The sequence below is a fragment of the Rhodopseudomonas telluris genome (genome assembly GCF_042432815.1).
In the GTDB taxonomy this organism is placed as follows: Bacteria; Pseudomonadota; Alphaproteobacteria; order Rhizobiales; family Xanthobacteraceae; genus Rhodopseudomonas; species Rhodopseudomonas telluris.
In genome coordinates this window covers 340,757-397,843 of the sequence record NZ_JBHLWM010000001.1, presented here as the reverse complement: position 1 = coordinate 397,843, position 57,087 = coordinate 340,757, and the positions used below count along the sequence as shown (strand labels likewise).

Annotated in this window: 52 protein-coding genes (2 of these 52 only partly in view); 16 read left to right on the top strand and 36 right to left on the bottom strand. The window is 64.7% G+C overall.

Annotation, left to right across the window (positions count from 1 at the left end; translation table 11 throughout):
- Positions 1-536, bottom strand: the 5' portion of a protein-coding gene (locus ACFFJ6_RS01785; RefSeq protein WP_378383731.1) for an alpha/beta fold hydrolase. 328 nt of this gene lie to the left of the window's left edge; only the first 536 of its 864 coding nucleotides appear in the window; it begins with the start codon at positions 534-536; the stop codon falls past the left edge of the window.
- Between the two features lie 435 nt (positions 537-971).
- On the opposite strand from ACFFJ6_RS01785, the gene ACFFJ6_RS01780 reads away from it, so the two are divergent.
- The 4 genes from ACFFJ6_RS01780 (at position 972) to ACFFJ6_RS01765 (ending at position 3,394) form a co-directional block, all read left to right on the top strand.
- On the top strand, positions 972-1,514 hold the full coding sequence (locus tag ACFFJ6_RS01780; protein ID WP_378383729.1) for a hypothetical protein: 543 nt from the start codon (positions 972-974) through the stop codon (positions 1,512-1,514).
- Positions 1,515-1,589: 75 nt separating this feature from the next.
- Positions 1,590-2,339, top strand: a complete 750-nt coding sequence (locus ACFFJ6_RS01775; RefSeq protein ID WP_378383727.1) for a lytic transglycosylase domain-containing protein — start codon at positions 1,590-1,592, stop codon at positions 2,337-2,339.
- A gap of 116 nt (positions 2,340-2,455) precedes the next feature.
- Positions 2,456-2,857 (top strand): curlin repeat-containing protein, encoded by a 402-nt coding sequence (locus ACFFJ6_RS01770; RefSeq protein ID WP_378383725.1) that lies wholly within the window; start codon positions 2,456-2,458, stop codon positions 2,855-2,857.
- A gap of 138 nt (positions 2,858-2,995) precedes the next feature.
- Positions 2,996-3,394, top strand: a complete 399-nt coding sequence (locus ACFFJ6_RS01765; RefSeq protein WP_378383723.1) for a hypothetical protein — start codon at positions 2,996-2,998, stop codon at positions 3,392-3,394.
- Positions 3,395-3,687: 293 nt separating this feature from the next.
- On the opposite strand, the gene ACFFJ6_RS01760 is transcribed toward ACFFJ6_RS01765, so the two are convergent.
- From ACFFJ6_RS01760 to ACFFJ6_RS01740, 5 genes are all read right to left on the bottom strand, one after another.
- Positions 3,688-4,608, bottom strand: a complete 921-nt coding sequence (locus ACFFJ6_RS01760; protein WP_378383721.1) for a CsgG/HfaB family protein — start codon at positions 4,606-4,608, stop codon at positions 3,688-3,690.
- A gap of 30 nt (positions 4,609-4,638) precedes the next feature.
- On the bottom strand, positions 4,639-4,929 hold the full coding sequence (locus ACFFJ6_RS01755; RefSeq protein WP_378383719.1) for a curli assembly protein CsgF: 291 nt from the start codon (positions 4,927-4,929) through the stop codon (positions 4,639-4,641).
- A gap of 32 nt (positions 4,930-4,961) precedes the next feature.
- Positions 4,962-5,483, bottom strand: a complete 522-nt coding sequence (locus tag ACFFJ6_RS01750; RefSeq protein WP_378383717.1) for a hypothetical protein — start codon at positions 5,481-5,483, stop codon at positions 4,962-4,964.
- Positions 5,468-5,848: a curli-like amyloid fiber formation chaperone CsgH gene (gene csgH, locus ACFFJ6_RS01745; protein ID WP_378383715.1), complete on the bottom strand. Its 381-nt coding sequence runs from the start codon at positions 5,846-5,848 to the stop codon at positions 5,468-5,470. Before csgH ends, ACFFJ6_RS01750 begins: the two co-directional genes overlap by 16 nt.
- A gap of 73 nt (positions 5,849-5,921) precedes the next feature.
- Positions 5,922-7,145: a hypothetical protein gene (locus ACFFJ6_RS01740; RefSeq protein ID WP_378383713.1), complete on the bottom strand. Its 1,224-nt coding sequence runs from the start codon at positions 7,143-7,145 to the stop codon at positions 5,922-5,924.
- 195 nt (positions 7,146-7,340) lie between these two features.
- Here ACFFJ6_RS01740 and ACFFJ6_RS01735 point away from each other — a divergent pair, with 195 nt between their 5' ends.
- Genes ACFFJ6_RS01735 through ACFFJ6_RS01725 form a run of 3 tightly spaced genes read left to right on the top strand, consistent with a single transcriptional unit; the run spans position 7,341 to position 8,797 of the window.
- Positions 7,341-7,961, top strand: coding sequence for a hypothetical protein (locus ACFFJ6_RS01735; protein WP_378383711.1), 621 nt, complete (start codon positions 7,341-7,343; stop codon positions 7,959-7,961).
- Complete coding sequence (locus ACFFJ6_RS01730) at positions 7,942-8,343, top strand: helix-turn-helix domain-containing protein (protein WP_378383709.1); 402 nt, start codon at positions 7,942-7,944, stop codon at positions 8,341-8,343. The genes ACFFJ6_RS01735 and ACFFJ6_RS01730 overlap by 20 nt, the downstream gene beginning before the upstream one ends.
- 7 nt (positions 8,344-8,350) lie before the next feature.
- On the top strand, positions 8,351-8,797 hold the full coding sequence (locus ACFFJ6_RS01725; RefSeq protein ID WP_378383707.1) for a hypothetical protein: 447 nt from the start codon (positions 8,351-8,353) through the stop codon (positions 8,795-8,797).
- Positions 8,798-8,911: 114 nt separating this feature from the next.
- Here the strand turns inward: ACFFJ6_RS01725 and ACFFJ6_RS01720 are convergent, their stop codons facing one another.
- Positions 8,912-14,056, bottom strand: coding sequence for a trifunctional serine/threonine-protein kinase/ATP-binding protein/sensor histidine kinase (locus ACFFJ6_RS01720; RefSeq protein WP_378383705.1), 5,145 nt, complete (start codon positions 14,054-14,056; stop codon positions 8,912-8,914).
- Between the two features lie 148 nt (positions 14,057-14,204).
- Here ACFFJ6_RS01720 and ACFFJ6_RS01715 point away from each other — a divergent pair, with 148 nt between their 5' ends.
- Positions 14,205-14,465 carry a helix-turn-helix transcriptional regulator gene (locus tag ACFFJ6_RS01715; RefSeq protein WP_378383703.1) on the top strand — a complete coding sequence of 87 codons (261 nt, stop codon included), beginning with the start codon at positions 14,205-14,207 and terminating at the stop codon, positions 14,463-14,465.
- A 44-nt stretch (positions 14,466-14,509) separates the two neighbouring features.
- On the opposite strand, the gene ACFFJ6_RS01710 is transcribed toward ACFFJ6_RS01715, so the two are convergent.
- From ACFFJ6_RS01710 to ACFFJ6_RS01700, 3 genes are read right to left on the bottom strand one after another with little or no spacing between them, the layout of a single operon-like run.
- Complete coding sequence (locus tag ACFFJ6_RS01710; protein WP_378383701.1) at positions 14,510-15,451, bottom strand: efflux RND transporter periplasmic adaptor subunit; 942 nt, start codon at positions 15,449-15,451, stop codon at positions 14,510-14,512.
- Positions 15,448-15,654, bottom strand: coding sequence for a DUF1656 domain-containing protein (locus tag ACFFJ6_RS01705; RefSeq protein ID WP_378383699.1), 207 nt, complete (start codon positions 15,652-15,654; stop codon positions 15,448-15,450). The genes ACFFJ6_RS01710 and ACFFJ6_RS01705 overlap by 4 nt, the downstream gene beginning before the upstream one ends.
- 13 nt (positions 15,655-15,667) lie before the next feature.
- Positions 15,668-17,722 carry an FUSC family protein gene (locus ACFFJ6_RS01700; protein WP_378383697.1) on the bottom strand — a complete coding sequence of 685 codons (2,055 nt, stop codon included), beginning with the start codon at positions 17,720-17,722 and terminating at the stop codon, positions 15,668-15,670.
- Between the two features lie 270 nt (positions 17,723-17,992).
- Between ACFFJ6_RS01700 and ACFFJ6_RS01695 the strand changes: the two genes are divergently transcribed.
- The gene (locus tag ACFFJ6_RS01695) at positions 17,993-18,226 is read left to right on the top strand and encodes a DUF3551 domain-containing protein (RefSeq protein ID WP_378383695.1); all 234 of its coding nucleotides are present in this window, start codon (positions 17,993-17,995) and stop codon (positions 18,224-18,226) included.
- A gap of 230 nt (positions 18,227-18,456) precedes the next feature.
- On the opposite strand, the gene ACFFJ6_RS01690 is transcribed toward ACFFJ6_RS01695, so the two are convergent.
- From ACFFJ6_RS01690 to ACFFJ6_RS01660, 7 genes are all read right to left on the bottom strand, one after another.
- Positions 18,457-19,233: a helix-turn-helix domain-containing protein gene (locus ACFFJ6_RS01690; RefSeq protein WP_378383693.1), complete on the bottom strand. Its 777-nt coding sequence runs from the start codon at positions 19,231-19,233 to the stop codon at positions 18,457-18,459.
- Between the two features lie 710 nt (positions 19,234-19,943).
- Entirely contained in the window at positions 19,944-20,252 is a 309-nt protein-coding gene (locus ACFFJ6_RS01685; protein ID WP_378383691.1) for a UBP-type zinc finger domain-containing protein, read from the bottom strand.
- 84 nt (positions 20,253-20,336) lie between these two features.
- Positions 20,337-21,356 carry a cytochrome d ubiquinol oxidase subunit II gene (locus ACFFJ6_RS01680; protein WP_378383689.1) on the bottom strand — a complete coding sequence of 340 codons (1,020 nt, stop codon included), beginning with the start codon at positions 21,354-21,356 and terminating at the stop codon, positions 20,337-20,339.
- A 2-nt stretch (positions 21,357-21,358) separates the two neighbouring features.
- The gene (locus ACFFJ6_RS01675) at positions 21,359-22,756 is read right to left on the bottom strand and encodes a cytochrome ubiquinol oxidase subunit I (protein WP_378383687.1); all 1,398 of its coding nucleotides are present in this window, start codon (positions 22,754-22,756) and stop codon (positions 21,359-21,361) included.
- A gap of 18 nt (positions 22,757-22,774) precedes the next feature.
- Entirely contained in the window at positions 22,775-25,168 is a 2,394-nt protein-coding gene (locus tag ACFFJ6_RS01670) for an FdhF/YdeP family oxidoreductase (RefSeq protein WP_378383685.1), read from the bottom strand.
- Positions 25,169-25,445: 277 nt separating this feature from the next.
- Positions 25,446-27,176, bottom strand: coding sequence for a ubiquinone-dependent pyruvate dehydrogenase (gene poxB, locus ACFFJ6_RS01665; protein ID WP_378383683.1), 1,731 nt, complete (start codon positions 27,174-27,176; stop codon positions 25,446-25,448).
- A 345-nt stretch (positions 27,177-27,521) separates the two neighbouring features.
- Positions 27,522-27,827 carry a hypothetical protein gene (locus tag ACFFJ6_RS01660; RefSeq protein WP_378383681.1) on the bottom strand — a complete coding sequence of 102 codons (306 nt, stop codon included), beginning with the start codon at positions 27,825-27,827 and terminating at the stop codon, positions 27,522-27,524.
- On the opposite strand from ACFFJ6_RS01660, the gene ACFFJ6_RS01655 reads away from it, so the two are divergent.
- The 3 genes from ACFFJ6_RS01655 (at position 27,818) to ACFFJ6_RS01645 (ending at position 31,065) form a co-directional block, all read left to right on the top strand.
- The gene (locus ACFFJ6_RS01655; protein WP_378383679.1) at positions 27,818-28,954 is read left to right on the top strand and encodes an oxalate decarboxylase family bicupin; all 1,137 of its coding nucleotides are present in this window, start codon (positions 27,818-27,820) and stop codon (positions 28,952-28,954) included. The two genes, ACFFJ6_RS01660 and ACFFJ6_RS01655, sit on opposite strands and share 10 nt — an antisense overlap.
- Before the next feature lies 1 nt (position 28,955).
- The gene (locus ACFFJ6_RS01650; protein WP_378383677.1) at positions 28,956-29,795 is read left to right on the top strand and encodes a YoaK family protein; all 840 of its coding nucleotides are present in this window, start codon (positions 28,956-28,958) and stop codon (positions 29,793-29,795) included.
- A gap of 286 nt (positions 29,796-30,081) precedes the next feature.
- Complete coding sequence (locus tag ACFFJ6_RS01645; protein ID WP_378383675.1) at positions 30,082-31,065, top strand: RNA polymerase factor sigma-32; 984 nt, start codon at positions 30,082-30,084, stop codon at positions 31,063-31,065.
- Between the two features lie 426 nt (positions 31,066-31,491).
- On the opposite strand, the gene ACFFJ6_RS01640 is transcribed toward ACFFJ6_RS01645, so the two are convergent.
- The 6 genes from ACFFJ6_RS01640 to ACFFJ6_RS01615 all read right to left on the bottom strand — a co-directional run bounded on the left by ACFFJ6_RS01640 (position 31,492) and on the right by ACFFJ6_RS01615 (position 40,989).
- Positions 31,492-32,013 carry a Dps family protein gene (locus tag ACFFJ6_RS01640; RefSeq protein ID WP_378383673.1) on the bottom strand — a complete coding sequence of 174 codons (522 nt, stop codon included), beginning with the start codon at positions 32,011-32,013 and terminating at the stop codon, positions 31,492-31,494.
- A 369-nt stretch (positions 32,014-32,382) separates the two neighbouring features.
- A complete protein-coding gene (locus ACFFJ6_RS01635; RefSeq protein WP_378383671.1) occupies positions 32,383-32,940 on the bottom strand; it encodes a GNAT family N-acetyltransferase in 558 nt (185 codons plus the stop codon).
- A gap of 128 nt (positions 32,941-33,068) precedes the next feature.
- Complete coding sequence (locus ACFFJ6_RS01630) at positions 33,069-34,721, bottom strand: glycosyltransferase family 39 protein (protein ID WP_378383669.1); 1,653 nt, start codon at positions 34,719-34,721, stop codon at positions 33,069-33,071.
- A gap of 165 nt (positions 34,722-34,886) precedes the next feature.
- Positions 34,887-36,386 (bottom strand): efflux transporter outer membrane subunit, encoded by a 1,500-nt coding sequence (locus ACFFJ6_RS01625; protein WP_378385698.1) that lies wholly within the window; start codon positions 36,384-36,386, stop codon positions 34,887-34,889.
- Positions 36,387-36,607: 221 nt separating this feature from the next.
- Positions 36,608-39,775 carry an efflux RND transporter permease subunit gene (locus ACFFJ6_RS01620; RefSeq protein WP_378383667.1) on the bottom strand — a complete coding sequence of 1,056 codons (3,168 nt, stop codon included), beginning with the start codon at positions 39,773-39,775 and terminating at the stop codon, positions 36,608-36,610.
- Complete coding sequence (locus ACFFJ6_RS01615; protein WP_378383665.1) at positions 39,772-40,989, bottom strand: efflux RND transporter periplasmic adaptor subunit; 1,218 nt, start codon at positions 40,987-40,989, stop codon at positions 39,772-39,774. Before ACFFJ6_RS01615 ends, ACFFJ6_RS01620 begins: the two co-directional genes overlap by 4 nt.
- Before the next feature lie 323 nt (positions 40,990-41,312).
- Between ACFFJ6_RS01615 and ACFFJ6_RS01610 the strand changes: the two genes are divergently transcribed.
- The 4 genes from ACFFJ6_RS01610 to ACFFJ6_RS01595 all read left to right on the top strand — a co-directional run bounded on the left by ACFFJ6_RS01610 (position 41,313) and on the right by ACFFJ6_RS01595 (position 44,189).
- Positions 41,313-41,627, top strand: a complete 315-nt coding sequence (locus tag ACFFJ6_RS01610) for a GCG_CRPN prefix-to-repeats domain-containing protein (RefSeq protein ID WP_378383663.1) — start codon at positions 41,313-41,315, stop codon at positions 41,625-41,627.
- Positions 41,628-41,698: 71 nt separating this feature from the next.
- Complete coding sequence (locus tag ACFFJ6_RS01605; protein WP_378383661.1) at positions 41,699-42,385, top strand: response regulator; 687 nt, start codon at positions 41,699-41,701, stop codon at positions 42,383-42,385.
- Positions 42,382-43,488 carry an ATP-binding protein gene (locus ACFFJ6_RS01600; RefSeq protein ID WP_378383659.1) on the top strand — a complete coding sequence of 369 codons (1,107 nt, stop codon included), beginning with the start codon at positions 42,382-42,384 and terminating at the stop codon, positions 43,486-43,488. Before ACFFJ6_RS01605 ends, ACFFJ6_RS01600 begins: the two co-directional genes overlap by 4 nt.
- A gap of 404 nt (positions 43,489-43,892) precedes the next feature.
- Complete coding sequence (locus ACFFJ6_RS01595; RefSeq protein ID WP_378383657.1) at positions 43,893-44,189, top strand: response regulator; 297 nt, start codon at positions 43,893-43,895, stop codon at positions 44,187-44,189.
- On the opposite strand, the gene ACFFJ6_RS01590 is transcribed toward ACFFJ6_RS01595, so the two are convergent.
- The 13 genes from ACFFJ6_RS01590 to ACFFJ6_RS01530 all read right to left on the bottom strand — a co-directional run.
- Positions 44,165-44,707: a hypothetical protein gene (locus ACFFJ6_RS01590; protein ID WP_378383655.1), complete on the bottom strand. Its 543-nt coding sequence runs from the start codon at positions 44,705-44,707 to the stop codon at positions 44,165-44,167. The genes ACFFJ6_RS01595 and ACFFJ6_RS01590 overlap by 25 nt on opposite strands.
- Positions 44,708-44,924: 217 nt before the next feature.
- Positions 44,925-45,257, bottom strand: coding sequence for a carboxymuconolactone decarboxylase family protein (locus tag ACFFJ6_RS01585; RefSeq protein ID WP_378383653.1), 333 nt, complete (start codon positions 45,255-45,257; stop codon positions 44,925-44,927).
- A gap of 289 nt (positions 45,258-45,546) precedes the next feature.
- Positions 45,547-46,662 (bottom strand): NADH:flavin oxidoreductase/NADH oxidase, encoded by a 1,116-nt coding sequence (locus ACFFJ6_RS01580; protein WP_378383651.1) that lies wholly within the window; start codon positions 46,660-46,662, stop codon positions 45,547-45,549.
- Between the two features lie 389 nt (positions 46,663-47,051).
- Positions 47,052-47,942: an amidohydrolase family protein gene (locus ACFFJ6_RS01575; RefSeq protein ID WP_378383649.1), complete on the bottom strand. Its 891-nt coding sequence runs from the start codon at positions 47,940-47,942 to the stop codon at positions 47,052-47,054.
- Between the two features lie 21 nt (positions 47,943-47,963).
- The gene (locus tag ACFFJ6_RS01570) at positions 47,964-48,845 is read right to left on the bottom strand and encodes an NAD(P)-dependent oxidoreductase (RefSeq protein WP_378383647.1); all 882 of its coding nucleotides are present in this window, start codon (positions 48,843-48,845) and stop codon (positions 47,964-47,966) included.
- Between the two features lie 85 nt (positions 48,846-48,930).
- The gene (locus tag ACFFJ6_RS01565; RefSeq protein ID WP_378383645.1) at positions 48,931-49,629 is read right to left on the bottom strand and encodes an ABC transporter ATP-binding protein; all 699 of its coding nucleotides are present in this window, start codon (positions 49,627-49,629) and stop codon (positions 48,931-48,933) included.
- Positions 49,622-50,338, bottom strand: coding sequence for an ABC transporter ATP-binding protein (locus tag ACFFJ6_RS01560; protein WP_378383643.1), 717 nt, complete (start codon positions 50,336-50,338; stop codon positions 49,622-49,624). Before ACFFJ6_RS01560 ends, ACFFJ6_RS01565 begins: the two co-directional genes overlap by 8 nt.
- Positions 50,335-51,336 carry a branched-chain amino acid ABC transporter permease gene (locus ACFFJ6_RS01555; RefSeq protein WP_378383641.1) on the bottom strand — a complete coding sequence of 334 codons (1,002 nt, stop codon included), beginning with the start codon at positions 51,334-51,336 and terminating at the stop codon, positions 50,335-50,337. The genes ACFFJ6_RS01560 and ACFFJ6_RS01555 overlap by 4 nt, the downstream gene beginning before the upstream one ends.
- Positions 51,333-52,214 (bottom strand): branched-chain amino acid ABC transporter permease, encoded by an 882-nt coding sequence (locus ACFFJ6_RS01550; protein ID WP_378383639.1) that lies wholly within the window; start codon positions 52,212-52,214, stop codon positions 51,333-51,335. Before ACFFJ6_RS01550 ends, ACFFJ6_RS01555 begins: the two co-directional genes overlap by 4 nt.
- Before the next feature lie 68 nt (positions 52,215-52,282).
- A complete protein-coding gene (locus tag ACFFJ6_RS01545) occupies positions 52,283-53,479 on the bottom strand; it encodes an ABC transporter substrate-binding protein (protein ID WP_378383637.1) in 1,197 nt (398 codons plus the stop codon).
- Positions 53,480-53,562: 83 nt separating this feature from the next.
- Positions 53,563-54,522, bottom strand: coding sequence for a dihydrodipicolinate synthase family protein (locus tag ACFFJ6_RS01540; RefSeq protein WP_378383635.1), 960 nt, complete (start codon positions 54,520-54,522; stop codon positions 53,563-53,565).
- A 22-nt stretch (positions 54,523-54,544) separates the two neighbouring features.
- Entirely contained in the window at positions 54,545-55,450 is a 906-nt protein-coding gene (locus ACFFJ6_RS01535; protein ID WP_378383633.1) for an IclR family transcriptional regulator, read from the bottom strand.
- A gap of 161 nt (positions 55,451-55,611) precedes the next feature.
- Positions 55,612-57,087: the 3' portion of a GMC family oxidoreductase gene (locus ACFFJ6_RS01530; RefSeq protein WP_378383631.1), read on the bottom strand. The gene runs 147 nt beyond the window's last position; the window shows 1,476 of its 1,623 coding nt (coding positions 148-1,623); its start codon lies off the right edge, out of view — the gene reads right to left on this strand; it ends in the stop codon at positions 55,612-55,614.

Below are 57,087 nucleotides of genomic sequence, written 5' to 3'. Positions count from 1 at the left end.
ATACTTTTCGGGTCGTGGCACCAGTCGGTGAAGAAGTGGCGCAGCCAGATCTCCTCGCGGCCGGCGATCAGCGCCTCCGGCAGGTCGGCCACTTGATGAAACAGGAAGAACCAGTATTGCCGGGCGATCCTGGCGTTCATGTCGCGCGCCACGATGCGGGTCGGCACATTGTCCATCACCACCAGCCGATCGACCAGATCGGGATGATCCTTGGTCAGCCGCGTCGCCACGCGGGCGCCGCGGTCATGGCCGATCAGCGCGAAGCGTCCGATGCCGAGCGCCTGCGCCAGCGCCACGATATCGCTCGCCATGGTGCGCTTGTCGTAGCCGCCGGCCGGCTTGTCGGTGTCGCCATAGCCGCGCAGATCCGGCGCGATCACCCGGTAGCGCTTCGCCAGCGCGGGAATCTGAAACCGCCACGCATAGCTCGTCTCCGGGAATCCATGCAGCAGGATCACCGGAGGCCCCGACCCGGCCTCGCGATAGAACTGCCGGATGCCGTTGGCACGGATCGTGGCATGGCGCGGTGTCGTCATTCGGCTGGTCCCTTCGAGCCCTCCGCGAACGGACAGGCCCTGCGGAGATTCAGCGATGAAGCCGGAAGGTAGTCGGGACAGCCGGGCCGGGATTGCAGGCTTGTGCCGGCGATTGGACGTTTGGATGATCACCGAGTTGGCAAGGACCAGCGGGCAGCACGTCCGCGCCCGGAGGTCGCCCCCAAACTGGTTCGCACGGGGCGCCGGTTTTACCCTCGCGCGACGCAGCAGGCCAACTTCGGCAACTCACTACGCGACGCATCCATACCACCGAGGCACCCACACCAGGTACAGCCGCCAGCCAACCGCACCTCGCGCACGTCAACTAATCACTCCAACTAATCGATTATTTGCGAAATATTCAGCATCGTCGACCAGCATCAGCACCGCAGATCAATCTCCCTAAATAGCTATTACCTGCCAGGTGGACGGCCCATGATGCGGATTTCCAGTCATCGGTTCGGCAATCGATCGACGCCGTGCTGCACCGTCCACCCGCAACCAGACACGGATACCATTGCCGTTCCGGTCCGACCGCGCTCGAAGACTGCGGTGCAGATCGATGATCTCGGTATCCTGCTGTATCGGCTTCTTGCGATCGTGGCGCTGGCCCTGCTGTTCGTGGGCATCTTCTTCGTCGTATTCGGACCGGCCGAGCCGCTTGCGTACCGGGCGCTGAGCCTTTGCATTCTGGGCGTGATCCCCGCGGGTGTGACGATCATCACGGCGTCGGCGCTCAGAGCGGCTTGCAGCATGATCAGCAACGCGTTCGATCCCGCCGAACGAACTGTCGTCAGCGCAGCGACGCGGTTCTATGCCGGCCTTGTTGGAGCGGCTGCGTGGCTTGGATCGCGAACATCCAGGCTGCGGACCTGCTTTGCATCGATCCGGACGAATCGGCGGCCGCTGGCCGCGCAGGCGGTAACGATCTCGCCGAACATTCCTCGCCGGCCCCGGCCGACCTTTGATATGGATTGATCGCCGGAGATCAGCTAACGATCCAATGGCCTCGCATTACAGTCCGTCGGCATTTCGATATCGGCATTTTACACGATGAAGATTTTCGGCTGCATCCTGCTGGTCACCCTGGCGATGATCTCGGCGGGCGAATGTGCGTCGCGTGAATCGGCTTCGGAGATCTCGGTCGCACAGGTCACCGCCACCAGGCTCGCCGTCTGGAAGGCGGTTCGTCGGATCCGCCAGGAGGCGCCGCGGGATCGCGGCCAGTTGCTGACCTTCGTCGAGCGCGCCGCGCAGGCCTCGGCGGTGCCGTCCGATTTCTTCAGGCGGCTGATCCATCAGGAAAGCGCGTTCGATCCCAATGCGGTCAGCAGCAAGGGCGCCCAGGGCGTGGCGCAGTTCATGCCGGCGACCGCAGCGCAGCGCGGGCTCAAGAACCCGTTCGATCCCGAAGAGGCGCTGGTCAAGTCGGCCGAACTACTCAAGGACCTCAAGAACCGCTTCGGGAACTGGGGATTGGCCGCGGCCGCCTACAATGCCGGCCCCGAGCGGGTGAGACGCTGGCTGGCCGGCGCCAGCCGCCTGCCGGCCGAGACGCAGAACTACGTCCGCATCATTACCGGCCGTGTCGCCGAGGAGTGGGCGCAGGCCAATCCGGAATTTGCGTTCTCTGCGAGCCCGGCCGTGGTCCGAAAACGCGCCCGCCGCCAGACGCAGCAGGAGGCCGAGCTGCTGATCCTGGACACCGTGCGGGGCCAGAGCCAGGCGACCATGGTCAGCACCCGGACACCGGGACGATCCGGCGACCTCTGCACCACCTGCATTCGGCAGAAGATCTACTAAATATCTCCGACAAGCTGAGAGCCGTTGGTGACGCTGGATCGACTGAGGTCGATCAGCAGCCGACGAATTAGTCTTGCTCATACGGCCCGGAACCAAACCTTAACCAGCGCAGATTGATGCTTCCGAAGCTGATTTCCTTGCAACGGATCGGATTCGACATGAAGCTTATTTCTGCTGTTGGCGCAGGTAGTTTTCTGGCTCTGACGACGTTCGGCGCGGTCGCCGGCGAGGCGTTCGTGCCGCAGGCCCTGCAGGGTGCAGCCCGGATGTCCTCGGCGTCGCTGGAGCAGGCGACCTCGGCGCTGGCGATCGCGCGTCCGATCGATGTCGCTCAGGGCCTGGCGGCGGCAAATGCTCTACAGCCCAGCCCCGGCGATCTCCGCGCCAATTCGTCTGTGGTGGCGCAAAGCGGCTACCGGAACGATGTCGCCGTGCTGCAGACAGGAAGCAACAACGCGTCCTCGGTGATCCAGCAGGGCGCCCTGAACCGCGCGACGGTCACGCAGCGCGGTCGCTAATCGTCCGTCAGGAGCAATTGCTGCACTATTTTGCGTGGAGCGGTACAACTCTCCCTCTCCGGTCGGGTGTGCAGATGTTATAATCTGCACAGAGTCGGAACTCACTCTCGGGGGCAGGCGACTTATGGAGCCAGGAGCATGTGGTACGCAGCCGTAGCACTGACAACAGCGATGGGCCTGAGCGCAGGCCTGCCCGCAACCGACGTCGCCCAGAACCGGCATGGCCCGCTGATCCGGGTCGCGTCCGAAGTCTTCGTCCAGCAGCCGAGCGGCTTCCTGCCGGCGCTAAGGCAGCGGCCGGCAGATGCCCCGCCGCTGCCGCAGACGCCCGAAAGCGGCGGACCGGCCCGGAGCGGAGCAGCGGCGGCAGCCGCACCGGCGCCCGCGGCCTCTAGCGTCGCCACACCGGAAAGTGGCCCCGCAGCGGCCTCGGTGACGGCCAACGCGGCTCAGTCCGGCGTGGCCTGCGGCCCGCAGAATGCCTCGTCCAAGGAATGCTACAGCGCCACGCAGCAGTATCGCTCACCCGCCCGCTAGCGGCGGATCAGCGTTTTTGCAGGCGCGACGCCAGGCGCGCGCGGGCGAACTCCGACAAATGACGATCGCGCGAACTGATTTCTCAGTGGCGTTCTCGATCGCCACGTAGGCTCGTCAGTCCGTCATGGCCGGGTTGGTCCCGGCTTCCACGCGCTTTCCGCGCTTGCGTCACCAAGACGAGAATGCCCGGCGCAAGGCCGGGCATGACGGGCGGGATTGGACCAGCCTGAATTCAAACAGCGCTTATTAGGCCGGGCTCTCAGGCCCTGACTCGGTCAGGACCCGAGCTTTTCCTACGCCGCGTTGCTGCGCGGATCGCGGGCAACGGGGCGCGGATAGTACTGCTGATCGGGCAACGGCACCGGCGGGATCGCCTTCTGGTGACGTTCGAGCTCACGCATGAACGCCTCGCCGGCCCGGGTATCCTTGAAGCTCCAGAGGTTGTTCTTCACGCCCTCGAAGATCAGCGAATAGACCGCGAGCTGAATGCCTTCGCGCACCGCCAGCGTGGCCGGCGAGTTCTTGGTGAAGCCGGCGTCGGCCTGCAGCAGATGGTCGACCGAGGTGTAGAGGAAGCCGGTGCCCGACAGATTCACCGAATAGACGATCTTGCTGGTGGTCACCGAGGCCAGCACGCGGCCGGTCTGGACGCTCACGGCGCGCAGCGCGACGGTGATGATGTCCTGCCGATACTGGACGTTCGCGCCGATGCCGAGATAGTTGGCGCCGATGCCGCCGGTGGTCTCGTTGGTGTCGTAGCCGATCACGCCGCCCTCGAGCAGCACGCCGGCGAAGCGGAGCGGCGGCAGGCTCTTGGCCTTTTCGCCCTCGAGCGCGGTGCGGGTGTTCTGGATGATCTGCCGCTCCTGCAGCAGCGGCGCCAGATCGGCGCGCTCGACGACATCGAACCAGGCGCCGCCGCCGGCCTTGACCAGCACGTCGGTCAGGATCGAGCTGCCGCCCTGCGTCACCGCGCGGGAGAACTCCGCGAAATTGTCGTTGGATTTGTTCTGACCGGTCAGGTCAGGGAAATTGTAGACCGAGACATCGAGCTTGCGCTTCGGCGGCGGCAGGCTTTCAAGCACCACGCCGGTTTTCGTCGGCGCCACCATCTGGGCCGGTTCGGTCAGAGGATCCTTCGTCGTTCCGGTCAGCGCGCAGCCGCCAGCACTCAGCGCCAGCAGCAATGCGCCGGCCATACGAGCATACATCATCAAATTAAGCCCCGCTAGGGTTCGGTCGGGCTACGGGCTCGTTGGCGTCGTGACGCCAGATCCCCCGATCACAATCACCGGGGAGGTCGACGATCCACCGCCGACATTGCTGAGCGCATTGCTCAGCCCCGACAGGTCGACGCCCTTGTTCCCCGAGGTCGCGCCCTTGCCCTGCGCCTGTGCCATCGACAGCAGGAAGTTGCCAGCAAGAGGATTACCGCCGAGTGTTGGACTGATCGGCCGATAGACCTGTTCGGTCGCAAAGGCGGAGCCCGACAATGCAACGCCGACGCAGAGCGAGAGCAATCCGGTAATCCTCATGAGATATCTCCTTTGCGATCCGGCGAGATAGCCTACCGCTTGATCAATAAACCGCCATTCGGCAATCGCGCGATCAACGCGTTGACCGGCTTCGAGCCGGGCGGCTGAATCACACCCACAAACAATCCTGACGTGTTGACTAGCATGAGATTCGACAACAAGCTGTAACCACGCTGCAACACACCCACGGTGTTGTGATTACCACCGATAATACCAACGTTCGACAGGTTGTTATTCCCACTTTGCGCCTGGAAAACGTAGTTGTAGTTGCCGATTTGCGTGGTAACCGCGTAATTCCCACCGCGATTTCCGGCAGAGACCAGCTCCGGCGTCGCTCCCGCCGGCACCCCCTGATACCCTCGAGCTCCCTGTGGGGCCGTCTGACCGACCACCGGGATCGCGTACTGCACGCCGTTTCGCAGTGCGGTAGACTGATCGATGTAGGCTGTCCCGGCCCCGGCGGGACCGGCGACGCAGACCGACACCAGCAGCGCGCAGGCGAACGGCGCGTATTTCAGGTGAGTCCGACGCTGGTTGGCTATGGTGACACGCATGAGATTCTCCCTAGGCCTGATTCGACGATGAGCGATGCCCGGTAGTGGCCACGCGCCGACCCGTCGAGAATGATGGTGGTCAGGACCGTTTCGCCGTCCGAGTTCAGCTCGAACGAACCGCTTTGATGATTCTCACTTATTCCCGTTGCGCTGCTCTTGGTGACGACCAGCCGGTAGGTCCCGGTCGTCGGCTTGGCGGCAGTCGCGATCGCCTCGATCCGCAGCAGACCGTCTTCGGTCGTCGTCCGGATGTCACATGCGATGGCCGCCGGCGGCGCCTTGGCGGCCGCCGGCCCCGTTGCGATCGGGACGCCGAACACTGATCCGAGCACAACGGCCGCAATCGCTGGCCACGCGCCATCCATCGACTCACACTCCCCGGCATGACGCAGATGCGAGAAGCAAACGGCGGGGCTCACGCCCCGCCGCTGCGGCCGGTTAGTGCTGGACGACGGTCGACACGTTGTGCGAGCCGAACTGCGCGGTCACCGAGGTGTTGGACACCGAGGCGCTTGCGATCTGGCTGGTCGTGGCCGTGTTGGCGTAGCCGACCTGCAGGGTCGCCTGGGTGTTGGGCTGGATGGCCCAGCTCGAGGCCTGCGGGCCGGTCTGGTTGGCGTAGGCGGAGTTCTGGGCGCCGAACTGGGCGATCAGCGACGAGTTGAGGCCGCCGCTGAGCGGGTTCGCCACCTGGGTGGTGCCGGCGTGGTTCTTGGCACCGGCCTGAATGGTCGCCGCCGCATTGATACCGCCCGACAGCGCGCTGTTGGTCTGGGTGGTGGTCGCGTCGTTCTTGTAGCCGATCTGCAGGGTGCCCTGGGTGTTGAGCCCATTGAGCTGCGAGACGGTCGAGAGGTTCTCGGCGCCGAACTGAGCGGTCAGCGACTGGTTGCCCGGCAGGCTCAGCAGGCGCTGGCCCGACTGCGTGGTGGTCGAACCATTCTTGTAACCGGCCTGGAACGTGGCCGCGCTGTTGTCGACGCCGTTCAAGGCGTTTGCGCCATTCGCATTCTGGTTCGTAATCTGCCAGTTCTTAACGCCGAACTGAACGGCCGTTGAGGCGTTGTCGCCGCCCGTATAGCCGCCAAAGAACGCCCCTGAACCGTTCGAGCCCTGAGCGGTCGTCGACACGTTACCAGCCCCCACCTGCAGCGTGTCGGCGCTGTTCTTGCCGCCCTGCTTGTTGGTGCCCTGCGCCGTCGCCGAGCTGTTCTTGTCACCGAACTGCAGCGTGCCCTGGGTGTTGTTGCCGCCGGTCTGGCCGACTTCCGAGCTGTTCAGATAACCGAACTGACCGGTGGACGACGTGTTGGTCTTGGTGCCCTGCACACCCAGCTGGTACGTCTTCGCGTAGTTCGCGACACCGACCTGCACCGTGCCCTGGCTGTTGTTGCCGCCGGTCTGACCGACATTCGCCTGGTTCTTGGAACCGATCTGCAGCGTACCCGACGCGTTGGTCTTCGCGCCGGCCTGATCCTGCGCAGTGATGGCGTTGTTCTTGTAGCCGAACTGCGCGGTGCCCTGCTTGTTGTTGCCGCCGGTCTGACCGACGGTCGCGGTGTTGCTCACACCGACCTGCGCGACGAATGATTCGTTAACGCCAGCGGCCGAAGCCAGCGAGGTCGAGGCCAACAAGATGGCGAGTGCTGTCACCTTCTTCATGACGGTTCCCTGTTATCCAAAGCGGGGTCAGCGACCATCGCTGCCCTCAAGGAAGAGGTTAACCTGAAGTTAAGCGACTCGACAATGGCAATCCGATTATTTAGCTTAATTGGTGCGTTGTTACTCAACGTCGTGTGCGATTGCTCACGTTCGATTACTTGTTAGTTGGCTCATTCATAGGACTGATTACGTTTCGTGCGGTTGGTCACGGAGCAGAAAGACTTGGTAAATGAACACTTGGGGGAGCGGATAGACGCTATTGTTGACTTAAACATCAACTTCGTTGAAGCCTCATCGCCACCACGTTCCTGCTCCGAGGCGTTGATTTCTATGTCAACAATCCAACACCTGGTCGACAGCGGTGCGCTGATCCGCATCGAAGTCGACCTCGCGGCAGGCGAGCAACCGGCTCGCCTGCTGTATGGCACACCGGGCTTCATCGAATGGCTGGGCACTCTGCTGGCAGGGGCAGAGCCGCCGCAACGTCTCGGCGACGCGACCGTCGCCGAGCAAGTCGACGCACTGTTCTACGCGTTCACGGCCGGAAAGCAGATGATCTACACCCGGCAGTTTCGCGTCATTCGCGTGGAGCCTAACGCCGTCTGGGAATTCAAGACGCCCGACGTGCGCATCTTCGGCTGGTTCTTGCAGAAGGATTGTTTCGCAGCGGTATTCGGCGACTGGACCAACCGCGTTAAGGATCACGATTTATATCGAGGTTATCGCATTTCAATTAGACGAATTCGACGAGAATTAGGTGTAGAAGACAACCTGTGTGTGAAAGGTAGCACCCCCGATGACGTCGTTTCATTTTGATATCGGCAGCAGGGCGCAACGTGCAGGACGGCTTATTTCGCGCGTGCGCACTGAATTACTTCGCGTATTGTCAGAAAAGAAGAAGGCCGAGGGCCTGACACAGCAGGCCATCGCTAAGCGGCTCGGAGTCGACCGCTCGCAGATCAACCGACAGCTCTCCGGCGAGAGCAATCTCACATTACGAAGCCTCGCCGAAATCGCCTGGGCGATGAACATGGAAGTCTCGCTGCAGCTGCAGGAGCCTTCATGCGCCTACGGCCGCAATGATATCAGCGGCACATCGACGATCGGGCACGGCCCGATCAAGGTCGTCCATCTCTCCAGATCGAACGGGTCCGCTGAGCTGGCTGAGCAGAACGCTCAGTTGAAGTCCAAGGAGTAATGCGTCAGTGCAAGCGCTCGATCGTTATGGTTACTGCATCTTCTGCGACGACATCCGCATCGAACCGGGGGGAAAGCTCAGCTTTATCCGCTGCTACAACGCCGTGATGGTGGTCGACAGGCCGTTCCCGGTGTCACTGCCGAAACTGTGTTTCCACGTCACGATCTGCTCGCCAGCCAACAGGCCCTACAGTTCCCTGATGGCCCGCTGCTATCTTCCCGGTGAAGACAAGCCCGTCGCCGAAGAACCGATCGAGGTGCCGCCGCCGAGCAGCCAGCTCGCTTTGCTGGACTCGCTTCCCCCGGACACCGAGGCGCCACCCTATATCGTCGTATCCGCCAGCCTGATCATCGAACCTATCGAGATCCGACACGCCGGACTGATACACGTCCGCGCCCTTATCGACGGCGGCCCCCACGAGCTGCACCTCGGCTCACTTCATATTCGCGGCTGATCAACTTCACGGCTGACGATCGAGCCACGGAGGCTTCGTTCCGCGCGGCTGCGCCCAACGGCATCGCAGGCGGCGCAAGAGACGTGCGGCAACTCAGCCTTCGAGTGAAAGCCTTCAAGACAAGGCTTCTCGCACGATGGGGATGGCGATCTCGAATGTACTTCCCTTGCCAGGCGCTGATCGCACGCTGATCGTCCCGCGGTGCAGTTCCACGATCGAGCGGCAGATCGCCAATCCGACCCCCATTCCGGACGCCTTGGTGGTGAAGAACGGGTCGAAGATCTTGCTCTTCACCTCATCGGACATGCCGCAACCACTGTCCTGGATCGTCAGGCGCACCAGCCCATCACCGGCGTAAGTAGTCCTGATCGCGATCAGGCGGGCGTGCTCGTCCATCTCCGCCATGGCGTGGATCGCATTGGTGACGAGATTGAAGATGACCTGCTGCAGCTGGACGCGATCAGCCGAAATGCTGCGCCGCCGATCGGACAGGTCCACGGTCATCTGCACGCTGTCCGCATCGAGGTCGTCGGCGATCAGCCGCATCACCTCCTCGACCACCTCCTCCAGAAAGATCGGTGAGAACGTCGCCGGCGCCTGCTTGCCCAGCGACCGTAGCGACTTCACGATGTCGGCGGTGCGGCGGCCGGAACTCCTGATCCGGGTCAACCCCTGGGTCGCTTCGGCGATGTCCGGCTGCTCCCGGTTCAGCCACCGCAGCGCGGCCTCGGATTGCGCCAGAATGCTGGCGATCGGCTGATTGATCTCGTGCACGATCGACGCGGCGAAGCTGCCGAGCGCGGTCATCTGCGATGTCCGCCCCAACTCGGCGCGGGCTTCGCGCAGTTGAAACTCCGCCTCGGCCCGGCGGCGATTCTCCTCGATCAGATTGCGATACAGCCGCGCCGCATCCAGCGAGATCGCCGCCTGCGCGGCGAGCACTTCGAGCATCGCGGTCCGGCCGGGCGTGAAGACGTTGGCGGCCAGCGAGTTCTCCAGGTACAGCACACCGACCAGATCGCCGCGTTTGATGAAGGGAATGCAAGCCAGCGAGCGGGCGGCGCGACGGCGCGGCCCGGCCGCATCGAGCTGCGGCGCGTCCGCCGATACGTCGGCGAAGGTGACGGCTTTCTTGGTCCGCATCACGGTCTTCAGCAACGACAGCGGCAGGTCGTCGTCGGTCGGGATCGCGCTGTAGAGATCGACACGGATCTCCTGCTTCTCGACCCTGGCCGACGCCTCGATTCCCGCGACGGCGTCCTGCAGCAGCAGAAACAGACCGAACTGCGCGCCGGCATGAACGATCATGTTCCGCATCAGGGTTCGCAGCACCTGGTCGAGTCCGACCTCCTCGGACAGCGTCTGCGCCGCCGCCGTCAGCGCCGCGAGATCTAGCTCGCGCTGGCCGCCAACGTCGTCCGCCGGCGCGACCCTGCCCGCGTGTTGCGGAAATCGGACCGCGAGATGCGTCGCCTTGCCGATCGCGCCCCACTGACGATAGCAGGCGCCCGCGGCAATAAGGCAACCCTGCGCCGGAGCGAACAGGCCGGCCTCCACGTAGTAATTCCCGGCCAGCTCGTGGGCGAGCGCCTGGTCGTGGATGAGGCCCGTTCTCTCCGCGGCACGGGCCGCCCGCTCGTACAATCTCTGCGCGGCCGCGCTATCGCCCCCCAGCCGGGCGGCCTCGGCTTCGAGCAGGAGAGACTTGCTCTCGAACGTGTCCGGGTTCAAACGCGCCCATTCGGCGAAGCGCGCGCGGGCTGCGTCGAGGCGTGCGACCCTGTCGTCGGTCGGCCGGCCTCCCGCGATCGAACGGCACGATGCCAGCGCGAAGAAGAACCGGCACTGCGCCGTATCGATGTGAGCCGGCGCGGACCACGCCAGGTCCATCGCCTTCTCCAGATGGCGCAGCGCCGCGGCATCTCGATTGAACAGGAAGGCGGTCACGCCGGCGTAGTAACTCACCCAGAACTGGGTCACCTTCGACGTGATGGAATCTGCGTCGGGAACTTGATGGCGATCGATGTCGCCACTCAGCAGCGCGGTGACGAGGCCCATCTGGGCGTCGAGGATGCGCTCGATATCCTTGTAGCCGATCTCGATGGTGTAAGTGAGGCCCTCCGATATCTCAGCCCGAACCGCGTCGAGCGGTTCGCCGAGCACTAGAAGATTCGAGGCGATATGGTTGCGCGCATAGCAGGCCATGCCCAGATCGCCAGCGGCCTGGCCGACGCGGGCGCCCTCGCGCGCCTGCTCCAGCGCAAAGCGCATCGGCCTGGTCCAGACGCTGACCTGATCCAGCGCGATCAGCGCCGCGGCCCGCTGCGCCTCGTACCCCTCGCGCGTCACCATCCGGCAAGCGACTTCGGCCCAGAGCACGCCTTGCTCATAGGCCGCGAAGTGATGCGCGCCGTAGACGCCGAACCACGCCAGCCCATAGGCCGACTCGGGAGTCAGGCCGTAATCCAACGTGAGTTCGACGATCTTGAGAACATGAAGGAAGCGGAGGTCGCCGGGAACGAAGGACGCCGAGATCAGCGTCGACAACAGCGGCTGTGCGGTGCGCGCAATGTCGTCGGATGCGTCGGGCAGAGCCAGAAGCCCCTCAGGCGTCAGTTCTTCCAGCCGCTCGCGGCAGGTCTGATAAAGCCGCTCCAGCTCGCGCAGATCAGGAAGACGCTCGATGTCGATGCCGATCGCCGACAGGCCCTGCAACGCAGCCTCGATCGCCTGATTGTATTCGGAGCTGATGGTCAGAGCGAGGGCGCGCAGCCGATAGGTGTCGGCGATCTCGACGGGCGTGCTGGCGACATCCAGCAAGCCGCCGAGCGCAATGAGGGCGTCCTCGGCACCTGCGAGGGCGAGCAAGCAATCGCATCGTAGCCACTCGACCGCGAAGACGGGAAACTCGTTATCTGCAGCGCTGCCGCGCGCTCGCATGTCGCGAGCCACGTCGAGAAACCGCATCGCCTGCTCGACCGCTCCGGTCGACCGCGACGTCCTGGCCGCGGTCAGAAGCACCTCGGCGAAAACGACACGCTCGCGATCCTCCAGCCGGCTTCTGTCGGCACGCTTGATCTGGGTCGCGATGTCGAACGCCAGATCCGGGCTGCAGTCGCCGCCGCCGGCAGCAAGAAAATAGCGCGCGATGCGCAAGTGCTCGCTCGGCCTACGCTCCTCCGGGGTAAGCGAATAGGCCGCCTCGCGAACGCGGTCGTGCGAGAATGTGAGATACTCCCCGGTGCGCACGACGAGGTTGGCCTGCACCAGACTATCGACCAGCGTGCGGGTTTCGCCCGCAGGGATCGCCGTCAGTCCGGCCAGCGCCTCGATCGATCCTCGCCGGCTGAGACAGGCGAGATGACGCAGCACCTCGCGCTGGCGCTTGGGCAGCGCCTCGAGCCGCCGCGCCATGAATTCGATGACCGTGAAGCCCTGAAACAGGCGGGCCTGATCCCATATCCACTGCCGCCGGGCTCCGTCGAACGAAACGATCTCCTCGTCGGTCAGTTTCTGCACGATCTGACCGATGTAGAACGGGTTGCCGTTGGTCTCGCGATGAATGATCGCGGCCAGCTCCCCGACCTCATCGATCGGCTGGTCCAGCGCGAAGGCGATCAGTTCGGCCGTGTCGCCCGGCGACAGCGCCGCGAGGTTCATTTCGGTGAAGGGAATGCCGGAGGCGCGCGCTTCGTCGGACAGCGAGCGCCAGGGACCGTCGCTCCGTTCGTCGCTGCGATGGCTGCAGATCAGCAGGATGTGCGAGGACCGCGCGTCAAGTAGCGCCTTGGCGACATCGAGACTGGCGCCGTCGAACCACTGCAGATCGTCAAGAAACAGGATGAGCGGCGTTTGCGCAGAGGCCAGCGCGGCAAAGGTCTCGCGGATGATACGTGTCGTGCGCACCTGGGCCAGATGGGCAGGAACCTCGGGGAGAGGCCGGCTGCTTCCGGACAGCAATTCGACATCGGGAATGAGATCAGCCAGCAGCCGGCCGCAGCCGGGCACATCGGCGAGACGGCTGCGTACAGCGTCTCGCACCTCGCGGTCACCGGCCACCAGACTGATCATGGCCGACCGCAGCGCCTGGACGATCGGCGCATACGGAATCGCCTTGCGCAGCGGGTCGCCCTTGCCCACAGCGCTGATGGCATCGCCCGGACCGATGCGCTTCAGCAGACGGCCGACGAGCGCAGATTTTCCAGCACCCGGCGGGCCCGACAGCAGCACCACTTCGGCCCTGCAGGATTGCCGCACATTGTCCAGCGAACGAACGAGGCTCTCGATCTCGGAGGTGCGGCCGAAGAACGAGTCGGCCAGTCTGGCTCGAACGGCCAGCTTCCCCGACGGATCGGAAAGTGCATCCTCGGCGCCCGCCGCCGCGAGCGAGAGGGCGAGCCGTTCGATCTCGGCGTGGAGCTCACGCGCCGTCTGATATCGTTGAGCAGGATCCTTTGCCAAAAGCTTCAGCAGGATCGCATCGATACTCGACGGAATACGCGCCCGGACCAGGCTGGGAGGCGGCACCTCGATCGCCACATGGGCGTGCAGCCACTCGGCGACGCTTGTGGCGAACAGCGGCGGGCGGCCGACCAGGAATTCGTAGAGAATGGCTCCCAAAGCGTAGAGGTCACTTCGCTCGTCCAGGACCGGACGATCTCGCCGCGCCTGCTCGGGTGCCACGTACCTGAAACTGATCTCTGGAAGCGCCGACATTTCAGGGGCGAGGTTCTGCGCCGTCGCCCGCGCCCGGCCAAATTCAGCGAAGCGAACTCGGTCGCCCGCATCGAGCAGCAGTTTGGACGGATCCAGCGCGCCGTGGATCACGTCACATTCGTGAACCCGCGCGAGCGAAAGGGCCGCCTGCTTGGTAATTGCGAGAAAGTGCTCGACCGCGACCTCACCGATCGGCAAATCCGCCAGCAGGCGACGCGCACGCGCGGGGTAGACCAGAACGACCTTGTCGCCGCCGCCAACATAGGCGGGCATGTCCGCGACGTCGCCGCCCAAAACGGCCGCGACCGTCGCCTCGCGCTCCAACCGAGTTCCTGCAAGCGTCCCCGCCGCGGCGCTGCGGATGTGCCATGTTCGGCCTGTCTTTTCCTCCGCGACATGCGTCTCGATGCCATCGACCAACCCGATGAACGAGAAGGCAAGTTCGGACCACCACCGACTGTCGATCGCGGCGTAGAGCCCCGCGTCGTCGGAGGCGGCCCCTGCGGCCGTCTCGCTGTGATGAGTTTTCTGCGACTTGGCCAAGGAGGCCTCTGGGCTGCTGTTGACCTGGGATCAGACCTACAGCAACCGTCTGGCTCGGTCTTTGCACGGATGGACAAGGTTTTGGCCAAGATTGACATGCTTGAACCGGCCGAGGCTCCGGTCCAGGTTACGAAAAGGCCACGGGACCTTGTCGAAGCTGTCGGATGTCGCTTGTCTCAGCAAACATCATTTTGCCCGGGCCTTCCGAGAAGCAACGGGTACGCCGCCCTACCGCTTCATAAGCGAGCGAAGACTCGACCACGCGCTGAACCTGCTCAAGGACAGCCGGCTGAGCTTGGCCGACATTGCCTATATCTGCCAGTTCTCGTCGCAGGCGACCTTCACCCGCGCGTTTCGGCGCCATGTCGGCACCTCACCGGGGGAATATCGGCATCTGTCCCGCGCCTGAACCGGGGCACCGGTCCGGACCGCAACGGCACGCCAAGCTGCCTTCTAATCAGTTGCGGGCGAGACGATCGGTCTGGCGCCGGCCGACGCACTGTTTGGCACCACCGACACCGTCGCGGTGAGCCCGGCGGCGAGAACGATCGAGGGCGGCACGTCCTTCAACGCGATGCGGACCGGGACGCGCTGGGCCAGCCGCACCCAGGTGAACACCGGATTGACCGTGGCGAGGCCGGACGGATCGGACTCGGCGTTGGGCACCGCGATGCCCCGCTCGATTCCGACCACGGCTCCCTCCAGTGCAGTGGGATAGGCCATGAGCGCGACGCGCGCCTCGTCGCCGACGCGGATGCCACGGAGCAAGGTCTCCTCGAAATACGCATCCACCCAGAAGCTGTCGCTGTCGACAATCGATAAAGCACGCTGGCCGCTGGTGGCGTAATCTCCGGCCTGTGTGACGAGATTGGTGACGTAGCCATTGACCGGCGATACGATCTGCGTGCGGCTGAGCGCCAGCCGCGCCTTGTCGAGATTGCTCAGCGCCTGCCGCAAGGTCGCGGCGGCCATGTCGGCCGCTGCCGTGTAGATCTGCTGCTCCTCCTTGGAGACGGCCAGAGACGACAGACGGCTGCGGCGCTCGGCCTCGGCCTGTTTGTTGGCGAGATCCGCTTTGGCACTGGCCACGGATGCTTCCGCGCTCGCCAGCGCAATCTGAAAATCGATCGGATCGATCTTCAGCAGCGGATCGCCCTTGCGGACGTACTGCGCCGCCTTCACCGCGAGCTCCGAGATTCGTCCCGACACCTGCGGCGTCACGTTGATGACATAGGCCCGCACAGTGCCGTCACGGGTCCACGGCGCAGCCATGTAGGCCTGCCACATCATCCGGCCCATATAGGCGGCCGCGGCGACGGCGCCGAGCGTCACCAGCACCGAAAGCACCGATCTCGTAACCGACCAGCGCGCCAGCGGGGCATCGGCGACCGTCATTGGTAAGCTCCACAAACAACCACGACCGTCGACAGAACGATTAGATAGACCGACAGATTGAAGAGACCCGGGTGCCAGACCCACCGGCGCACCTGCAGCCTCGCACCGAGAATGCCGAGCGGAATCGTCGCCGCCCACGCGATCAGCATCATCACCACGAACGGCGCGACATACACGCCGAATACATTCACTTCTCGGTACATCGTGTCGGTCGCCTCATTTGAATGCCGTGACGAAAAGCTGCCAGCCATGAAACGGCGAAATCAGCAGCGCCGGATGGTTGTCGATCGCGTCGATGATGACGGACGTGTGGGACTGGCAAGCGAGCCAGCGCCGACTCGTCGCGTCGTGATCGGACGGATTCGGCGTGTGGCTCTGGCCGCGCCATGCCACCAGCAGGGCCCGCGCATCGGCGAGATGCCCGTCGGCAAGCGTCGTCAGCGCGGCTCGAAGCGCACTCAGCGAACGCTCGTCCGACACCGCCTGTTCGAGGCGGAGAGCTGCACGACCGACGGCATAGAGCGCGATGAGATCGGCTGTGTCCTCCGCCGTCGCCTGTGGCGGAAGCAACTCGATGCGCCGCGCCATCAGCGCCGTCCAACGCTCCCGATCCCGCGGCCGGGGGCGAGACAGGACCCGGCGCAAGTCGCGGACCGAGAGGGCGATCAAACGGCGCAGCCGAAGGCCCGGCGGCACCACCGGCATGGCGACGAAGAACAGAGCCCCGAACGCGCTTCCGACGACAATCGCGAGCGCCAGATTGAAATATGCGGAGGCGTCATAGGCGATCGGATTCCCGACGCCGAGCAGCGGCAGTGACGAGATCGTCATCGCGAGGAAGACCACGCTGTGCCACGACCCCGCCTGCATCGTTCCGAGCACGACGTACAGCACCGACAAAACACCCATCAGGGCCGCAAAGCTCGATAGTGCAGGCAGAATACCGAAATACAATATGCCGCCGACGGCGACCATCAACGCCACGCCGATCGTGTAGTCCCGGGCGAGATCGCGGGCCTGATCGCCGAAAGAGGCGAAGATCAGCGTGGCGACCGCAGTGAACACGATCGCGAACGGACCCGACGGCCAGGCGGTCGCCACCCAGAACGAGGTCATGGCGAGGATCGCCGCGGCCGTCCGGGCACCATTGACCAGCGCCGGGAGCGGATCGGCGACCACGAGCACCCAGCGCCCTGCCCTGCCCTCGTTTCGATCACCGGAGCCATCGGCCAGCACCGCATCCGCGGCGGCCGCGAGGGCGTGCACAACATCGCGTGCGGCGGTCACGACCGGCGCGCTCGCGGCATCCAAACGACGTATCGCGACGATACGATCGAGCGCCGCCAGACACGTCTCCCGGAAGCCGACCGGATCACGTTGAAACTGGACCGCGTCGATCGAGACAAGAGCAGCCTGGATTTCTGTTCGTGTGCCGGCCGACCCGGCTTCGCTCGCGCAATCCGCGCGCGCCGCATTGCGCCAGCTTGTCAGTGCATCGAGCAGCATGGCCGGGACTCGGCGAAGCCGATCCCGATCGGCGGAGATCGGGGATTGCTCGCCCAAGGCGGCATCGATGGCGAGATTCAGCGCGCCCATCTCACGTACCAGCGCGATGCGTGCCGGGCGGCCTTCGCCGGGGTTGCCGGACGCAACATCCGCGGAAAAGCCCGCGAGGAGATCGGCCGAGATCCTGGCAAGTGTCTGGCATAGCTGACGCCTCGCCGCCCCGAAGTCGGTGAGGATGGCGATCACACAAGCCGCGCAGACGCCTATGCAGATCTCGCCGACTCGAATAATCGCGAGAAAGGCGGCCGACGATGGGTCCGTCACGGTGTCGGCAAAGATGATCGCGCTGGTGATACCAGCAAGGGCTGCCGCATACGCCGCAAAATTGCGCAGCAATGTCGCCGCGGCCGCGCAAACGCCGCAGAACAGCGCCAGCAGCAACATCGCCGGCTCCCGCTGCTGAGGAAACGACGCCAGCAGCGCAACCATGGCCACGGCGCCAAGTGCAGATCCGATGGCGCGGAAGCGCCCTTTCTGGATCGACGCGCCGAGATTGGGCTGGCACACGATAGCGGCCGTGGTCGCGGCCCAGAACGAGTTCTGCAATTCGAGATAATAGGTGACGAACAGAGCGAGACAGACCGAGGCCGACAGACGCAGGCCGAACAGAATCCTGGGAGCCCACGCGCGGAGGCGGAGCAGTGCCGCCTCCCAGCCGCGCCAGATCAGCAGATCCTCGCGGCTCCTGTCATCAAATGCGCTCATGTCGGCGGACACCTCGAAGCTGGCTGCAACTCAGATGGAGCCACCGCGGGGTGAGCTCCATCATACGATGGTTTGCCGGCGCGGCCGATCGGCATCCGATGAGGTCTCGCGACGCTTCGCAGCGGCATCACAGCTGATACCAACCATGGTTTAGGCGGCCATCCGTTCGAATTCGAAGACCACCGATAGAATCGGAAACGATCACCGCGGTGCGGCGCGCACATGGGCTTTGCACGGCAAGTGGTTGCCGATCAAAGCGAGTATGAAACGATGAAGAAGCTTTTGATGCTGTCGGTTGTTGGTGTCGGTATGCTGACCGCGAGCGCGGCTTCGGCCGCATCCTACAAGTGGTGCGTCGACTACGGCACCGCGGACGCCCTGGAATGCGAGTATCGGACGCTCGCCGCGTGCCGCGCCAGCGCGTCGGGCGTCGGCGGAGAATGCACCGTCAATCCGCGTCTGCTGCTCGGTAACACCGGCGCCGCCCAGCCGACCGCGCGCTGACGCCATAGACCAAACCAAACGGGAGCGCCGCCGACCTGCGGCGCTCCCTTGATTTTTCCGGTATGGTGTCGCCTTCTCTGACGCGGTCCGCTTGCTCCAGCCCGCATGTAGCAATCAGATATTAAGCTGACGCCTGCCTGGTCGTGCACCGCACGAGGGACACGAGGCGAACCGATGGGCGATGGCCTCGCCTTGAAGCGCCGCTGATCGCGGCGACAAGCGGCCAGTCTTCAAGACACGACGAGGTCGCTGCCGAACTGATCGGGGTGCGAGCCTTGCGACCTCACCATCTCCCGCCACTTTGCCGGTGTCACACCGGTGATCTTCTTGAAGACCGTGGTGAAGTGCGCCTGAGTCTGAAATCCGACCTGAATGGCGATCTGGATGATCGGCTGGTTGGTATCCTGAAGTAGCTCCTGCGCGGCCGCGATGCGTCGCTGCAGCAGGTACTGATGGGGCCGCATGCCGGTCGCCCGCAGAAACAGCGCCGCGAAGTGCATCCGGCTCAGCCGCGCCGCCGCTGCCATGTCGGCCAGCGTCACTTTCTCGCCGAGATGCGCGGTGACGTGATCGCACACCAACTTCAGGCGCCATTTCGGAAGGCCAGCGGTCGGCGTCGTCTGCGGCGGCTTGAAAGCGCCGGCGTGCCCCTCGATGCTGAGGCGACGGACCACCGTCACCAGACGCACGGCGTCCGCATAGAGCGCGGAGAATTCAGAAGGATCGCGCTCGGCTGCCGCCAGAGCCTCGGACAGCCTGGCGACCATCGGATCCTGATCGGCTGATGGGTCGGCCGCGTGGCGGGGGAGCGGACGCGCCACGTCGGGAAAACTCAGCAGTGTTTCAGGGCCACCATCGGCGGCTCGGTATCGCCACCCGTCCTGGCCCGCGCGAACATCAGTCCCCTCACCCGTCACGATGCTGATCGACGCAGCAATGCTCTTGAAGTCGATCGTCTCGGCGCGGTGATGCGCGGACTGATCTCGATGCTGGTCAAGAGCGTCCACTTGGGCTCGGATGCTGGCTGCCCGACGGTTCGGGTGAGATTCGCTGGCGAACTCGCAAGACGGCTGCGACACGGCTGACCTCCACATTGACGCTCACGCGCCACGCTGCGCGCTCCCGTTAATATGAAGAGTTAGGTTCAACCGAACATCATACGGACGTATGCGCATCCCGGACGTCGGGAGGATGTGGGTTTCAAAGGGTCACCCGGCCAGCGCGGGGCGGGCCTCGCCTTCGCGAGACGCAGAATCGACGGGCCGCCGGCCTCAAGGGCGCCGCAGCGCGGCTCTGACGCGCCGAAGCTCGCGCCTGCACCGATCACTATCGCCAGCACGATCCGCGGCTCGAGCAAGTTCCAGTGCCCCAAGAGCTTGTTGAAGATCAGCATCTCCTGAGGCGATGGCCAGCGAATGAGGAGTTGGTTGATAGCCCCGGAGCGCGGACAGGCTTTCCGGCTGCCAAGGCTGCTTGGACACCCGGGCATCGATCGCCGAATCGACCCGAGACTGCAATCTGCCAATGGAGCGCGAGCATCCCCCCGCATAGGCCGATCCGCTCGCGAGTCCACAGGCAAGTATGAGTGGAAGGACGATCACGATCCGTGTCACGGCACGTTTCCTCATGGGCCAAAACGAGTGAGCGTTGCTTGATCCGCCATGGATGCGAGATCCGATCGAGCGATGTTCTTGCCGATCCGGGACGTGGCGGAGGGTCAGACGTAGCGCCGGATCGGTCCGTTGTGCGGAGTTATGCGGTCGGACAGGTCGAACATGACCTCATCGACATAGCACCACCCCCACCCTTCCGGCGGGTCGTAGCCCTCGATGATGGGATGCGCCGTCGCATGGAAATGCCGCGCGGCGTGCTGGTGCGGAGACTGGTCACAACAACCGACATGGCCGCAGGTCCGGCAGATCCGCAGGTGCACCCATGGGCTGCCGATCTTCAGGCATTCCTCGCAGCCAAGCGCGCTCGGCGTCACGTCACGAATGCCCGCGATATGTTTGCAGCCCTTCGACATGCGCATCTCCCTCGTTCGACGATCCCAACAATCAAAGGCGGCAGACGTTCACAGCTGGTGCGAAACGCCTGCCGCGGCCAGTCTTCAGCTCTCCGGAAACTCCGGCACCGGCTTGGTCTTGCCGCGGAACAGCCAGTAACCGTAGCCGATATAGGCCAGGATGATCGGCACGATGACGACGATGGCGCCGGCGACGATGACCTGCGTCCGGTGCATCGACGACGCCTGCCAGATCGTCATCACGCCCGGAATGGCTTCTGGCCACACGCTGGCGCCGAGCCCGGCGAGTGACGTGATGAACAGCAGCAGGGACAATGCCAACGGTGCCCACTCGCGTTCGCTCCAGCGCGTCAGCAGAATGCCGATCCCGGCGAGGACCGCGATGATCGGCAACGGCGCCAGCCACAGCATGTCCGGCCACACGAACCAACGTTCGGCGATCTGCGGCTTGACGAAGGGCGTCCAGACGCTGACCAGCAGGATCGCGCCGCCGGCGCACAGCAGCGTCGGCAACATCAACTCGCGGCCGAAGTTCTGCGTCGAGCCGCCCGTCTTCCACACCAGCCAGCAGGCGCCCAGCAGGCCATAGGCGGCGACCACGCCGAGACCCGTCGCAATCGAGAACAGGCCCAGCCAGTCGAACGGCCCGCCCGCGAACGCACCATCCGACACCGCGATGCTGCGCCCGACGAAGGCTCCGAGCACGGCGCCCTGGCAGAACGCGGCGATGAACGAACCGGCCGCGAAGGTCATCGACCACACGATCTCGAACTGGCCCCGCTGAGAGCGGAATTCGAAGGCGATGCCGCGGATCACCAGCCCGAACAGCATCAGGCAGAGCGGTACGTAGAATGCCGGCAGCAGGATCGCGAAGGCGAGCGGAAAGCCCGCCAGCAGCACCATGCCGCCGAGCACCAGCCAGGTCTCGTTGCCGTCCCAGAACGGCTCCAGCGTGGTCATCATCACGTCGCGATCCGACGAGCGCGGCGCGAAGGGAAACAGGATGCCGACGCCGAGGTCGAAGCCATCCAGCACCACATACAGGCCGATCACGATCGCCGCGCTGACGGCGAAGAAGGCCGCGAAGTCGAAGTTCGCCAGCATGCTCATTTCGCACCTTTAGGGATTGGGGAGGTCTGTCCAAGGGCGGCGGCGACGGTCGCCAGCGGCACGGCCGAATGAGTCGGCACTCCGCTCATCGGGCCACGCCACGCCAGCCGGCCCGCATACCAGAAGAAGCCGAGCAGCAGGCAATTGTAGAGCACGAAGGCGATCGCCATCGAGCTGGCGACGGCGCCGGTAGCGATCGGCGACACCGCGTCGGCCGTGCGGAAGTGGCCGTAGATCACATAGGGCTGTCGTCCGACTTCAGTGATCACCCAGCCGGCGAGCGTCGCGATGAAGCCCAGCGGGACACAGCCCATGCAGGCGATCTGGTACCAACGCGTGGTGTAGAGCCGTCCGCGCCAGCGCAGATACAGCCCGGTAAACGCGACCAGAAGCAACAGCATCCCGCAGCCGACCATGACGCGGAAGGCCAGGAACACCGGAAGCACGGGCGGCCGCTCCGACGGCGGCACTTCCTTGAGGCCCTTGACCTCGCCATTGAGCGAATGCGTCAGGATCAGGCTGCCGAGCAGCGGAATCTCGAGCGCATAGTCGTTGCGCTCCGCCTTCTCGTCCGGCCACGCGATGAGGTTGATCGGCACGCGGCGCGCCGTATCCCAGCGCGCCTCGATGGCGGCGAGCTTCATCGGCTGATATTTGCGGGTGTTCAACCCGTGCTGATCGCCGATCAGCATCTGCGCCGGCATCAGCACCGCGAGCAGACCGAGGCAGATCGAGAACGCCTTGCGTGCCGCCGGCTGATCGGCAGGGCGCCCGCGCCACAGCCAGAACGCCGCGACGCCCGTCACCACAAAACCACCGGTGATGAAGCTCGCGGTGATCATATGCGCCAGCCGGTAGGGCATCGACGGATTGAACACCACGCCCCAGAAATCGGTGGCGACGAATCGGCCATCAGGCGTCGTCGTGAACGCTGTCGGCGTCTGCATCCAGGAATTCGCCGAGATGATCCAGAACGCTGAGAGCACCGTGCCGATCGCGACGATCAGGCAGGCGACGAAGTGCAGCTTCTCACCGACCTTCTCCTGGCCGTACAGCATCACGCCGATAAAGCCGGCCTCGAGGAAGAAGGCGGTGAGCACCTCCATCACGAACAGCGGCCCAATCGCATCGGCCGTCGCCCGTGCATATCCCGACCAGTTCAGACCGAGCTGGTAGGAGATCACGACGCCGGTGACCACGCCCATGCCGAAGGCGAGCGCGAACACCTTGGTCCAGAACCGCACCAGGTGCTGATACACCGGGTTGTGCGTGCGCAGCCACAGCGCACTCAGCACCACGATGAACCATGCGATTCCGATCGTGAAGGCCGGCCACAGGATATGATAGCCGATCGTGAATGCGAATTGCAGTCGGGAAAGAAGAAGCTGATCCATCGGGTGAGCCTGTTCAGATCATTCGGTGGGGGACGTGGGCGAAGCTTGCGCAGGGGCCGTCTCAGTCGGCGGTCGGCCGACGATCCCGTCGCGCGCCACCGCCCGATCGCCAGCGAGCGGCGCCGTGGCGGGCATGATCTTGACGGGGATCGATTTGTAGGACGGCGTCAGGCACTCCGGATCGCGGAATTCGAGCGCCACCAGCGGCTGGATCTCCGGGTAGTAAGACGCACAGCAGCCGTCCGGCAGATTGTAGCTGACGAGCGTCAAGCCCTGGACGATGCGATCGGGCCGCGCGTAGTCCAGCGCGGTGGCGACATCGACGACGTCGCCCTCGGCCAAGCCGAGCCGCGCGAGGTCCTTGGGATTAGCGAACAGCACGTCGCGACGGCCGAACACGCCGCGGTAGCGATCGTTGAGGCCGTAGATCGTAGTATTGTACTGATCGTGCGCGCGCAGCGAGGTCATCCGCAGCACGCCGGGGTCCGCGGTCGTCTCGTCTTCTTCCAGGCCGGCGAAGATGGCGAAGTTGGCCTTGCCGGTCGGCGTATTCCAGATTCGCATCGCTGCCGAGTTCGGAAGCTGGAAGCCGCCCGGCTTACGGATGCGATCGTTGTAGGCCTCGAACTCCGGAAACACCTGTTCGATCGCGTCGCGGATCAGGTCGTAGTTTCCGGCGAGCGCGTCCCAGTCGACCCAGGTCCGGCCCGCCAGCGTCGCCTTGGCGATGCCGGCGACGATCGCGGGCTCGGAGCGCACCTGATCGCTCGGCGGCGTCAGGAAGCCGCGCGAGGCGTGCACCATCGACATCGAGTCTTCGACGGTGAGCGCCTGGCGGCCGGAGGCCTGCATGTCGGCGTCGGTGCGGCCGAGCACCGGGAACAGATAGGTCGTCCTGGCGGCGAGTAGATGCGTGCGGTTGAGCTTGGTGGCGAGATGAACGGCGAGATCGAGCCGGCGGAAACCCTTGAAGCAGGCCTGCGGGTCCGACGCCGCCATCGCCAGATTGCCGCCGAGGCAGATCACCGCCTTGGCGTGACCATCGCGCATCGCCGCGATGCTATCGACTACAGAATGGCCGAACGCGCGCGGCGGCTCGAAGCCGAACACGTCGCGCAGCCGGTCGAGCAGCTGCGCAGACGGTCGCTCGGTGATGCCGACGGTGCGGTCGCCCTGAACGTTGGAGTGTCCCCGCAGCGGACAAATGCCGGCGCCCGGCTTGCCGATATTGCCCTTCAGCAGCAGCAGATTGGCGATCTGCTGGACATTGGCGGTGCCGGTGGCGTGCTGGGTGACGCCCATGCCGTAGCAGACGATGGTGGCATTCGATGCCGCGTAGTCGTCGGCGATCCGTTCGAGATCGGCACGCGGCAGTCCGCTGGCGCGTTCGATCGCCGCCCAGGAGCAGGCCTCGAGATCGGCGACCATCTCGGCGAAGCCGGCGGTGTGGCCGGCGATGAAGGTGTGATCGAGCAGTGGCGCCAGATCGGCGGCGCGCGCCGCCTTGTCCTTCGCCACTAGCGCCTTGCAGATCCCCTTCAGCGCGGCCGCGTCGCCGCCGACCCTGACCTGGAAGTAGCACGAGGCGATCGGCGTCGACGACGTCGTCGCCATCTCGATCGGCGCCTGCGGCGCCTCGAAGCGCTCCAGCGCCCGCTCGCGCAGCGGATTGAGCACGATGATCTTGACGCCGCGCCGCGAGGCGTTGCGCAGCGGCGTCATCATCCGCGGGTGATTGGTGCCGGGGTTGTGGCCGATCGAGATGATCAGTTCGGCCTTGTCGAAATCGTCGAGCGTGACGGTGCCCTTGCCGATGCCGATCGACCGCGGCAGGCCGACCGAGGTCGGCTCGTGGCACATGTTCGAACAGTCCGGAAAATTGTTGGTGCCGAACTGACGGCCGAACAGCTGGAACAGAAACGCCGCTTCGTTGGAAGCGCGCCCGGACGTGTAGAGTTCGAGCTGATTGGGATCGTCGAGCGCGTTGAGCCGCGTGGCGATATCGTCGAACGCGACCTGCCAGTCGACCGCTTCGTACTTGTCGGTCTCTGCATCGTATCGCAGCGGATGCGTCAGCCGGCCCTGATCCTCGAGCCAATAATCGGATCGCTCCCACAGTGACGCGACCGTATGTTGCGCGAAGAACTCCGGACCGACACGCTTCGGCGTCGATTCCCAGGTCACCGCCTTGGCGCCGTTCTCGCAGAATTCGAATGCCGAGGTGTGCTTGGGATCCGGCCAGGCGCAGCCGGGGCAATCGAAGCCGTCGGGCTGGTTCTGCTTCAACAGCGTCGGCACGCCGTCGACGAGAAGCTGCTGTTCCTTCAGCGCAACGGCGAGCGCCTTGAGCGCGCCCCATCCGCCCGCCGGTTCCTCGTAGTCTCGAATTCCATCCGGTCGCCGATGTGCCACGATCCCGCCCTGCGCTCTTCGCCGCGGGACGAAGCATCCCGCTGGTCTCCTTCACATGGAGCCGTCGTGGCGGATGCGTTTTCATTTCGCATTGCAGCTTGCGAGCAGCAGGCTTGGCGGAACGTGGTCCAACGGCGACCAGAAGAGCCGATGGGAAAGCGATACGGCCGCCGCAACGCCTTAGGCTTGGCGGCATGCTGGCGCTGTCGCCGTGACGATCGAACGATGCGCCGCCCGTCGTGGGCGGCGCCTCTCCGTTTGGCCGATGCTGATCCGGTTAGCGTGGCAGCAGATTCTGCTTGGCCACATCGATCACTTCGTCGCCGCGCCCGCTCATCACCGCGCGCAACAGCCACAGGCTGAAGCCCTTGACCTGCTCGGCGCCGATGGTCGGCGGCATCGACAGTTCCTGCTTGGCGGTGACCACGTCGAGCACCGCGGGACCGTCGTGAGCGAGCACCTCGGCGACCGCGGCCGGAAGATCGCCGGGGTCCTCGACCCGCACACCATGAATGCCGACCGCCCGCGCCATCGCGGCGAAATCCGGATTCTGCAGATCGGTACCGAGTTCGACGAAGCCCGCGGCCTTCATTTCCAGCGCCACGAAGCCGAGCACGCCGTTGTTGAAGATCACGATCTTCACCGGCAGCTTCATCTGCGTGAGCGTGATCAGGTCGCCCATCAGCATGGTGAAGCCGCCGTCGCCGGACAGCGAGATCACCTGCCGGCCCGGCTGTGCCGCCTGGACGCCGATCGCTTGCGGCAGCGCGTTCGCCATGGAGCCGTGCGCCAGCGAGCCGACAAGGCGGCGGTGGCCGTTCATCCTGAGATAGCGCGCCGCCCAGATCGTCGGCGTGCCGACGTCGAAGGTGAACACCGCATCCTCGGCGGCGTTCTCGCTGATCAGCCTGGCGAGATATTGCGGATGGATCGGCTTGTGTCCGGGCGTGCCCTTGGCGAGATCGTCGAGACCCTTTCGGGCCGAAACGTAGTGCGCCACGCAGTGATCGAGATGGCCGCGATCGGTCTTGGTCGTCAGCTTCGGCAACAGCGCCTCGATGGTCTCGCGCACACCGCCGACGACGCCGAGCTCGAGCTTGCAGCGGCGGCCGAGCTGTTCGGCGCGAAGGTCGACCTGGGCGATCTTCACGTCGCTCGGCAGGAACTGCTTGTACGGAAAGTCGGTGCCCAGCATCAGCAACACGTCGCAGGCATGCATCGCTTCATAACCCGACGAAAAGCCGATGAAGCCCGTCATGCCGACGTCGTAGGGGTTATCGTATTCGACATGCTCCTTGCCGCCGAGCGCATGAACGATCGGGCTCTTCAGCGCGTCGGCCAGCGCCATCAGTTCGTCGTGCGCGCCGGCGCAGCCGCGACCGCAGAACAGCGTCACCTTGCCGGCGTCGTTCAGCAGCGTCGCCAGCGCCTCGATCTCCGGCTGTCGGGGCGTGACCACCGGCGCCGGCGGCAGCAGGCCCGATGCCGGCGAGACGCCGCGCGAGGTCGCCTCGCGCAAGGCGACGTCGCCGGGGATCACCACGACGGCGACGCCGCGGCGGCCGATCGCGGCCCTAATCGCATTCTCGATCACGTAGTCGAACTGCTGGGGATCGGAAATCAGCTCGCAATAGACGCTGCATTCTCGAAACAGATTCTGCGGATGGGTCTCCTGGAAATAGCCTCCGCCGATCTCGGTCGACGGGATCTGCGCCGCGATCGCCAGCACTGGCGTGCGGGTGCGCTGCGCGTCGTACAGGCCGTTGATGAGATGCAGATTGCCCGGGCCGCAGGAGCCGGCGCAAACCGCGAGTTCGCCGGTGACCTGGGATTCGCCGGCGGCGGCGAAGGCGGCGACCTCCTCGTGGCGGACGTGCACCCATTGAATTCCGCCGTGCTCGCGCAGCGCTTCCGTCAAGCCGTTGAGGCTGTCTCCGACGACGCCGAAGATCCGCCGGACGCCGGCTTGATGAAGAGTTTCGACAATTCGATCCGCGACCTTGGGCATGCGCCCTGCTCCTTAGACTGTGTGACCTATGAACATCCGGCGACGATCAGGGTCGCCGCGGCCGGCGTCGTGAGCGACAATGGAAGCAGCCAACCTCTTCCCTAACGCCACCTGCGAGCTGCTCAACGACTGAACCGCTCCACAAGTGGAAAGCCCGGCCCGCCATCCCAAGCCCCATCTCGCGGCGGCCAGCCGCTGCGGCGACCAGCGCGGCATGTCGCGCCGCTCGACCCGGCATCGACGCGCCTCGAAGTGCTATTTCGCAAAATCGCATCACGTCCGCAGCTCAACCGGGGATCGATCTTCGGGCGCTGGCGAGGCCGCCTCAGCAGCCGCCGGCATCTGTTACGCAAAATCGAGCAATTCAAGGACCGCCGCGACGGCGATCACCGTCCCGCCGCAGCCGCGCCGGCGGTCGTCGCAAAGGTGAGCCGCCGCGACGTGCCGATCTATCTGCGCGGCATCAGTACCGTCGCTGCCTGCAGCACCAACGCCGCTGTCTGCTGATCGGCCGAACCGCGCAAATGTGAAGTGCTTTCGGGGAAACAAACCGCCGCATGCCTCCTCATATGGGTGATCGGCCAAGCGCAATCCCCTCATGCATGAGCGCTTGGCCGTCATGAACGCAGCGGAGACACGCAATGCCGACATCAGCCACCCCTCAACCGATCCGCGGCAGCTACGGCGCCGATGATCCCGGCCCGCGCAACGTCGAACTCGATCTGCAGAACCCCGATATTCTGGTCCCGCCCCCCACCGACAACGGATCGATCCCGAACCTCAAGTTCTCGTTCGGCATGGCGCACAACCGGCTTGAGGCTGGCGGCTGGGCGCGCGAAGTCACGGTGCGAGAATTGCCCGCCGCCAAGGGCATGGCCGGCGTCGACATGCGGCTCGGCCCCGGCGTGGTCCGCGAACTGCACTGGCACAAGGAAGCCGAATGGGGCTACGTGCTCGACGGCCGCTGCCGCGTCACTGCCGTCGACGCCGATCGCGGCGTCTTCGTCGATGACCTGAAGGCCGGCGACATCTGGCTGTTTCCCTCCGGCATCCCGCATTCGATCCAGGCGCACGCGGAAGGCTGCGAGTTTCTGCTGGTGTTCGACGACGGCAACTTTTCCGAGAACGAGACGCTGCTGGTGACCGAACTGATGGCGCACATGCCTACAGAGGTGCTCGCCAAGAACTTCGGCATTCCGGCGACGCATTTCGCCAATCTGCCGCCGAAGGAGAAGTACATCTTCCCGCTGCCGGTGCCGCCGGCGCTCGACGAGGTACTGGCGAAGCTGCCGAAGACCCGGCCCGCGATGCCGTTCACGGTGCATGGCGGCGACTTCACCCCGACGCAGTGGGACGGCGGCAAGACCACGGTGATCGACGTCCGCAATTTCCCAGTGACCAACATGGCGGCGCTGATCATCGAACTGGAGCCCGGCGCGTTGCGCGAAATCCATTGGCACCCGGACGCCGACGAGTGGCAGTACTACATCCAGGGCGAGGCCCGGATGACCGTGTTCGACGCCACCTCCAAGGCACGGACGTTCAACTATCGCGCGGGCGACGTCGGCTATGTGCCGAAGACCCTCGCGCATTACATCGAGAACATCGGCACTACGCCGGTTCGGGTGCTGAACGTCTTCAACAAGCCGCTGTTCAAGGACGTTCCGCTCAACCAATGGCTGGCGCTGACCCCGCCGGATCTGGTGCGCGGCCATCTCGATCTCGACGACGTCGCGATGGCGGCCCTCAACCCGAACCCGCGCTCCGTGACGCGCTGACATGACGGAGGCCGGCCCGAACGCGCGCGTGCGGGCCGGCTCTGCTCAGGTGCCGCTCCGGGATGCTCGGCGCAGCGAGAGCGCTCCGGCGCTTGGAAAGTTGCGGCAGGCGGACGCCGAGAGGCCAGTTGCAACGACCATGGACGGTGGAGTCGACACGAGGCCGAACCTGTCCTTCATCTTTGCGCCATTGCTGACGTCCACGGCGGGATTTCTCGATGCCGTCGGATACACCCATCTGGCCGGTCTGTACGTCTCGTTCATGAGCGGCAACAGCGCCCGCCTGGGCCTTGCCATCGCGGAGGGCGACCGGCAGCTTCTGCTGGCCTGTGTTCTCGTCATCAGCAGCTTCGTCGCAGGTGCCTTCGCCGGATCGCTGGTCAGCGATCCCGCGGGTCGGTTCAAGCTGACCGCGATCCTCGCAATGGAGATCGTGCTGCTACTCGTTGCGATCGCACTGAGCCGTTGGTCAAGCAGCCATGCCGTGATGTTTCCTGTCTGCATGGCGATGGGGCTGCAGAACGCCGCGCACGAGACCGTGGCGGGCGTCGAGGTCGGCAAAAGCTTCATCACCGGCTTCGTGTTCAATTTCGGCAAAGCGCTGGCACAATTGGCGCGCGGCCGGGGCGGCGTGACTCTCGCACTGGCCTACGGCATGTCGTGGGCTGCCTTCGTCGGCGGCGTGAGTCTGGGCAGCCTCGCACTGAGGCATTTCGGACTGACCGGGGCGATGTCTGTGGCCGTCGGAGTGCTCATCGCTGTCGCGATCGGCGCGACGCTGAATCAGTTCGACTCGCCGAACCCGATCGACCATTCACCGCGACGATCGACCAGCCCGTAATCGGGCTAGCGTGACCCGCGGCCCCTTCAGCTGAAAGCCATTGTGCGTCGACCATCGCGTGGCGGGGCATGTGTAGCCGAACGCATCTTCAGCACAGACACACCGTCCGGTCTTGTCGAAATGGACGATGATTTGCGCCTTGGCACCCCGCGCATGTCGCGCGGGCGGGAGAGCGAAGCGCAGCTCATTCGCTCCGACGATAGCCTAACACCTAGATTTAATGTTCAGCCGAAGCAGGCTTCGCTACCTTCTTGATCAGAGTTCAGCACTGGTAGTGGAGATTAACATGGCCTCATCATTTCCTATGGCGTCGCCCGCATCGACACACGTCAATTCCGTGCTGTTCGACGAGCAGGATTACATGCGGGCGATCGGCCGCTATCCCGTGCTCGAACAGGACGAAGAAGCCCGGTTGTGGCAACGCTGGCTGACCTCTCGCGACAAGACGGCGGCGGACATGCTGATCACCAGCCATCTGCGGCTCGCTGCGAAGCTCGCCCGCAACTACCGGCGCTACGGATTTCCGATCGGCGACCTGATCGCCGAAGCGAATCTCGGATTGATGATGGCGCTCGACAAGTTCGATCCGAACCGGGGCGCGCGGTTTGCCACCTGCGCGGTGTGGTGGATCAGATCGGCGATCTACGATCACATCATCAGGTCGTGGTCGCTAGTACGCATCGGCCGAACGCCGGCGCAGAAGAAACTGTTCTTCCGTCTCCGTGGCGAAATCCGCAAGTTGCGCCCCGATCACCACGGCGCCCTGACCAAGGACCTGGCGGAGCAGATCTCGATCACGCTCGACGTGCCGCTACGCGAGGTCATCGAGATGGAGCAACGACTGTCCGGCGATCTGTCGTTGAACACACCGCTGTCAGACATCGAGGAGAGCGGCGAATGGCAGGATCTGATCGCCGACGATTCGCCGAATGCCGAAGCCGTCCTGGCGGGCCACGACGAACTCGATCGTCAGCGCGGGGCGCTGCGGGACGCACTGGTCCAGCTCGACGCGCGCGAACGCTACATCTTCTCGGCGCGGCATCTGGGCGAGCGTCCCGCCAGCTTCGAGTCGATCGGTCAGTCGCTCTCGATTTCGGCCGAGCGGGTCCGGCAGATCGAGGCGCGCGCGTTCGCGAAGGTGGCGACCGCCGCCCGCCGCACGTGCGGCACGTCCCAGCTCACCGCGCGCGGCACGACCAGTCGCCGCGCGCAGGCGAGCGCCATGCGTCCGCACCGGATCGGCATGGAGATGGTGGCGCACGCTTCCTGAACGGTTGGCTTTCCAGGCCGTCTTCTCTTGTCGCAACGCCGCCGGCACCGCCTCAATAAAACGCGAGTTGTCGGCCGACGGCTCCGGTCGAAGTATTGCAGACGTGATGGGGAGCACAGAGTGAGCTGGAACGAATTCTGTAACACCCGGCTGGACAAGCATGGGCGCGAACGGTGTTACATCGCCCCGGGACCGAGATGAAAGCGGTCGTTCTAATCCAGCTTGGCGGACTGATCCCGCAGAGGGCGAGACGATCGTCCATCGCCACGTCGGGCGGATCCGAGCTACGACTTTACGGGTGACGCACGACATGCGCGTGATCGGCAAGACCCGCCGGAATACAGCCGGCGGAGCCACGGAGGCTCTGCCGGCTGCCATCTGCTACTCTGCTGTGCAACCTACCCGTCGTGCGTCTCGCACTTCGCTTCAGGCGCCGTGAGAATTGTGGCCGCGTTGGCCCGCTTCGTAAAGAAACCAGACACGGCGTTCGGCGTCGTCGATCCAGTTTTCGATCAGGCTTGCCGTCGCGACGTCGCCGAATGAATCGCAGAGCTCGTGCACGCGCCGCAGCTCGGACGTCAGCTGCTGATTGTCGCTGCGAAGCTCGGCGAGCATGTCCTGCGGATCGACATAGTCGGCATCATTGTCGAGAATGCGCTGGGTCCGCGCGATGTGTCCGATCGAGCGAAGCGCGTTGCCACCAATCTTGCGGGCACGCTCAGCGAGCTGGTCCGTCATGCCGAAGATCTGGTCGGACTGTTCGTCGAGCATCAGGTGATAGTCCCGAAAGTGCGGACCGGACATGTGCCAGTGGAAGTTCTTCGTCTTCAGGTAGATGGCAAAGACGTCGGCTAGCAAAGCCCGCAACGCGGCGGAGATGTCGCGTGTGGCGTCATCTGGAAGATCAGTCGGGCTATCTAAATGTAAGCGGGCGAGCGGCATCTGCATGGCAAGAATCCTCAAATGAAGCCGGACGCGAACTGCCAGCCATCGTGAAGCTCGACATCGTCGTCTGCTGGCTTGTGTGACGGCTACGCGGCGTCGAACAAGCTTGGGTTTGTCGCCTCGTGCCTGAGACCGATCTGGGAATGCGGAGATGAGAATTCTTCCGGATCGGCACGGCTGTTGCGCAACTGCACTCCGGCGGCGCTCAGCGGCGAGACGGAGCGATGGCGATGAGCCGTTCGCCTGATCGGTCAGGACCCCCGACACGCTTCACGGCTCATAATGGAATTATGACGCAGCTGCATCGGCTGTGTCATTCGCCCGCCTGAATTCCGCCGGCAACGGAACCCGCAGCTCTTGAGATCGTGCGGATCAATGTTCATCTGATTGCGCGGGTCGATCGGCATACGCCTTTTCGAACCGGAACGATTCCCCATCCGGGATGCCCTCTCTGGTTTCTGGATGCGGATCCGGGTGATGAAGGTTGTAGAACTCGACGATCTTGAAACCGCATTTGTTGACGTAGAAGTGGATGTTGCGCTTCTCGAAATACGGCGTGTGGGTTTCCCACGCCAGTGTGTCGGGATACATTGCTTCGAGCGCACGCCACGCTCTGGAGCCGATGCCTTTTCCATGATGTCCGGCGGAGACGAAAAACAGATCGAGCGAATTGTGATGCGTGGCGGTGTCGATCGTCAGTACGACCCCGCCCACGCGCGCGCCGTCGAGCATGATGTGATACGTGACCGCGCCCGGCGCATGGAAGAAATCACCGAGCTCTGCATCGGACGGAATCGGGCCTTCGGGCAGCGTTCCGAACGCTGCCTTGAACCCGGCAGCGAAAGCGTCCTGCAGACCTCGCTGGAAATCCGTCAGATCCGCTTCCTGCGCCGGAACCAGGATGACACGATTTGCCTCGTCCGTTCTCATTACTTCGTCTCCTGCATTGTCGACTGTGTTTCCACTCGTCTTGCTATAGAGCCGCACCGGTAGCTCATCGAAAGCCGCGAGCGATGCCGCAGGCGCGCTGTCCCCCGGCTTCCATTTCGGCAGGGGCCTTAGCGAGTGACCCCGGCACCGGCTTCTGGAAGCGCGAGCAGCACGAGCCAGCGGTCCGGTGGCAGGGTTTGCCCGAGCGCACTCCGTTCGGTGGTCACGGCGATCTGCTCGGCCCGCGGCCGCAGCGCCATGATCCGGTCGACGCAAGCCGGTGCTGCGGCCGGACATATCCCGATGAAGCCGCTGCGACCGAGCGTTTCGGCTGAAATCCACGGCGTCAGTTCGGGCGTACTGGCCGAGAACATGCGCGGATGGTCGGCGCTGTAGAACGACACGGTCGCGATTTCCCCGATGTCGCCGACTACAACGCTGAGCGGTGTGCCGGCGCGCTCACGCCACAGGTCGGTTGCAATCGCCGCCAGGCGATCCAGCCGCGGCGACAGCGCGCGGTTTGGTTCGAACAGAACCTTCACCGTCGCAAGCCCGGGCGCCGCCAGCAACGCTCCCACCCCGAGCACCAGCAGGATCACCGCCGCCCTGGCCACCGCGCGCAGCGGCACGGCAAGCTGCTGCAACGTCAGAACGGCGAGCGGGACTAGTGAGAACAGCGGGACGGTCCAATCGCTCTTCATCAAGATCGGCATCGCAATGGCGGCGATGAGCGGCCCGATCGTCAACACGGCGACGATGATCCAGATCTGGCAGGCACGATCCAGCATATCGGCCGGGCGCGCTGCCACACGCCGAAGCCGCGGCAGCAACACGGCGACGGCGCCGGCCCCCAGCGCCGGCAGCAGGAGAGCAAAGGCGTGCAGCGTCGAGTCGATCGCATATCGTGCGGCCGTCACGCGATCGCACCCGAGATACTGCGAAGCGTAGCGGAACGGCGTGAAGCCGACCGCGTAGAGCCAGTCGAGATGCGGAGCCATCGCCAGCACGAACACTGCGAACGCGACATAAGGCACCGGCGAGCGGAATAGCAGGTTGCGGTCCGGCCGGGCCACCGCTGCGACCGCAATCGCTACCAGTGCCCACACGCCCCAGTATTTCGTCATCACCGCGCCGGCGCCGGCGAGCCCGATTACCACGCCCCACAGCGCGGTTCGCCGTTCGGCTGCGACCATATAGGCCCAAACGATCAGCACCACGAAAGGCAGTTGCAACAAATCGGGATTGAACTTGTAGCCTTTGAAATTCAGGATCGGATAGATCATCGCCAGCAGCGTGGCGAGGACAGCGCGTCGGCGATCGACTACTTCCCCGGCCAATAACCTGATCAGCAAGACGGTGGCGCCGGTGACGGCCATCGCCAGCGCATAGAACGCCCAATCGCTGGTCGGAAACACGCTGAACCACGCCCGCGCCACCCACCCGGCCATCGGCGGGTGCTTGCCCGAGCCCCAGGCCAGGGTCTGGCCCCACGCGAACGCTTCCGTGCTGTCGGAATGCAGCACCTGAGCGAATTTAAGGATGGTCAGTGTAGCGACCCACAGCAACGCATTGCCGACCACACCCCCCAGCAGCAGCGGAGTCCCGAGTCCCGGAAGCAGCAGCGCCGCGGCGCCGCGGCGAAAGGCGCGTCGCAAGCAGCCACGGCGGATCACGGCCGGCCGGGAAGAGGCCGCGCGCGGATCGCGACGAAGCGCGTCGGCATTCTCGAGGTTCATGGGCTTACGACAGCGAACGCGATACGCAGCGAAGTCGATCGTCAACACGACCCCGCCGACCCGCACCGGCCACGAATGCGTCCTGCAGGCCGAGCCCAAAATCCGTCAGGTGCGCTGCCTGTGCCGAGACTGGTATGACACGATGAGCCTCGTCCAATCTCATTGCTTCGTCTCCTGCATGGTTGAATTGGCTTTCGCTAATCGTCTCTCTCATGGAGCCGCACGCCGAAGAGGGATCGCACCGGCTGGATGCGGCCCGGTGTCGGCATCGATTACTTCCGGCGTCAGCACATCGACGTCGCCGTCCCATCCAGCTCCCAGCGCCTTGTTCAGTGCGATGTAGTCCGCGACAATCTTGACCCGGCTCTGCAGCAACGCGTCTTCGGCGCTGTAGAGCGATCGTTCGGCGGTCAGCACGTCGAGAAAACTCGACGATCCGGATCGATACAGGGACTGCGACAGGCTTGCTGCCTGCCGATAGGCCGTGGTCGATGTCGCCAAAAGGCCGTTCCGCGAACGTTCGTGACCGAGCGACACCAGGGCGTCTTCGACGTCCTTCAATGCGGCGAGCACAGACGCCTGGTAAGCCAGAAACTGCTGGTCACGCTGCGCCTGCGCGATATCCACCGCCGCCCGCAATTTTCCACCCTTGAAGATCGGCACCGTCAGCGTCGGACCGAGCGACCAACTGATCGACGAGTTCCTGCCGAGATCGCCGAGCTTGGTGCCGGAGGTTGCAATGTTCCCCGTCAAGCTGACGCTTGGATACAGAGCCGCTTCGGCCTGCCCGACCCGCGCCGTGGACTGCGCGTAGCGGCGCTCCGCCAGCCGCACATCGGGACGCAGGAGCAAGACATCGGCAGGAACACCGGCCGGCACCGGCAGCTTCGGCGTCGGGATCGGCCCAGGGCGCGCCATGCGGTCCGCCAGCGCGGCCGGCGGCCGTCCCGTCAGCACCGACAGCCGATGCACGGCTTCGGCATACGCTGCCTCGAGCGTCGGAACGAAGGCGCGCGTCGTCGCCGCCTGCCCGGTCGCATTGGCGAGGTCCGCCGCGGAGGCCGTGCCTGCCGCCAAGCGGTTGCGGGTGATCTTGGTGGTTTCGTCCTGCGACAGCGCCGTACGACGGGCGAGCGCGATGCGCGCCTGATAACCGCGCGCCTGCACGTAGTTCGATGCGACGTCGCCGACAAGCGTCATCAGCACTGCGCGCAGATTCTCGTCCGAGGCATCGATGCCGTATCCCGCCGCTTCGACGGCCCGGCGGTTGGCGCCGAACAGATCGAGCTCCCAACTCGCGTCGAAGCCCGCCTGATAAAGACCGGCCGCATCGTTCGATCCGACTGACGATGACGGAGTGCCGATATTTGTCCCGCCGGGCATCGCCGACAAAGAGTTCGTCCCATTCACCAGCCGCGCCGAGTCGCTGTTGGCGATCGTCGGAAGCAACGCTCCCACCGCCTGCCGGTAGCTCGCCCGCGCCTCGCGCACGCGCGCGCTCGCCGTCGCGACATCCAGATTGCCGCCCACCGCCTCGGTCACGAGCCGATCCAGCAACGGATCGTGAAGCCGAGCCCACCAACGCGGCAGCGTGGGCGGCGCAGTCGTCACGCCCCCAGTCCGGCTCCAATGCGCCGGCGTGGCGAGAAGCGGGGTCCGATAGTCGGGTCCGACCGCGCATCCGCCCAGCAACGCCGCGACGAGGATCATCAGCATCGCAAAGGACGGCGCTGGCGCAGGTGGCGCTGGTGACTGCGCGGGCGGCGGCGTCTTCGCAGGGGCCAGCGGAATCTCGATCGCGCACCCGCTCAGCACAGTCGCGGTCGACGCCAACGTCACGGACGCCACCACCAGCGCTCCGGCACGCCGGCAGCGCATCGGCCACCGGCGAGGCCGCGTCATCCCGGTTCGCGTGCCCATCATTCCTCCGCTCACGGCTCTCGCCGGCCCGACAAGGCGATCGCGTCGGGCGGGGATGCGCTGGCGGGGATCTCGGTGCCGGCCGCGCCCCTGAACACACGCCGGACCACGACGAACAGCAGCGGTGCGAAGAAAATGCCCAGCAGAGTCGCCGCCAGCATGCCGCCCATCACGCCGATGCCGATCGAATTCTGCGCCGCCGAGCCTGCGCCGCTGGCCACGACCAGCGGCGTGACACCGAGGATGAATGCAAACGAGGTCATCAGGATCGGCCGCAACCGCTGCCGCGCGGCGAGCAAGGTCGCGCGATGCAATCCCAGCCCCGTCTGCTGTCGTGCGATGGCGAACTCGATGATGAGGATGGCATTCTTGGCGGCGAGGCCGATCGTGGTCAGCAGGCCGACCTTGAAGTACACGTCGTTGGTCTGACCGAACATCAACGCGGCCGCCAGCGCGCCTAACACGCCGACCGGCACTGAGAGCATCACGGCGAACGGAATCGACCAGCTCTCGTAGAGCGCCGCCAGACACAGGAACACCACCAGAATGGAGATCGCATAGAGCGAGGTCGCCTGATTGCCGGAGAGCTGTTCCTGCCGCGACAGCGCGGTCCATTCGTGGCCGAAGCCGGCGGGCAGGCCGGCAACTAATCGATTGATCTCCGCCATGGCGGCGCCGGAGCTAACCGACGGCGCAGCGTCACCCAGGATCTGAACTGCGGCCGCGCCGTTGTAGCGTTCGAGCCGCGGCGAGCCGAAGCTCCAGCGGCTGGACGCGAAGGCAGAGAACGGCACCATCGTGCCGGAGCTGTTGCGGACGTACCAGAGATTCAGATCCTCCGGCTGCATGCGGAAATCCGCCGCCGACTGCAGGTAGACCCGTTTGACGCGGCCACGGTCGATAAAGTCGTTGACGTAGCTGCTGCCCCACGCAATCGACAGCGTCGAGTTGACGTCGGCAAGATTGAGGCCGAGCGCACTCGCTTTCTCCTGATCGATGTCGATCGAAAACTGCGGCGTGTCGTCCTGCCCGTTGGGTCGGGTCCCGGCCAGGAGTCGGCTCTGGCCAGCGGCGCCGATCAGCTGATCGCGGACCGCCATCAGCTTGTCGTGGCCGGCGCCGTTGACATCCTTCAGATAGAAATCGAAGCCGTTGCTGGTGCCGAGCCCTTCGATCGCCGGCGGCGCCAGCGCGAACACCTTCGCGTCGCGAATGCCGGCGAACACCGCCATGGCGCGGCCGGCCACGGCACTGGCCGACAGATCGGCGCCCTTGCGCTCGCCGAAGTCCTTCAGACGCACGAAGGCCATGCCGACATTCTGGCCGGCCCCGGAAAACGAAAAGCCCGTGACCGTCATCAGGCCATCCACCGCTTTGGTCTCGTGGTCGAGGAAATGGCGGGTGACCGTGTCGAGCACGCGCTCGGTGCGGTCGGTGGTGGCGCCGACCGGCAGCTGCACCGACACCATCAGCAAGCCCTGGTCTTCTTCCGGCAGGAACGAAGTCGGCAGGCGGATGAACAATGCGCCGGCGGCTACGATGACGAGCACGAACGCGACCAGCCCTTGCCGCGGACGCCGCAGCATGCCACGCGCCCCGGCCTGATAGGCATCCGTGCCTCGGCCCAGCGCGCGATTGAACCATCCGAACACGCCGCGCTTCTCGTCGTGCGACCGCGGCGGACGAAGAATCGTCGCGCACAAGGCCGGCGTCAGCACCAGCGCCACGATCACCGACAGCACCATCGCGGAGACGATCGTCACCGAGAACTGCCGGTAGATCACCCCGACCGAGCCGCCGAAGAACGCCATCGGCACGAACACAGCCGACAGCACCGTGGTGATGCCGATCAGCGCGCCGGTGATTTCTCTCATCGATCGGACCGTGGCCTCGCGCGGCGACAATCCCTCGTCGTGCATGACGCGTTCGACGTTCTCGACCACCACGATCGCGTCGTCGACCAGAAGGCCGATCGCCAGCACCATGGCGAACATGGTCAGCGTATTGATCGAATAGCCGGCCAGCGCCAGCACGCCGAAGGTGCCGAGCAGCACGACCGGCACCGCCAGCGTCGGAATCAGCGTCGCGCGAAAATTCTGCAGGAACACCAGCATCACGACGAAGACGAGAACGACCGCTTCGATCAGCGTGCGGGTGACGGCGCTGATCGAGATCTCGACGAAGGGCGTGGTGTCGTACGGGTAGACGACCTTCACGCCTTGCGGGAACGTCGGCGACAGCCGCTCGATGGTCGCCTTGACGGCGGCCGCCGTCCGGATCGCATTGGCGCCGGTTGCGAGATTGATGGCCAATCCGGTCGCCGGCAGGCCGTTGTAGGTCGACGAGCTGGTGTAGTCCTCGGCGCCGAATTCGACGGTCGCAATATCGTTGATGCGGACCATCGATCCGTCGGTGTCGCTCTTGACGACGATGTTGCGGAACTGGGCCGGAGTCTGCAGCCGGCTCTGCGCGGTGACCGTCGCGTTGAGTTGCTGCCCCTTGCGCGCCGGCAGGCCACCGAGCTGACCGGCCGACACTTGCGTGTTCTGGGCCTGAATCGCCGCCGTGACATCGGCCGGCGTCATCGCGTATTTCAGCAGCTTCTCGGGATCGAGCCAGATCCGCATCGCATAGCCGCCACCGAACAGCTGCGTGTTGCCGACGCCAGCGACGCGCTTGAGCGAATCGTTCAGCGAGCTCTTCACATAGTCGGCGATGTCGGTTTCGCTCAGCTTGCCGTTGGTCGAGACGAAACCGACCACCATCAGAAAGCCGTTGGTCGATTTGGTGACCGACAGCCCCGTGGTCTGGACGACCGACGGCAACAGCGCGGTGACGAGTTGCAGCTTGTTCTGCACCTGCATCTGCGCGACGTCCGGATTGGCCTTGTTGGTGAAGGTGAGCGTGATCTCGGCCTGCCCGCTCGAGGTCGAGGACGCCGTCATGTAGTCGAGATTGTCGAGCCCGGTCATGCCTTGCTCGATGACCTTGGTCACCGAGTTCTCGACGGTCTGCGCATCCGCGCCCGGATAGCTGGCGCTGATCTGGATCGTCGGCGGCGCGATCTCGGGATATTGCGACACCGGCAGGGTCGTCAGCGCCAATAGCCCGCCGAGCATGATCACGATCGCGATCACCCAGGCGAAGATCGGCCTTCGGATGAAGAATGCGGAGATCATGGCTCCGCCCTCGGCCGGGCGGCGCGTCGCTGCGGCGGCAGCCGTCCGAGCACCTCGCCGGTCGTATCGTCGATCACCACTTCGGCGCCGATGGCTTTCTGCCCGGGGCGCACATACTGCGTCCCTTCGACCACCACCCGATCGCCTTCGCGAACCCCGGCACCGATCAGCCAGTTGTTGCCGACGCTGCGGATCACCGACAGCACGCGCTCGCCGGCCTTGCCGTCCTTGTCGAGGAAGGCCGCGATCGCCTCGCCCTTGACGTTTCGGGTGACGGCGCGCTGCGGCACCAGGAAACTGTCGGGCGCCACGCCTTCTTCGACCACGGCGCGCGCATACATGCCCGGCAGCAGCAGCCGCTGCGGGTTGGGAAACACCGCCCGCAACGTCACTGTCCCGGTGGTGGTGCTGACATTGGCCTCTGAGAATTCGAGCTGGCCTGCCAGCGGATAGATCGCGCCGTTCTCCAGCTTCAGTTTCACCGCGACATGCGGGCCGCTCACTTTCAGGCGTCCGGAGTCGATCGCCTGCCGCAGGTTCAGCATATTGGTGCTCGACTGAATGACGTCGACGAAGATCGGGTCGAGCGTGCGGATCGTGGTCAGCAGCGCGGCCTGGCCGGCCGTGACCAGCGCACCGGGTGTCAAGGACGAGCGGTCGGTGCGGCCGCCGATCGGCGCCTTGATCGTGGTGTAGTCGAGATTGATCCTGGCGGTTTCGACGGCGGCCTTCGCGGTGGCCACCTCCGCCTTCGCCTGCGCGAGCGCGGCGACCGAATCGTCGAAATCCTGCTTGCTGACGGCGCTCTGTTTGACGAGACTCTGATAACGCTCCGACTTGGCCTGCGCGCTGGGCACAGCGGCTTCCGCCTTCTGCAAGGCCGCGACGGCGCTGTCATAGGCCGCCTTGTAGGGCGCGGCGTCGATCTGATAGAGCGACGCGCCCTCGGCGACCTCGCTGCCCTCTTTGAACAGGCGCTGTTGAACGATGCCGGAGACCTGAGGACGCACCTGTGCCGTCTGGGAGGCCACGACGCGGCCGGGAAGCTCCGCGGTCATCACCACCGCCTGCGGGCGCAGCGTCACGATGCCGACCTCGGGCAGGGCGACGCCGGCGGAATCGGCTCTGTGATCGTTTGCGGGGGGCTTGCAGCCGGCAAGCGCCATGGCAAACGCCAGTGCCACGATCGCGGCAACGGTTGATTGGGACAACACGGACTTCATACTCGAGGGAGTGAGACGCACGCCCCCGGCTGGAGCTTGGGAACGCAATGCGATGAGGCGCGAGACTTACCCGCCGCGCATTGGTCGCGTGTGGAGGCAATGTGGAGGGTTGATGGAGGCCGCGATTCCACGGCCGCCAGAAGTCAGCCTGCCGACAGAAAAATTGTAATTATATCAAATAATTAAGCGAGATTTGACGTCGCCGGGCCGTCGTGGCGTCGGCAGGATTTTGGCCGCGATCTTCGCTAACAAGAGACGGGTCGCCGATCAGCGACACTGAAAGGGAGCCATGTGATCCGATGAGAAAATTGCTATTGAAGGCCGCGATCCTGATGAGCGCGCTGTCGCTGTGGAACGGCAGCGCGCTGTCGATGCCGCTCGGACGCGCGCCGCTGCACGCGTCGCCGGAAGTGATCCAAGCCGACTGGCAATGCGGCCGAGGATGGCATGTCACGTCCCGGGGGACCTGCCGTCCCGATCGCCGTCTCGGCTATCGGTTTTCTTCGTGGCCGTACGTCTATGATGGCTATCGCGCCTACGACTGGAGTGACGAATACAACTGGTCTCACGACGACCCCTCGCACGATGACGAAACGCCGCCCGCCCCCGACTGGTCATGGGACCACTGACCCGGACGGGCCTCGAGCTGCGCCGATCTTGCAGATAGTCTCGATCGGCGCGCTCCCGTTGGACATGAAAGATGAACGAACTCATCCTCATCGCTGAAGACGAGCTGGAAATCACCAAGATCCTCGACGCGTATCTGGTGCGCGAAGGATTCCGCACCGTGAATGCGGCCGATGGACAGACTGCGCTCGATCAGCACGCGATCCTGAAACCGGATCTCGTTCTGCTCGATGTGAAGATGCCGAAGATCGACGGCTGGGACGTCCTCGCCGAGTTGCGTCGCCGGGGGCAGACGCCGATCATCATGATCACCGCGCTCGATCAGGATCTCGATCGTCTGCAGGGATTACGTCTGGGTGCTGACGACTACGTCGTCAAGCCGTTCAACCCGCTCGAGGTCGTCGCCCGCACCAAGGCGGTTCTGCGACGGTCGGGGCACGCGGCCAGCCGAACTATTCTCCGCATCGGCAAGCTCGAAATCGACCTCGAGGGTCATTTGGCGAAGGTGCATGGCGACGACGTCGCGATGCCGCTGCAATTGACCCTGACGGAATTCCGGCTACTGGCCCATATGGCCAAGGCGCCGACGCGGGCTTTCGGCCGCAACGAACTGATCGACGCCTGCCTTCCGGGCGGCGATGCGCTGGAGCGGACGGTCGACAGTCATGTGAGCAATCTGCGCCGCAAGCTCGACGAGGCGGGCGCGAGCGGCATGATGTCGGTCGTGCGCGGAATCGGCTACCGACTGACCGGCGCATGAGACGTTATCGCCTCAGCGGGCAGATCACGCTATCGATGAGCGTCGTCGCCGCCATCGCGGTGCTGATGGTGTTCGTCGGCACGTTCATCTTCTACACCATCTATCTGACGTGGTTTCCGCCGCCTCCCGGCCCGCCGTCGCTGCTGCCGGAAGCACCCGACTTCGTCCTGATCGCGATCTTCCTTCTGCTCGGCCTCGCCATCGCGATCCACGCCGCACTGCGGCTGACGCGGCGGATTCTGGCGCCGCTCAATTCTCTGGCGGAAGGCGCGCGCAAGATCGCAGCCGGCGACCTCACCGCGCGAGCGGTGCCGGGCGATCGCTCGCTCGGCGAAACCGCCCAACTCGTGGACGATTTCAACGCGATGGCTCAGCGTCTACAGGACGCAGCGGAGTCGATGGCGTCGTGGAACGCTGCCATCGCCCATGAACTGCGGACGCCGCTGACAATCCTGCGCGGCCGCCTGCAGGGGCTCACCGACGGCGTCTTCGAACCGAGCGACGAACTGTTCAGAAGTTTGCTGGCCCAGGCCGAGAACCTGTCGCGCCTCGTCGACGATCTACGGGTCGTGACCCTCTCGGACAGCCAGCGCCTGGACATGCGTATCGAGCCCACGGATCTCGTCAAGGAGGTGGAGCAGGCTGTCGACGCGATGCGTCCTGCGCTGGTGGCGGCCGGCTTCACTGTCCAGATCACGACCCGGCCGGTGACGCTGCCCTGCGACGGCGCGCGGATCCGACAGGCGCTGCTTGCGATCCTGGAAAACGCGCGACGCTACGCGACGCCCGGGGTGATCGAAATCCGGATAGCCGCCGAGAAGGCGACCCTCGTCCTCGCCGTCGAGGATGAGGGGCCCGGCCTGAGCGCAGAGTTTGCCGCTCAAGCCTTCGATGCGTTCGCACGCGCGGAGCCGTCCCGGTCTCGTCAATTCGGTGGCTCCGGGCTCGGATTGTCTGTGGTCCGCGCGATCGCCGAGGCGCATGGCGGACACGCTCGGTACAGGACATCGACCAGAAGCGGCTCTGTCTTCGAAATCGTCCTTCCCGTCGGTGGTCCAGACCCGGATGGCAACGGCAAATCTCAGGCTTCAAAGACGGCCTGACGACCGCGACGCTCGGCCGTCAGAATGATCTGAATTGGCCGCAGGAGATCGAGCAGACCAATCCGGACAATAGTCTGCTCCTGGCCCAAGTCGCACAAAGACTTTAGCGCCGCTCTGGCAAAGCGGAATGGACTGCACATTCCGTAACGGCATTTCGACACGTCATGTGGACATGCGGTTCTCGAATTGCATTCAGTGGCGAGAATCTAACTTCGATAATTCTACCCAAGTTGAATACTTGCGAACAGCGCCGTGCCTCTCTCCGGGTGAGATTCGAGTTCGACCGTCCCATTGACGAGGGCCAAGCGCTCGCGCAGGCCGAGTCGTCGCGATGACTTTTCAGCTACGCCCGGCTCGACCTCTGGCACGCCGCAGCCGTCGTCCTCAATGATGCAGATCAGTTGGTGGCCGCGTATCTCCAGGATCACTCCGACCCGGGTCGGATCCTAACCGAAGTGTTCGGTCGCGCCGGAATCAAGGCGGATATCCGCTTCGTCAGTGACGGCGAGCAGGAGCTCGATTGTCTCAAGCGTGGCCACCGCTACGCCGAGGAAGGCTCGGCGCCGACGCCCGCGCTGGCGCTGCTCGACCTCAACATGCCCCGGCTGGATGGATGCAAGGCGATCCGCATCCCCCCGTTGAGGGGATCGTCCCATCCTATTTCCGCGAGGCCGGCTCAACTCTTCTGGGCGAGCGAGTGACGCGCGATGCTGGCGGCGAAAAGCGGGGTTTCGCGCGAATTGTGGTCGCCACCGGCGTCCTGGCGAGCCTTCGCAGCGTCCTCGTAGCTGACGCCGTGCTGCTTGATGAAATCCATGAAGCTGTCGGTCGGATGCGCGGTCACGCTGTTGGTGTAGCGGGTGCGGCCGCCCGCGATGCCTTCAGCAGACAGCTCCCAGATCACGTTGACCTTCGTGCGCCCGGCCGAGGTGAACACGTCCGAGATCGAGTTCATGCGGCAATAGGTCGGGCTGACTTCTTCAGCTACATAATGCTGCACGACCAGGCCCGTGCCAATCATCTCGACGTTGATCATCATCCTCGAACCGTCGTCCGAAGTCGTCACTCCGCAGGCGATGTGGTCGGGCGGGCAGCAGCGCTGATATTCGGCCTCCGGCAGATTGAACAGCCAGTCGGCGATGTCGAACCGGTCGATCGGAACATCGACATCCGCGTGGAACGCTGACTTCGAGAGAATGGTGTCCAATAGAACCTTCATAGTATCTTCCTATCGTTGCTTCGATGATGAAGTTGCGAGCGGGGTTGGTTCAGACCGCAGCAACAAGTTGCTGAAGCCGTTCGAACCAATTCCGCATGGTTTGATCGTTCTTGGCGCCGGAGCGGAGCGCGTCGGTATCGACGCGGCTTGCTCGGGACTTGTCCGCTGCAAATTGCCCGCCTCGACCGTGCGGCATCCCGCATCGGCGGAAGGCACCTCAGGTCCCGCCCAGCGCGCCGAGCGTCTCCGCTGCACGGGCCGAAGCCGATATCGCGGCTGGGAAGCCGGCATAGAATGCGAGATGCGTGATGAGGCCGCTGAGCTCGACCTTGGTCACGCCATTCTCGATCGCGCGGCGGAGATGCGCCGGAAGCTCGTCGGCGGCACCAAGGGCGATCAGCGCGGAAACCGTCACCAGGCTGCGATCGCGCTTGCTGAGCGCGCGATCTTCCCAAACCTTGGAGAACAGCGGGTCTTCCACGAAATCAGTGAGCTGAGGCGTAAACGCGCGGGCGGCCTCGCGGGGGCTTTTCATTTCGGTGGCAACCATGACTGTTCTCCGACTCCAAGGATCTTGAACCGCTTCAGCAGTTCAACGACGCGACACCGAGAACATCGGAATGAAAGCAGCACACCACAGCTATACGTAGGTTTGAAGGCTGGGTGGGACCGGCTGAAACGCCGACGAGCAACCGGACGGTCAGCGGAATTCGCTCGTCCGACAGGCATCCGATGCGGGGCCGCACGGCCACCTGTCGTCGACGACCAAGTCGAGGACGGATCGGCGCGCATCGAACAGGACGCCGCTGCGCGCTCGCCGGGACGGCCGAACAGGATTGTCAGTCCTCGGATTGATAGTCGAACAGGTTCTTGTGCTGATAAGGCTGAGAGCGAAGGTACTGATCCGGCGCGCGAACGCGGCCACCCAGATGCGCTGCGGCGTGCCAGGGCCATCGTGGATCGTACAGGATGCCGCGGGCCAGCGCGACGAGATCGGCGTCGCCGGTTGCGATGATCGCCTCGGCCTGCTCGTAGTCCGTGATCATCCCGACCGCGACCACCGGAATTGAGACCGCCTGTTTCACAGCCCGGGCAAACGGCACTTGATAGTTGGGCCCATCCGTGATGCGCTGGAGCGGGTCGATGCCGCCGCTGGACACGTTGACGGCGGCGCAGCCACGTGCTTCGAGCGCCTTGGCGAAGGCGACGGCGTCGTCGATCGTCGCGCCGCCTTCGATCCAGTCGGAGCCCGAAATCCGGACCGTGACCGGGCGATCCGCCGGGAAGGCGGCACGTACGGCGTCGAAGACTTCCAGCGGAAAGCGCATGCGCTGCTCGAGCGACCCTCCGTATTCGTCCTCGCGCCTGTTCGAGATCGGCGAGAAGAACTGGTGCAGCAGATAGCCGTGCGCCGCATGCAACTGCACGGCATCAACGCCAAGTCTGGCCGCGCGTCGGGCACTCTCGGCAAAGCCCTGGCGGAGTTGCGCGAGGCCTTCGGCGTCGAGCGCGACCGGAGACCGACCGCCGACACTGAGCGGGAGCGCCGAAGGCGCCACGGTCTGCCAGCCGTTGGGGTCGTGCGGTGGCAGATGGCGCCCACCGCGCCACGGCACATCGGCCGACGCCTTGCGGCCCGCGTGTGACAGCTGAATCGCGATCGGGATCGATGACCAACTCCGGATCGCATCGATCACCCGACCGATCGCTGCCTCGGTCCGGTCGTCCCACAGGCCGACATCGGCGGGCGTGATGCGGCCTTCCGGAGCGATCGAAGTGGCTTCGACCGTGAGCAACGCCGCGCCGGAAAGCGCCAAATGGCCCAGATGCATGAGATGCCAATCCGTCATCTGGCCGTCACGTGCCGAATACTGGCACATTGGCGCGATCACGATCCGGTTCTCGAGCTTCAACCCGCCGACCTGCAGAGGCGAGAACAATTTGGACTTGGTCATGAACGACTCCGACTGAGGCAGCTGCTCGCGAAGAAACGCGGAGCACGCACGGATATTGCCCGCGGCAACGAGCCCGGCCTTGTTGTCGGATAGGTGTAGCCAAACGCTCCCAAGAAACATCATACCATGGTTTGTCGCTGTCGGGAGCGGCACTCATTAAGGCATGGCCAAAACCTGATCCCCGGAGGGCATTATGGCCAGCGGTCAAGTGAACCGCGCTGAAAGGCCGAACACATGGCTGCTCCGACCAACCCGGCAACGTGAAGATTCTTCTCGCCAACCGGGAAGCCGTCCACACATGGCCCTTAGCGGACTATCGAGCTTCTCTCGCACTAATTATAAAGGCTTGGTCAATCCAACCGGAGGGACGACGCCCGCATGGCGAACGTCTAGAGCCGGTACAGACGCGCCGCGGTGTTGAACAGGATGTCGGCCTGCTCCGCCTCGGTCATATCCTCGATGGCGCGCCGGAAGTTCTGGTACAGCGACTGGTAGTCGGTCCACAACTTCTCGATCGGGAAGTTGCTGCCGTAGAGGCAGCGGTTTGCGCCGAACATCTTGACGGTCTGCTTGACAATCGGCGCTACCGACTCGAAGCGATAGGCGTGCTCAAAGGTTCCAAGTCCCGACAGCTTGACGTTGACGTTCGGGCAATCGGCAAGCGCCGCCATGCCGTCGCGCCAGGCCTGCCAGCCGGCCGGCGAAGTGTCTTCGAGCATGCCGGCATGCTCCAGCACGAACGTCGTGTCGGGAAACGCACGCGCCAGACGAACGCTGTCGGCCATCTGGCTGGTGAAGACCTGAAGCTCGAACACCAGGCCGAGCTTCGTCACCAGTTTCAGGCCGCGCTGCCAATCAGCATCATTCATCACGTCCGGACGCGGCGCGAAACTGTATTGCGGGTTGCTGTGCCAGTGCAATTGCTGGCGGATGCCGCGGGTCAGCGGCAGGCGGCTTAGTTCGCCCAGCAGATCGCCGACCGCAGGATCGGCCAGATCGGCATGCGCGACGTTGGCATGCGGCCATCCGGTGGCATCGGCCACCGACTGCACCCAGCGCGCTTCGTCGAGGCTTTGGCCGGCGGGCCAGTTGGTCTGGACGTAGATCGATTGGACGACATCGCAGTCCGCGATGTCGGATCGATACTCCTCGATCGTGTAGTCGCGGCAGATCGGCTCGTAGGGCCCGAAGATCCGCGGCACCTGCGGACCCGACAACCAGGTCAGGTCCTTGAGCCGCCAGATGTGATGGTGGCCATCGATCGTCGGGATTGCTTTCATGACTAATCCTCTCGCGGCTTCTCAGCCGGAATGCTTCGTCGACCAGTAGGCCGGCAGCTCGGTGCAATCGCGACCGCCCCAGCCGGCTTGGCTGGCCTGGTCGAACACCGTCAGGGTCTGCTGCGCGAGTGGAAGCGAGAAGCCCAGTGCCTGCGCCTCGGCCACCATGGTGCGCAGGTCCTTGCGGATCGAGTCGCAGTCGAAGGTCGCCGAGCCCGGATCCTGCGACTGCAGCGCCTTCGCCACGGCCGAGCCGCGCGCACGGAGGACGTTGGGCGCGCCGGAGGTTTCGGCGAACAGCTCGACCATCCAGGCCGCGTCGCGGCCGAGGTGGCGGCACAGTGCGTAGGCCTCGCCGAAGCTTTGCCAGAACACGGCGAGCGGCAGATTGATCGCCAGCTTCATGCTGGAGCCGGACCCGATCGGGCCCATCAGCTCGACGCGGCGACAGAGCTGATCGAGAATTGGCTTGGCCCGGTCGAAGTCAGCCTGCGCCCCGCCGGCGAAGCCGAGCAGCTTGCCGCTCAGCGCCGGCCCGACCGTGCCACCGACCGGACATTCGAGCAGCGCGGCGCCTTTTGCGGCCACGCGCTGCGCCAGCGCCTGTTCGGTCGACGGCTGCACCGTGCTCATCTCGACGAACAGTTTGCCGGCGACGGAGCCGGCAAGAAGGCCTTCATCGCAGCCGAACACGCGATCAATTGCGTCGGCGTCGGTCAGCAGCGTGATGATCAGTTCAGCGCGCCCGACGAGATCTTTCGGCGACGCTGCCACGGCCACGCCGAGCTCGGCCAGCGGCTTCGTCTTCTCGGCCGACCTATTCCACACCACGACCTCGTGTCCGACCTCGATCAGCCGCTGGGCGATGGCGCTGCCCATCCGCCCCAGTCCCGCAACGCCCATTCGCATAGCTCAGCCTTTCAGGTCAGCGCGACGACGCATCGTCCGAAGCGCGCGGCACGAGCGCCGCCGCGTCGGGACGCCGCCGCTACATCAGATGATCGAGAATTTCCGGATTCTTCAGCAGGTCCTCTGCCCGGTCGTGATGACGGACTGCGCCGCTGGCGAGGATGTAGATGCGCTCCGCGACGCTGCAGGTCAGCTTGGCGTTTTGCTCGAACAGCGCGACGGTGAGGCCCTCGGCCCCGAGCGTCGTCAGCGCCCGGCCGATCTCGCCGATCACGATGGGCGCTAGGCCGAGCGATGGTTCGTCGAGGATCAGCAGCCGCGGATCGGGCATCAGGCCCATCGACACCGCCACCATCTGCTGCTGGCCGCCCGACAACGTCCCGGCGGCCTGCCAGCGCCGCTCTTTCAGGATCGGGAACAGCGTGTAGCAGCGCTCGATATTATGCTGCACCCGTTTGCCGTTGCCGAGGGCGTCGCCGGCGATGACGAGGTTCTCCTCGACCGACATCCGCGGAAACAGGCCGCGCCCCTCAGGTACGATGGAGATGCCGAGCTTGATGCGCCGATGCGTCGGCACCGATTGCAGCTCGCTGCCGTCGAACGTCAGCCGCCCCGACTTCGGTTCGACCAGGCCGCCGATCGCCTTGACGATGGACGACTTGCCCGCGCCGTTGGGGCCGACGACGCCGACGATCTCGCCTTTGCCGACGCTCATTGCCAGATGATCGACCGCCAGGAACGGCCCGTAGCGGACCGTCAGGTCCTTGATTTCAAGCATCTGCTGTTCCGAGATATTGATCGATCACGCGCTGGTCGGACAGGATCTGCGCCGGCGGCCCCTCGGCGAGCTTCTCGCCGGCCATCAGCACCACGACCTTGTCGGCGAGTTCGCGGATCACCTTCATGGTGTGTTCGATGACGAAGATGGTGCAGCGGCCTTTGAGCTCCGACAGCACGCCGATCATGGTGCGAACTTCGGCCGATGACAGGCCACCGACCGGCTCATCCAGCATCATCAGCTTCGGCTTCTGCACCAGCCGCATCAGCAGCTCGACCTGACGCTGCTCCATCAAGGTCAGGCTGCCGGCGCGGGTGTCGAAGCGATGGCTGATGCGCAGCCATTCCGCAATCTCGGCTACCGACTCCGGCGAGGCCGGATCGCGGGCATCGACCAGCGCGGTGGCGACGTTGTCGCGCACGCTGAGTTCGCCGAACACCCGCACCGCCTGATAGGTCCGCGTCAGCCCGGCCTTGGCGATGCGAAACGGATTACTGCCGCCGAAGGCCTCGCCGTCAAACGTCACGCTGCCGCTGTTCGGCTTGATGTGGCCGGAGATGACGTTGACGAAGGTGGTCTTGCCGGAGCCGTTCGGTCCGATCATGCCCAGCGTCTCGCCGCGGTGCTGCACCAGATCGATGCCCTTGAGCGCGGCGACGCCACCGAACCGCTTGGAGACGGCTTTCACATCGAGCAGGACGTCTTTCATTTGGCTCCCCCGCGCGAGGCCGACACGCCCACCGCCTCAGGCGCTTCCCGCTTCTTGCGCTGGAAGCCGCTGGCGATGCCGCCCGGCATCGCCACGATGACGACGATGATCAACAGGCCGTAGAGCACGTCCTTGACCGTGTAGTATTCCTGCAGCAGGAACGACAGCGGCGCCAGTAGGATCGCTCCGATCACCGGCCCCCAGATCGTGCCGCGGCCGCCGAACGCCACCATCAGCCAGATGTTCATGCTGATCAGCACGTCGAACGAGCGCGGCGAGATGAAGCCGATATACGGCGCATACAGCGCGCCGCCGACGCCGGCGAACAGCGAGCCGATGAAGAAGGCGATCATCTTGTACCCGGTGACGTTGATGCCGAGCATCCCGGCGAGTTCGTCGTCCTCGCGGATCGCGATCAGCCGCCGGCCGAGTGACGAATGCACGATTCCGATCAGCACGAGAACGCCGATCACCGCAGCCGCCACCAGCACCAGATCGTACGACAAGCCCATTAACGGCTTGCCGGCGAAGGTCGGCGGCGGGATCTGCGAGATGCCGGTGTCGCCGTTGGTGAGGCCGGCGAAGTACACGAAGGCCAGCGTGACCACCGTCTGGATCACAAGCGAGCACAACGTGAAATAAAAGCCCTTGAGCCGCAGCGATGGCAGCCCAAGGATGGTGCCGGAAATCGAGGCCGCCAGCGCGCCGACCGGCAGCGCCAGCCAGAACGACCAGCCAGCGGCGGTGAGATCGACCACCGTGTAGGCGCTTATGCCGGCGAGGCCCGCGAACATCAGCGGCATCAATCCGGTGTAGCCGTAGAGCAGGTTCATGCCGCAGGCCCACAGGATGTGCAGCATCGTCACGCCGGCCACGAAAGCCAGATAGCGATTGCCCGACAACACGAAGGGCGTCGCAAAGGCAAGCACGGCGAAACACAGCAGCGGCAGGCCCTGCCGGCGCAGCGCGTTGTCTTTGCCTCGTCCGAGAGGTGTCATCGCGCGAACAGTCCCGAGGGTTTGAAGAGCAGGATGAGAAGCATTGCTCCGAGATAGGAGAACGCCGCGATCGTCGGGCTCGCCACCGTGCTGACGGCCGCCTGGGTGAAGCCGAACACCATGCCGACGATCAGCGCGCCGAGCACCGAGCCGGGGCCGCCGATGATCATGATGGCGAAGGCGGTGATCGACATCGTCCACGCCACGGTGAGGTCGAAGCTGTAGGCAAGCGCGAACAGGATTCCGCCGGCGAAGATCACCGCGTTGCCGAGCGCGAAGGACAGGCTGTAGCTGGCCTTGACGTTGACGCCGCGCAGCGCCGCCGCATCGCGGTTCTGGAACACGGCGCGGATGGCGCGGCCGTAACGATGAAATCGCAGCAGCGCGAACAATGCCGCGAGGATCGACAGCGCCAGCGCCAGCACCACGAGACGATTGGTCGCGATCGGCAACGGGCCGACGAAGGTGATGCCGCTGACCAGCGGCGGCAACTGAAACTGATCGCTCCAGCGCCCATAGGTCGACGAGAAGATGCCTGTGAGAATCTGGGTGATGCCGAGGCTCAGCACGAAATACGAGATGTTGCGGTTCGGCACGTCGTAGAACCGCCGCACCAGCACGTATTCGAGCGCGTAGGACAGCGGCACGCTGATGCCGATTACCAGGATTGCGGCGATCGCCGGGTGCACGCCCCAGCTGATCGTCATGGTCCAGCCCAGCAGCGCCGCGAGCACGAAGAACTGGCCGTTGGCGGCATTCGGCATCCAGATCGATCCGTACACGATCGTCACGCCGACGGCGACGAGCGCAAAGATCGAGCCCAGGATCAGGCCGGTCGAGATCGTCGATAAAAGAATGATCAGGTTCGCGTCGGACACGCGCACATCTCCTCGGGAGAGAGAGGCCGCCGGCGCGCGGCGGCCCTAATGATCGCTTTATCTCAGGATCACTTGACCAAGGTGTAGACGGGAATGACTTCCGGATCCCATTCGATGTAGAAGGCCTGCTTCGCCTTGTAGGACTTGGCCGCCACATCGTTGATCTGCAGGAAGTACATGTATTCCTTGCGGGCGCCGTTCTTGTCGAACTCGATCGGAACGCTCGACGTCGTCTCCTTGGTCTTCAGCGCCGAAATCGCGTCGCGGAATTTCTCGCGGTCGTCCGCGGCTTCGGGATTCTTGTCGATCACTTCCCGGATGACGTTGGCGGTGACGTAGCAGAAGTTCTCGCCGTAGGAAGGCGGCCGATCGTTCTGCGCGACGAAGTCGGAGACGAAGGTCTTGCCTTCCGGCGTCAGCGAGTCGAGGTTGGAGTCGAAGAACGTGCCGTAATACGAACCGACGCTGCGCTTGCCCCAGTTGATCACCTGCGTGGTGATGCCGAATGGGTGGATGATCTGCTCCGGCTTGACGCCGAGATCGAGCAACTGGTTGGTGATGGTGTTGTCGAAACCGCCGGCGCCGCTGACGACCACGTAGTCGGGTTTGGCTGCGAGAATCTGCGCCGCCTGCACGGTGGCGTCGCTCGAGCCCTGCGGGAAGGCGATGTCGGCGACGATGTTGAGGCCCGAGCGCGGTGCCTGATACTTGATACCGGCGGTGATCGCCCGCATCAGCGCGTAGTCGGAATAGATCATGGCGATCTTGCCGCCGGGCTTCTGCTTCTCGACGAATTTCGAGATCGCGTAGCCCCAGCCGACCGCGTCCGGCTCGAGCCGAAACGTGTAGCGCGTGCCCGGCTTGGTCAGTTGCGGGAACGCCGCGACCGGCACGACGAACGGCACCTTGTTCTGCTCGGCATAGCCGTAAACGGCGAGGCCGGTGTCGGAGCTGGTCGGCCCGCTGAGCGCCAGCACCTTGTCCTGCACATCGAGGCTGCGCGACGCCGCCACCGCCTGGGCCGGGCTGGTCTGATCGTCGGCGATGACGAACTCGATCTTGCGCTTGCCGGGCGGGTTGAGGTTCTTTTCGGCAAGCTTAAGGCCGGCAACGCAGCTGGTGCCGAAGAAGCTCCACGGGCCGGTGAGTTCGGTGACGAAACCGATCTTCACCGGCGGCTTGTCCTGAGCCATCGCGGTCACCGACGCGAGCGTCATGGACGCCGACGCCAGAGCGACCGTCAGCACGGATGTTCGACTCTGCATGTTCGTTTCCTATCCCTTGGATTTGTTTTTTGCTTAGTCATTGGCCGGCGGGTCTTGTGCCCGCCTTGCCGGTCGTCGAGCGGCTACGCCGCTTGTTTTCGTTTGCCGGAGGCGTCGAGCAGGCCGGCGGCGATCAGCGCATGCCGGATGCGCTCGATCTCCGGCTCCTTCAGCTTGATCAGCGGCGGACGGACGACGGCGCGCGGCAGTTTGCCGAGCAGGACCAGCGCTTCTTTCATCCGGTTGTGCATGTCGACGAACGGATCCGAGTAGAACACGCTGGCGATCGGGTTGATCTGGTCGTTGAGACGGCGTGCCTCGGCGAGATCGTTGGCCTGAACCGCACGGAACAGCCGCGCCTGCAGATCGGCGATGACGCTGCCGCTGCCCGACAGCAAGCCGTTGCAGCCCAGCACCAGCGAGCTGAACAGCCACGCGCTGTTGGTCGACAGCACGTTGACCGGCCGGCTGCGCGACTGCAGGGCACGCACTTGCGCCTCGTGCTGCGGCACGACCTGGGTCCAATCCTTGATGGCGCGGATGCTCGGCACTTCGTCCATCAGCCGCGTCAGCGTCGCCAGCGGATAGCCCTGCCCGGTCGCCAGCGGATACTGAAACAGGATGATCGGCAGGTCGGAAGCCGACGCGATGGTCTTGAAGTGGGCGACCGCCATGTCGGCGCTCTGTCCCAGCGTGAACGGCGCCGGCGGAAACACTAGCAGCGCCGACGAACCGCCGGCCTGCGCGCGCTCGGCGATCCGCGCGGCTTCCAGGCTGCCGTCGGCCCACACGCCGTGGACGATCGGCAGACGGTCGCCGATCTCGTCCATCGTGATTTCGAGCACGCGGCTTTGCTCTTCGGCCGTGCATGACGCCACTTCGGTCGAATGGGCGTTGACCGTCACTGCGGAGAGTCCCTCGACGGCTGCGATATCGCGCAGATGGCTGCGGAAGCTGGCCTCGTCGATCGAGAAGTCTTCGTGGAAGGGCAGCAGGACGGCGGGAATAACGCCATGCGGCACGTAGTTGGCGAAGCGGCTCATATCGATCTCCGGTGTTCCAGATTCAGGCGTGTCGTTGCATGTGCAGCGGATAGCGCTCGTCGAGTGGCCACATCAAAGCGAGGCGCGAAGCAACCTCAGCCGCCAGCGGGCCACAGGTTTCGATCTGCGCCCGTGTCATTCTGTTGGTCGGAGCCGCCACGGAGACAACGCCGACGCATTCGGTGACGCCGGACAGGCGGGGCGCCATGATGGGGGCCGCCACGGCGCCAACACCGATCTCATTTTCCTCGAAGGTCACCGCAAAGCCGCGGCGGCTGGCGACATCGAGTTCGCGGCGCAACGCTGCGTAGTCGATGCTGGTGTGCGGCGTCAGCCGCGCCATGCCGGCCTGCTCGACGAGATGCGCCGCGCGCTCCGGCGGCAGTGTCATCAGCCACGCCTTGCCGGTGGCGTGTGTATGCAGGCTGACATCGAAGTTGAAATTCGGGTCGATGCGCAGCGTGCGCCTGGTGCCAACCACCGCGTAGACCCAGGTGATCTTCTCGCCGCGCTCGACCACAGACAGGCGCACAAGCTCGCCGGTCCGCTCAGCCAGGTCTTCCAGTAGGCTGGTGCATTGGCCTAGCAGGCCCGACTGCTGCAGCTGCCGGAGGCCGAGATTGCTGATCCGATAGGTCAGGTAGTAGCGCTGCGCGACGTCGTCGCGCCAGACGTAACCGGCATGCTCCAAGGTTTCGAGCAGGCGCGATGCGATCGCCTTGTTGACGATCAGTTCTCGCGAGATCTCGGCCAAACTCAGGCCATCGGCAGCCCCGGACAGCAGCTGAATCGTCTCGAGCGCGCGCTCGACCGCCAGCACGGTGGTCTCGACAGGTTTTCCAGCGCCCCGCTTCGACCCTTCAGATGTCGCGGCCATCCGAACCTTCCCCGAGATCAGCTTCGCCCGCACGTTGATACGCCCGGCCAAAACTTCCGAAACCCCGTTACTCTTAGATGGTAACGCCGTTACATTAAGGGCGTGCGAGCGGTGACTGTCAAGCGCGGCTCGCCCCGCACCGCAGATTTTCACTGCCGCCGAATGTCGCGGCCGCGTCGAACTAATCGCTATCCGGGCCGCGTCCATCATCGCTAAGCGCGGCCCCGCGCCAGGATCATCTCGGCCGCTTTCTCCGCGATCATCGTCACCGCGGCGTTGGTGTTGCCCGACGGAATCGTCGGCATCACCGACGCATCGGCGACGCTGAGCCGGGAAACGCCGTGCACCGTCAGATCAGATGAGACGACCGCCATCGGATCGTGGCCCATGCGGGCCGTCCCGACCGGATGGAAAATCGTCGTCGCGATATCGCCGGCCGCGCGGGCCAGTTGATCGTCGGTGCTGATGGCCGGGCCCGGCTTCAATTCCTGCGGCCGATATTCAGCTAGCCGGCGCGTCGCCATCAGCTTGCGCGCATGCCGAATACTGTCAGCCGCGACGAGGCGGTCGGCTTCGGTCGACAGATAGTTCGGCCGGATCAGTGGCGCATCGCCGGGCGCAGCGCTGCCGATATGGCAACTGCCGCGACTTTCGGGACGCAGATTGCAGACCGAAACCGTCAGCGCCGGGAACCGATGCAGCGGCTCGCCGAAGGCTTCGAGCGACAGCGGCTGGACGTGATACTCGATGTTCGCGCTGGCATAAGCGGGCGACGAGCGCGTGAAGATGCCGAGCTGGCTCGGCGCCATCGCCATCGGACCGCTGCGCCGCAGCGCGTATTCGGCCGCGACCCGGAGCTTGCCCAGCCAGCCGGCCGTCATGTCGTTCAGCGTGCGCGCGCCGGTGATACCGAACACCGTGCGGATTTGCAGATGATCCTGCAGATTTTCGCCGACGCCCGGCAACTCGCGCTCGACTGCAATCCCGTGGGCGGACAAGATGTCGCCGCGGCCGATGCCCGAATGCTCGAGCAGCTTGGGTGTGCCGATCGCGCCGGCCGCCAGCACGATCTCGCGCGTCGCATCGGCTTGCAGCCGACGCCCTCTGTTGCCGAATTCAATTCCCGTCGCGCGGCCCTCCGTTACGACGATGCGCTCGACTTCGGCGCCGGTCTCGATCCGCAGATTGCGCCGCTGCCTGACCGGATCGAGAAACGCCTTGCGGGCATTCCAGCGCACGCCGCGGCGCTGATTGACGGCGAAGTAACCGGAACCTTCATTGTCGCCGCGATTGAAATCATCCACCGGCGGAATGCCGAGCTCGGCGGCCGCCTCGCGCACCGCATCGAGCACCGGCCAGTGCAGCCGTTGCTGCTCGACGCGCAGTTCGCCGGTCACGCCATGATAGGCGTCGGCCGGCCCATAGTGCCGTTCGGACTTGATGAAGTAGGGAAGCACATCGTCCCAACCCCAGCCGGCATTGCCCATCTGGCGCCAGCCGTCGTAGTCGGCCGCCTGCCCGCGCATGTAGATCATGCCGTTGATCGACGAGCAACCGCCGAGCACCTTGCCGCGCGGATAGTTCAAGGCGCGCCCGTTCAGCCCCGGCTCGGCCTGCGTCTTGAGGCACCAATCCACCCGTGGGTCGCCCATCGTGTAGAGATAACCGACCGGGATATGCACCCACAG

Bases quoted from the DNA above. Each gene is read 5' to 3' on its own strand.
- ACFFJ6_RS01780 (WP_378383729.1), top strand. From the start codon at position 972: ATGATGCGGATTTCCAGTCATCGGTTCGGCAATCGATCGACGCCGTGC.
- ACFFJ6_RS01775 (WP_378383727.1), top strand. From the start codon at position 1,590: ATGAAGATTTTCGGCTGCATCCTGCTGGTCACCCTGGCGATGATCTCG.
- ACFFJ6_RS01770 (WP_378383725.1), top strand. From the start codon at position 2,456: ATGCTTCCGAAGCTGATTTCCTTGCAACGGATCGGATTCGACATGAAG.
- ACFFJ6_RS01765 (WP_378383723.1), top strand. From the start codon at position 2,996: ATGTGGTACGCAGCCGTAGCACTGACAACAGCGATGGGCCTGAGCGCA.
- ACFFJ6_RS01760 (WP_378383721.1), bottom strand. From the start codon at position 4,608: ATGATGTATGCTCGTATGGCCGGCGCATTGCTGCTGGCGCTGAGTGCT.
- ACFFJ6_RS01755 (WP_378383719.1), bottom strand. From the start codon at position 4,929: ATGAGGATTACCGGATTGCTCTCGCTCTGCGTCGGCGTTGCATTGTCG.
- ACFFJ6_RS01750 (WP_378383717.1), bottom strand. From the start codon at position 5,483: ATGCGTGTCACCATAGCCAACCAGCGTCGGACTCACCTGAAATACGCG.
- csgH (WP_378383715.1), bottom strand. From the start codon at position 5,848: ATGGATGGCGCGTGGCCAGCGATTGCGGCCGTTGTGCTCGGATCAGTG.
- ACFFJ6_RS01740 (WP_378383713.1), bottom strand. From the start codon at position 7,145: ATGAAGAAGGTGACAGCACTCGCCATCTTGTTGGCCTCGACCTCGCTG.
- ACFFJ6_RS01730 (WP_378383709.1), top strand. From the start codon at position 7,942: ATGACGTCGTTTCATTTTGATATCGGCAGCAGGGCGCAACGTGCAGGA.
- ACFFJ6_RS01710 (WP_378383701.1), bottom strand. From the start codon at position 15,451: ATGACGGTCGCCGATGCCCCGCTGGCGCGCTGGTCGGTTACGAGATCG.
- ACFFJ6_RS01705 (WP_378383699.1), bottom strand. From the start codon at position 15,654: ATGTACCGAGAAGTGAATGTATTCGGCGTGTATGTCGCGCCGTTCGTG.
- ACFFJ6_RS01700 (WP_378383697.1), bottom strand. From the start codon at position 17,722: ATGAGCGCATTTGATGACAGGAGCCGCGAGGATCTGCTGATCTGGCGC.
- ACFFJ6_RS01695 (WP_378383695.1), top strand. From the start codon at position 17,993: ATGAAGAAGCTTTTGATGCTGTCGGTTGTTGGTGTCGGTATGCTGACC.
- ACFFJ6_RS01685 (WP_378383691.1), bottom strand. From the start codon at position 20,252: ATGTCGAAGGGCTGCAAACATATCGCGGGCATTCGTGACGTGACGCCG.
- ACFFJ6_RS01680 (WP_378383689.1), bottom strand. From the start codon at position 21,356: ATGCTGGCGAACTTCGACTTCGCGGCCTTCTTCGCCGTCAGCGCGGCG.
- ACFFJ6_RS01675 (WP_378383687.1), bottom strand. From the start codon at position 22,756: ATGGATCAGCTTCTTCTTTCCCGACTGCAATTCGCATTCACGATCGGC.
- poxB (WP_378383683.1), bottom strand. From the start codon at position 27,176: ATGCCCAAGGTCGCGGATCGAATTGTCGAAACTCTTCATCAAGCCGGC.
- ACFFJ6_RS01655 (WP_378383679.1), top strand. From the start codon at position 27,818: ATGCCGACATCAGCCACCCCTCAACCGATCCGCGGCAGCTACGGCGCC.
- ACFFJ6_RS01660 (WP_378383681.1), bottom strand. From the start codon at position 27,827: ATGTCGGCATTGCGTGTCTCCGCTGCGTTCATGACGGCCAAGCGCTCA.
- ACFFJ6_RS01650 (WP_378383677.1), top strand. From the start codon at position 28,956: ATGACGGAGGCCGGCCCGAACGCGCGCGTGCGGGCCGGCTCTGCTCAG.
- ACFFJ6_RS01645 (WP_378383675.1), top strand. From the start codon at position 30,082: ATGGCCTCATCATTTCCTATGGCGTCGCCCGCATCGACACACGTCAAT.
- ACFFJ6_RS01640 (WP_378383673.1), bottom strand. From the start codon at position 32,013: ATGCAGATGCCGCTCGCCCGCTTACATTTAGATAGCCCGACTGATCTT.
- ACFFJ6_RS01635 (WP_378383671.1), bottom strand. From the start codon at position 32,940: ATGAGAACGGACGAGGCAAATCGTGTCATCCTGGTTCCGGCGCAGGAA.
- ACFFJ6_RS01625 (WP_378385698.1), bottom strand. From the start codon at position 36,386: ATGATCCTCGTCGCGGCGTTGCTGGGCGGATGCGCGGTCGGACCCGAC.
- ACFFJ6_RS01620 (WP_378383667.1), bottom strand. From the start codon at position 39,775: ATGATCTCCGCATTCTTCATCCGAAGGCCGATCTTCGCCTGGGTGATC.
- ACFFJ6_RS01605 (WP_378383661.1), top strand. From the start codon at position 41,699: ATGAACGAACTCATCCTCATCGCTGAAGACGAGCTGGAAATCACCAAG.
- ACFFJ6_RS01600 (WP_378383659.1), top strand. From the start codon at position 42,382: ATGAGACGTTATCGCCTCAGCGGGCAGATCACGCTATCGATGAGCGTC.
- ACFFJ6_RS01590 (WP_378383655.1), bottom strand. From the start codon at position 44,707: ATGAAGGTTCTATTGGACACCATTCTCTCGAAGTCAGCGTTCCACGCG.
- ACFFJ6_RS01585 (WP_378383653.1), bottom strand. From the start codon at position 45,257: ATGGTTGCCACCGAAATGAAAAGCCCCCGCGAGGCCGCCCGCGCGTTT.
- ACFFJ6_RS01580 (WP_378383651.1), bottom strand. From the start codon at position 46,662: ATGACCAAGTCCAAATTGTTCTCGCCTCTGCAGGTCGGCGGGTTGAAG.
- ACFFJ6_RS01575 (WP_378383649.1), bottom strand. From the start codon at position 47,942: ATGAAAGCAATCCCGACGATCGATGGCCACCATCACATCTGGCGGCTC.
- ACFFJ6_RS01570 (WP_378383647.1), bottom strand. From the start codon at position 48,845: ATGGGCGTTGCGGGACTGGGGCGGATGGGCAGCGCCATCGCCCAGCGG.
- ACFFJ6_RS01565 (WP_378383645.1), bottom strand. From the start codon at position 49,629: ATGCTTGAAATCAAGGACCTGACGGTCCGCTACGGGCCGTTCCTGGCG.
- ACFFJ6_RS01560 (WP_378383643.1), bottom strand. From the start codon at position 50,338: ATGAAAGACGTCCTGCTCGATGTGAAAGCCGTCTCCAAGCGGTTCGGT.
- ACFFJ6_RS01555 (WP_378383641.1), bottom strand. From the start codon at position 51,336: ATGACACCTCTCGGACGAGGCAAAGACAACGCGCTGCGCCGGCAGGGC.
- ACFFJ6_RS01545 (WP_378383637.1), bottom strand. From the start codon at position 53,479: ATGCAGAGTCGAACATCCGTGCTGACGGTCGCTCTGGCGTCGGCGTCC.
- ACFFJ6_RS01540 (WP_378383635.1), bottom strand. From the start codon at position 54,522: ATGAGCCGCTTCGCCAACTACGTGCCGCATGGCGTTATTCCCGCCGTC.